Origin of the sequence: Pseudomonas sp. GLN_2 (genome assembly GCF_043106005.1) — a bacterium.
Taxonomy (GTDB): Bacteria; Pseudomonadota; Gammaproteobacteria; order Pseudomonadales; family Pseudomonadaceae; genus Aquipseudomonas; species Aquipseudomonas alloputida.
The window spans coordinates 1-57671 of record NZ_JBICMC010000079.1 but is presented as its reverse complement, the minus strand read 5'-3'; the positions used below and the strand labels follow the sequence as shown (position 1 = coordinate 57671).

Below are 57671 nucleotides of genomic sequence, written 5' to 3'. Positions count from 1 at the left end.
AAATTCCCGCAAAGGTGGTGCCAATCAACGCCCGGATACCCAGTTGTTTCAGTCCCCAGACCGCGTGCTCACGGCTGGAGCCACAACCAAAGTTGGGACCTACTACCAGGAAGGTCGACGTATTCCATGGGTCTTGATTGAGGACAAAGTCCGGGTTTGGCGTACCGTCGAGAAGGAAGCGCAGGTCAAAGAATACCCCGCGATCCAAGCCGCTTCGATCGATCCCTTTAAGGAACTGCTTGGGCATGATCACATCGGTATCGACGTTTGCTGCCAGCATTGGGGCTGCGTAGCCCTCCACATACTTGAAAGGTTCCATGCTCATGCCTCCAACGCCAAAGAACGTACATCGACCAAATGACCAGTGACTGCCGCAGCGGCAACCATTGCAGGGCTCATCAAGTGGGTACGTGCCCCGGCCCCCTGACGGCCTTCAAAGTTACGGTTGGTACTCGATGCGCACCGATCGCCCGGACTCAACACATCATCGTTCATCGCCAGGCACATTGAGCACCCAGACTGACGCCATTCGAAACCGGCATCACGGAAAATCTTAGCGATACCTTCAGCTTCCGCTTGGTCGCGTACCATCGTCGAGCCAGGAACAATCATTGCCCGCACGCCGGCAGCAACTTTGCGGCCACTTACGACACGAGCGGCGTCACGCAAGTCTTCGATTCGAGCATTGGTGCACGAGCCGATAAAGGCGTGACTGATACGAATGCCTTCCAGAGCAGCACCAGGTTGAAGGTCCATGTAGTGCAGGGCACGTTGCAAATCCTGACGCAGGATGAGATCGGATTCCTGCATCGGATCAGGTACGACTCCAGTGATGGAGGCGGCTTGATCAGGGCTGGTACCCCAAGTCACCATTGGTTGCAGGTCCGCAACATGCATGTGTACTTCTTTATCGAAGCTTGCACCTGGGTCCGTGAACAAGGTCTTCCATTGTTCGACAGCCGCTAGCCATTGCGCTCCCTTCGGCGCGCGGGGCTTGTCTTGGAGGTAGGCGTAGACCTTGTCATCGGGAGCCATGAAGGCACCACGCGCGCCGGCCTCGACAGCCATATTGCAGATCGTCATGCGAGCTTCAATACTCAATGCGCTGATCGCAGGGCCGGTGAACTCGATCGCGTAACCAGTAGCGCCCGCTGCGCCGATCTGGCGGATCAGCTCCATGATGATGTCTTTTGAAACCAATCCACGACCGGGTTCACCCTCGACCGTAACGCGCATTGTTTTCAGCCGCTTGTAGACCAGCGTCTGCGTGGCCAGCAGGTGTTCAATCTCAGATGTGCCAATACCAAAACCGAACGCCCCCAGTGCACCGTAAGTAGTGGTATGGCTGTCACCTGCAGCGACCATCATGCCTGGCAAAATGAAGCCTTGCTCAGGCGCCACTACGTGCTCGATGCCTTGGCGCTTATCTAGAACATCAAAAAGCTCGATGCCGAAATCACGACAATTCTGCTCGAAGTAATTGACCTGCAGCGCACCACCAGCATCCGGCATATCCGCGATCCGATCTGGAGCGGTAGGGTTTACGTGATCTACCACGCAAAGCGTTGCCGACGGTCGCCAAACTTTGCGCCCCGCCTCGCGGAGACCGCTGAAGGCTTGAGGGCTGGTGTATTCGTTGGCTACTTGACGGTCGATATACAGCAGCACATGACCCTGATCGTCAAGTTCGCAGACAGTGTGGGAATCGATATGTTTTTGGTACAGCGTTTTGGGGGTGCTCATCGCAAGTACATACCCTTTGTTGTTGTTCACGCCCTAAGGCATCACGGTCACTGCGTGGCAGCGTTACAACATAAGGATATCGATACGGGAAAGCACATCAACGCGCGTTCAGTGGAGCATGGATTTACGATTCGTGAACGAGCTTAAGCTCGAATCAGTAAAAGCGCTGCGCTCCCCGCCAAAAAACACGAAAACAAGCCACATAAAAGCTTTTCCGGGGCCCTATAAGCCAACCTCACCCCCAAACTCACACTGAATAGACCACCTAGCGCCATTGCAGCCCCCATTGACCAATCGACATGACCTTCCAAGCCATAAGTGATTAATGTGATGAGGGAACTGGGCAGCGCGAGTGACAGCGCCATCCCTTGTGCTGCTACCTGACTAAAGCCAAACACACCAGTAAGAACCGGCACCGCCACCACTGATGCGCCAACCCCGAAGAAACCACCCAGCGCACCACAACCACCCCCCAGGGCTGCAAGACGGAAAGAGGTAGCGCGTGCCGTGGCTGTTGAACGTGTAGCCAGACGAGAACGGAAAAGATTCAGGGTTGCAAGCAAAAGCATCAGGACAGCAAACCCGACCTGGATAAGATGTGCGTCCATTTCCGTGGCAATTCTGGCCCCATAACCCGCGCTTAAGAGAGCGGCCAATCCTAGAGGAAAAACCCACTTCCAGTTTAAAGGCGTTCGCTGCTGATATCGCCAGAGTGCAAGCACGACGTTCGGAACCATCATAATCAACGCTGTGCCTTGGGCCATAGTCTGGGACTGATCAAGCCATAAGGTCATGATCGGTATGGCTACTAAGCCACCTCCAATCCCGAAGAAACCACCCAAGACGCCCATGGCGATACCAAAACAGAAATCAAGTACAAGGGCGAGCATAGCAATTCCGAAATAACTTCAAATTGCGGCGAAGATACTCTGCAGATTTGCACTGCTCAACGGCTCATCGTGTAGACACAGTCTACGAATCGTGCATATAGCGCCTTGATACTGACGCTAGAGATCGGCCGGTGCGTGCACCTGCTTCATCAGCGTGTGCGGCTCTACGTCTGTTCACGTCACTGACGCTCTGCCAGGCACACGATGAACAATGTGCTAATGCCTGTCGGATATAGGTCGTAGTTTTCCGTGCAAGTATCGGGCGCCCCTCAGATTCTCAGTCGCCAACGAGGCCACCGCAGCCAAGCTGGTAGCGCTGACAAGCGATATGCCATTCCCGCACATCAAAGAAAGCCCCGAACGCTCGGGGCCTCGTTGAAAATCAACAACTTCAGGCTGGTTGGTACGTCCGGTAACACGGCGTCCAGAAGTAAGCCTCAATCGCCTCGCGCAGCGTCCGCTCGTCCTGCTCCGCCGCAACACCATCAGCCTGCGCCGCCAATGCGACAGCCAATGCGATTGATTTGCTCACCGCCTGCACTTCCGCCATCGCAGGCAACATCTCGCCGGGCTTGGCACTTTGCGCCAGTGCTCTGGCCGAGGCCATCAACATGCTCTCGGTTACCCGGGTGGCCTGACTGACGATCACTCCCAAGCCAATGCCCGGGAAGATGTACGAGTTGTTGCACTGGGCAATCTTGTAGGACCGCCCCGCCCACTCAACGGGCTGGAACGGGCTGCCGGTAGCGATCAGCGCATGGCCTTCGGTCCATTGCAGCAGGTCGGCCGGATTCGCTTCGATCTGCGAAGTGGGGTTGGACAACGGCATGATGATTGGCTGGCTGCACCCCTCATACAGCGTCTGGATGATTGACTCGGTGAACAACCCCGCTTTGCCCGAGACCCCGATCAATACGCTGGGGCGAGCATTGCGCACTACCTCTTCGAGGTCCGGCCACTGCGAAGCGAACTGCCACTGCGACAGTGAAGCCGTGGCATGAGCAAGACGGATCTGGAACGGATACAGCTCTTGCTGGCGATCAGTCAGCAAGCCTTTGCTGTTGAGCAGGAACACCTGGCTACGCGCTTGGGCATCGCTCAGCCCCTCCTCGACCATCGCCTGGATGATCTGTTCGGCAATACCACACCCGGCAGAACCCGCACCGACAAAGGCGATAGTTTGCTGAGAAAGCGTTTCGCCCTTGATCCGGCAGGCAGCAAGTAAGGTGCCGACTGTTACCGCTGCAGTACCCTGGATGTCGTCGTTGAAGCAGCACAACTGGTCGCGATAACGCTCCAGCAGCGGCATCGCGTTGGCAAGGGCAAAGTCTTCGAACTGCAGCAGTACGCCTGGCCAACGCCGCTGCACGGCGGCCACGAAGGCCTCCAGGAAATCATCATATTGCTGGCCACGCACCCGCGGCTGTTTCAGCCCGAGGTATTCCGGGTCATCGAGCAAGGCCGCGTTCTGGGTGCCGACATCCAGCACGATCGGCAAGGTGTAGGCCGGGCTGATCCCGCCGCAGGCGGTGTACAGCGACAGCTTGCCGATCGGAATGCCCATGCCGCCAATGCCCTGGTCGCCCAGGCCAAGGATGCGTTCACAGTCGCTGACCACGATGACCTTGACGTTGTCCTTGGTGACGTTGGCCAGCATCTCGTCGATGCGATCGCGCTCCTCGTAGGAAATGAACACACCCCGGTGGCTGCGGTATATCCTGGAGAACTCCTGGCACGCCTTGCCCACGGTCGGGGTGTAGATGATCGGCAGCATCTCTTCGAGGTGCGACTCCACCAGCTTGTAGAACAGCGTTTCGTTGCGATCCTGCACCGATCGCAGGTAAACGTGCTTGTCCAGAGGCGTTGCACCTTCACTGAACTGTCGGTAGGCCCTGACCACCTGATCTTCCAGCGTCTCCACCTTCGCAGGCAGCAAGCCTTGTAGTTGGAATTGTTCACGTTCGACCAGGGTGAAGGCAGTACCCTTGTTCAACAGTGGTGTTTCCAGAAGCACAGGACCGCGAAACTTAACTGGCAATAGACGACGATTTAACGACATGGCTATTCTCTCTTGTTTATTATTTTGGATGAAAAACACCTATTGATTCATAAAAAGCAATACAAGGACTCTCGTTCTGAGCGCATTCCGAGTTGCCTTTAACACAACGTGCTCTTCCATCAAGAAACTGACGGAGCACCGCATTTCGGCGGGCAATTCTCAAAAACGGGATTAGCCCTTGTTAACGAAGACAAACGACCTATAAAGCCATTTGTCTTCGCACAAGTTCAGCCCCTTAACTTATGGCTTAAAACAATACTACCTACTGAGATACGGGCCGATTCGATGCCTGTGCTTCCTCGGCTGCTTCAGGCTTAACCTCAACATATTTCAATTGCAACCGATTGCTTGTCCATCCACGGATACGGTTTGTCAGATCTAGATTGCCATTCATCGGCAAACCATAAGAAGGAATGATCTCCTTCAGCTTAGCTTGCCATTGCGGAGTATTGATTTTATCCGTGAAAGTTTTTTCCATCAGGTGGAGCATAATCGGCGCTGCTGTAGAAGCTCCCGGCGATGCACCCAGCAGGGCAGCGATAGAACCATCCTTGGAACTGACGACTTCGGTGCCAAATTGCAATACTCCACCGAGCTTCGGATCCTTTTTGATAATTTGCACGCGCTGCCCAGCCTGAATCAACTCCCAATCCTTTTCTTGGGCCTCAGGATAATACTCGCGGAGGGCCTCCATTCGTCCACTTTGCCCAAGAGTTAATTGTCCGACCAGATAGGAAGCCAGCGGCAAGTTATCCATACCAGCCTGAATTACTGGCAGGATGTTATGCTTGGTCATTGTGCTGAACATATCCAGCAATGAACCATTTTTCAAAAACTTTGTAGAGAAGGTCCCGAATGGTCCGAACAGAATAACTTTTTGGCCATCGATATATCGAGTATCCAGGTGAGGTACGGCCATCGGCGGCGAGCCTACCGAAGCTTTCCCGTAAACCTTAGCATTATGCCTAGCAGCAACTTCCGGATTGCGAGTGATCAAGAACGACCCACCGACAGGAAAGCCTGCATAGTCATCAGCTTCTGGAATACCAGATTTTTGCAGCAATTTAAGTGCGCCGCCCCCGGCACCGATGAATACGAACTTCGCGTGGACAGTACTCAGTTTGTCGCCGTTAGCTAGGTCAGCAACAGTAACGTTCCAACCACCCTCAGGTGCACGCTTGATGTCACGTACTTCATGCTGCAAATGCAATGAGAACTGTTCTTTCTTCAATAGAGAATCAACCAACTGAGTAGTGATCTCGCTAAAGTTCAGGTCAGTGCCAATTTCCATACGGGTTGCAGCGATTTTTTGGCCTGGCTTGCGCCCCTCCATAACCAAGGGAGCCCATTCCTTGATCTGTTGAGGATCATCAGAGAACTCCATTCCACGGAAGAGCGAGGTATGTTGCAGAGCTTCGTAGCGTTTACGTAAGAACTCTACGTTCTTATCACCCCAAACAAAGCTCATATGCGGCACGTTGTTGATGAAAGATTTTGGATCATGCAGCCGACCTTGCTCTATCTGATGGGACCAGAATTGCAGGGATATCTGGAAGGCCTCATTGATAGCTACAGCCTTGCTGACATCAATACTGCCATCACCCCTTTCCGGGGTGTAGTTTAGTTCTGAGAACGCCGCGTGACCGGTACCGGCATTATTGAGGCGGAAGGAACTTTCACTGGCAACCTTCGGCAGGCGCTCGTATAAATCAATCTTCCAAGTTGGTTCAAGTTCGTTGAGGTACGTACCGAGGCTTGCGCTCATGATACCGCCGCCAATCAAAAGCACATCTACGGACTTCTCCGCTTCAGGCTGCTTGGAGCAGCCTACTACGACGAAACAGAGTAGACAAAGCAGGATTTTCTTCATTATTTCAGGAGACCATTATTAGTATTGTAGACACAAGATTTATCGACCAACCCCCGAAGCCCTATCCCTATATACCCCGGCTACTTTCAAAGCTACTTGACGCCATTACGTCGACCAAAACCGCTTCCCTAGTACGGAGATCAACGCTCGGAGCGTTTCTATAACAGCCAACTCCCCAGAAACCAACTTACCCGCGCTATATATTTTAAAAACTTTTTTGACCACCTAATTATTGGTAATCGAACAGCAACCCTCATAGAGATCAATTACCATACCAGATTACTCAAGACGAAATTCTCAACTACCCACTGAGCTTCAGCTATCGAATCCGCCAATAAAAACTAGCACGCACAAGCTTTCACCCAGCTCAATAACAGCATGGAGAGTCCATACACTCCTTACAAGAAGGCTATCGAGGCTTAGAAATTCCAAATGCCAACTTATGCATAGCTGAGCGACGTCACAGCACTCGAATTGAGAAATAACGTCCATAAATAGCATACCGAACAGGAAACTGCCGTCAACACCGTGAAGCGTGAACGAGCAGTTCACATTTCGTGTTCAATTCGCACCAACTCTAATGCCCGATTGAACGAGCAAATATTATTGGAAAAAGATCGGCAAAGCGGGCAACTCAAAGGGAGGAGGATGGATGTAATCTAACGCTTGGTTTATTACCCGGAAAAACTGTGACACTGAGGCTTGCTTCTCCTGGGGCCGCCCACCTAGGCTCTGTCTGAAAAAAGCCGTCGCATACACCGCATGACACAAGCCAGCGAGACCATCGCGGCGTAACTTTTTGCGAGCTTGTCGAAGCGCGTGACGATCCGGCGGTTCTCTTTCAGCCAGCCAAACATGCGTTCGATGATGTTGCGCTGTCGGTATTTGGGCCGGTCGAACAGTCTGGGTAAGCCAGGCTTGGGCTTGCGCTTCATCGAGCGCAGCGGGATGACGGGTTGCATTCGATATTGATCGCAGTAGCGGCGTAGCGCTTCGGCGTCGTAGCCCTTGTCGGCAAGTAGCCATTTACAGCGCTTGCGCGGGCGGCCACGTTGGCTCGATGGAATGCTGACCTCGTCCAGCAGTGGTTGTGCGTAGCTGATGTCACTGGCTTGACCGCCAGAGAGGAGAAAGCGCAACGGTATCCCGTTGGCGTCGCAGAGCATGTGGATTTTGGTTGTCAGGCCGCCACGACTTCGGCCTAGAGCGTGATCGGCAGGCTCGTCAGGCCCCCTTTTTTCCGCGCTCCAGATGAAGCACGGGTTGCTCTAACAGCGGTCGAATCGATCATCCAGGTGTGGGGATCGATCAAGCCTTTGTCATTGAGTCTGAGGTGCAATCGTCTGAGCATCTGATCGAACGTTCCGCGGTTTCGCCAGACTCGGAAGCGATGATAGACAGTCGCCCAAGACCCGAAACGCTCGGGCATATCTCGCCAGGCTGCTCCTGAGCAGAGCACCCAGAGAACACCATCGAGCATCAAGCGATCACTGCTGCGGGGCCTGCCCCTGACGTGGACTGCCGTAAAGAGGTCGGCGACCACCGCCCAGGCTTCATCCGAGAGCTCATAACGCTTTGCCATCACAGAATTCCTTTCCGTAGATGGTCGGCGACTGTACCGAACCCGGGCTGTTCCGGGGCCACATTTCAGTTTCTTGGGATTTCAGACAGAGCCTAATATGATCAGAATCGGTTCTTGGCACGCGCCTTGGAAGGTTACCGGGCTGCTGATAGCTCCACGAGATCAGGGCAAAGCTCTAGTCGCTACTGTACTTACCTTTCAAGGTCGCCTATTTCGTGTGCGCCTGCCCGGCTGCAGTCACTCACAATCTTGCTCAACGCTATAGCCTCAAGGGTCACAGTGTACAGAGCTACGTCAATTGCACGCCGAATCAGATTTTGTACTTGCTCTGATAAAGCCATTTTTCCTGAGCCTCCTGGCTTCGATCCCCTTCTATTAGCGCAGATGCTAGCTAGCTTAGATAATGTACAATAGCCAAACATGTGCTACTGCACTCGCTACATTAGTAGAGGCTACAATTTTTTCTCAACCATGTAACGATATTCGTGTGGAGAAAATCGCCCTCCCGGTCCGAACAATAGCTGGGCAGTAAAGTCTTCCAAGTAGGCCAAAGCGTTTTGATGAACGCAGCAGTCGTAGTAGGACCGTTGTGCCGGCGGTATAATAGCGCGATTCTCAAGGCAAATCTTGACCAACTGGCTCAGTAAATAGCCTCGAACATCGTACTGGGCGTCCACTGCTTCGAGCACAGTTGTGTAGCAAAACTGAAATTTGAGCATCGAAGCACGAGCGCCTTGAGTCAGTGTTGGATCACTCATGTTTGGTCTCCTGAGCAACCGAGGTATAGAGTCGAACAACTGAAGCCACTAGTCCTCACCCGGAATAATGTCATTCTCAAAAAAAAGCTTCAAATACTTCACGTGCAATTTTAACAATTGAGAGTTTTCATCGCGCAGGCGCTCGATTTCGAGCAACTGATTTGTATGAGCCTTGAGAAGCTCCTGACGGGACATCGTGCTCCCTCGCCCTGCCGGAGTGGAATTTACCTTAAGCCGACTCTTAGCAATTTGAAACTCCCTGAGTATCTCACCTCTCTTGGCCTTATATAAAGTTGTCCGCTCATAGGAATAGCCGACCGCCTCTTCAATACGCTTTATAAAACTGTTCCAACTCAACAAGCCATCATCGACCGTGTCCCACCCCCTCAATATTTTTACAAAATCCTTAAGATCTATGTCTGTAATCGCACGTCGCTTCATTCTCTTTCTCCATGCATATAACGCGAGACGTATCTGGAAAACCACAAGCGCGATGAATTAAAACCAGGAAATCTGGAACACACAGCTTCATACAATGAATCAGCATGGACCACCGAGACATCATGCAGGCACTCCTCAATTAATTTAAAGACATTCCATCGCGGCACATTCATAGAATTGTACAATACATATTTTGACCCCTTAAATTTATCCTGCATATACTTAAACACAGAAGATAACTGCTGAATGTTACTGATTTGATAAAAGGAAAAATCAAATCCATACTTCTTAAGCAAAACCGACAGCACTGCCTTCTTGGTAGGAAGACCATACTCAAGACTCCAATTGCAACAAATTTCAGTGAATGCTCTGTATGCGTTAAGCTCCTTACCGCCATCAAAAACTACTTCGCGCTCACTTAGAACCCGCCCTCGGCGAGATAGCTGTATTAATCCACTATCTTGCAGTTCTTGCTTTTTTCGTGCAACGAGATGAGCAGTGAATTTATTCTTCTCAATAGTATTTTTGGTAGCCCTCACGCATGGGTGTTTACGATTAATCTCATCAGCCACACTGCTACATGATGGTGATCTTAGGCGATCATAATCCCAGACTTCTAATGCCTCAGCTGCCAAGTAATTAATATTCCAGTGCCAGCGCAGTGAGCCATCTCGCTTAACCATTGGATCTTTTAACAACCGAGCAGCCAAAACCTCAAATATCATTGCAATTTCCTTATTCATTAGCAATGACTCAGGACGCACAGTGAGATTAAAAGATGCCTCAATAAAACCACAAATCGCTTTCCATGTCGGAAGACCATGAATTTCCGGATCCCATTTCTCTGACAGGTTTCTAACCTGTTCAATCGTGGCACGACTGTAACCATGAGCACGCCCATTTTTGTGAGCCACCCTCACCAACTCACCGGACTTACTTTCACGCCACTTCAATGACTTAGATAAAAGATTATCATGTGGCAGAAGAGGTGGAAGTGAGCAAAGCGCATCAGATGGGATTTCCTCATCCATGCAGATTTGGAGTTGCTTTTTATATCGTGACAATTTTCTTTCATGGACTTCTAAAAATTTATCAGCTCCTGGCTCACAATTATCCACCGCAACTCTTGCTAACTCGATAACAGGAATTAATTTTTGAATCATTTTACTCGCAGCAGAACGGCCTCTTTCGCTTTTTGTAAAACAGTGTTCTGGGCAATCGACACACTGGAAAACATTCGGACAGGGACCCGAGGCATAATTATGCCGACAGAAACCTAACTCTGTAACATGAAGCGAGCCAACGACCTCTTGAAAAAATCGCTCAGTAGAAACACCTTTATCTTCGTACTCGGAATTATAAAGATCATTTAAAAAACCGCCAAACTCATATTTGAAACTTATTGAATCCACATCAACAGCTTCCGTCTTCTCCTCCATAGATCTGTGATCGTAATCAGCATTTTGTTCCACTGAACTTCTACCAGACCACATTGCCACAATCCTTTGATCTATATGCTTGGTCTGAGCCAAAGTATTTAGAAGGTGGCGCATCGTATGCGACTTAATCGACAGCTCCTCCCGACCAATGGATCTAAAGAATAATCTTGAAAAATGCATCTGCAGCTTTGAAGTAGAAAAGAAGTCAGGAACGTACTTGCACTGCCATGAAATGTTAGTAGTTGGGTACCGTGACGACACCGGGTAAATGAAAATTGAATTTTCGCAGCGTACGCCTGAAACCCCATCCACATATGGGAACGTTGTCCCAAGATGACTACGAATCCACTCTAACAATTTTTCTTTAGATATCACAGAATCGCCATAAACAGGAACCTTGACTTCATCCCCTTTGAAGAGCAATTCACCTTCAAACAGCCTGCTTAAACCGGGCGGCATAAAATGATACAAGGGTGAATTGGGTCTATTGGGATACAGGCGAATGGAGGTACAACCATCACTACGCTCGTAGCCTATAATCTCTAACGCCTCAACGGCAGTAAAATAGGACTTGGCATGCAAGCCTGCTAGATGCTCAGGAATATAAAGGCTATCAGGGTGATTTCCGTACCAAGCCGAACTCTGACGAACCGATTTGCTTAATACTTTCAAACGATCAACCGCTACACGAACAATCTCTTCAAACTCGACGCACGGTGCCCTTTTTACTACAGCACCACCGTTCTTAGCCAGAGAGGGAAAACGAAGCCCAAAACCATCGAGATCAGTAATGCAATTAATATCCAAGGTAACTATTTCAGAAGCCCTAGAAGGGGCATAATTTAGTAGAGCAAAAGCTGAGGTGACAAGGGTTTCAAAGTTGTTACTGGGTTCGCTAAAAGTGGCAGCCAGCACCCGGCAAGACTCAAGATCGGGAAGCAGGCTTTTTGAGGAGCGCTCAGGTCTCAGATGCGCGTTTTGCGTATACCTTATAGTTTCTGAAGAAAGCCCATATTTATTATAAAATCTACCTATATAACTAAGCCCTGCGCCCATTCTAAACTGTTGCGATTGCGTTACCCCCGATTGACTTGACGCTCGAAGAAAGTCTGAATTTACCACCTCCCACGGCATCTTAAAATCTGGCATGGCCTTTAGCAGATAATAAAATGCAACACTAACGTCCTTAGAAGATTTATTACCTGCAAGCGAGCGACTTAAATTGGCAAGCTTGAACAGCAAAGTCCATTCTTCACTGACGCTAGCGGCAATTAAAGCTTTAGAATCAAGCGGCAGGGTCGAGGGCAGGGTATATGCATGAGCACCAGTGGCACCTTTCTCCATCATACGAGGTGGTATTTTATATCTACTAGTAATATCAACAACACCATCAACAAGAACGAAATCCTGAAAAATTGGAACCAAACTGCTTATCAAGTTCTGAAAATTATTCTTAGCATCAACAAAACTCATATCATCACCTTTAGCTCACCCTTTTAACCCACATATCACACGCCTGTATATACTCCTGAATTTTTTGCTTAACCTGATAGGAAGGTTGATTCCTACATTCTATAGTTAAGTAATCTTTATATTCTCCGAATGGAGCATCACGAAATGGTTGAAACTTCGGACACAACAGGCACGCCACCGGGGCATGATCAGTACAGTTCACAGTACTCCCACACACACCAATAGGCTTTGCTCCTGCTATACCATAATGCCGCTTGATTGAGTCAGGCATCTCCAAGATCGCTTTCTCGTATCCTCCTTCATAAACTGCCCCTAGAAAGACTTGGGCTATCGACGTAAGCGCACCCCCAAGTTCCTCTCTAATCCTGGCCTGCGCGGCTGGAATTGAGTCTATATATGAGCGGGCCGAGGTTATATCACTGTGCATACCGAGGTACATGAGTTCATGAGCTGTAGCCCCATTTACAGCCGCTCTGGTGAGCAGCGTATGTTTGAACCTAATAAAGTTTAAATTAATTCGACCACCCTCTACCCTTGGCGTCCTCACACCTAGGGAATATATGACTTCTTCTATACGCCCCAGCAATACGCTCCCTACGCACTTTTTATTTGGAAGCTCGCTAATAAGCTCCTCAGGGACATGGCATCCCGAATAACTTGTTGTTCGATGAATCAAATAATCTTTCCCCCTTGCCTTACAAAGAGGCACCAGATAATCTAGAAGCGTATTAATCAGTATAGGAAGGCGCACAAATACATATACAGGAGCACTTTTATTTTTTTGTTTTATCATTTCCACCTTCAATCGCCAAGATTTAAGCTCCTCGCTATACGTCAAATCTTGCACCTTTAGATTGATAATTTGACTATGTCGGTAGCCGAGTAGTAAAGCCAAGAAGTATGTGGCCAGATGCTCGATATGAAGCAGCCCTTGTTCATACCCCTTGCAAACCCCAAAAGTAATATCACGAACTTCAGACTCAGTCAGGGCTCCAGAGTATGGATCGGCAGATCGTGCAGCTCTATCTCTAGTGGATTGTGAAGGAAGAGCGTTGATGAGAGAACCGAACTGATCACTCCATAACAAGCCCTCATCACCATTCCACCTGACTATAAATGTTTTATAGTTTCTATTTCTGTCCAGCCATTCCCAAAACACCTTCCACAACTTAGGGTCCGCACATAGCGATTTTATAGGTCGTGCCTCAATAGCCCCTGCTTTCTTAACAAGCCTTATAAGTTCGTTAGTCTTCAAAATATAGGTAGCAATGGTTGATAGTGCATAGCCTTGCGAAACACACGAAACGAATTCAAACCGAAGCGCTTCTACGACCTCTTGACTGAAAACCCCCGACATTTCCTTGAAATCTATTTGCGCCTCTCGTCTAAGTGATTCATGGTTCATAATGAATCTATCATTAACAACGAAGCTCAAATTAGTCTTGTGATGGTAAGCATATAGATCAGTCAACTCCTCAGGCGTTTCCGCTTCTTGTTTAATCTGATTCATTTTCACTCCTACTCATAATGCTTGCATGGATCAACTGCTCTTCGGATAAGAGTCTATCGTTACCAATTTTTTGAAATGCGAATCTTGCATAGTGATCAGGCATGGACGAATTCAACCCCCAACCCATATGGGCTCTGAGCACACTCAATGCAGACGCAATCACTCTTTCTTTTTCTCTGTTTGAAAGACTTGAGGCCCGCTCAAATTCTTCAAGTATGAAATTGCAAGCCCAGGAGTGTCGAAGCGTGTGAGGCGTTATTCGCCGCCCAGCATTCTTCTGCAGCATTTTGAACAATGCGCCAACAGAATCATTCGACAATGGTGCACCGTCACGCGTAACAATTAGGAAGCTATGGCCTCTAGCAACTATTAACTTCCTTCTCTCGACTATGTATCGCTCAATTAGCGTCCAAAGATTGTCAGAAATTTTGAGTTTCCTTTCCAGTGTTTTGACCGTCGCCGGGCTTGACCTAGGATCATCGAGAAGGTCTTTATTCCTCTGAATATGCACAGTCATATAACCATTAGCAGAGCGAGAGAACCCGTCTACCTTTATCCCAAGCAGTTCACTATTCCTAATTCCGAGCTCGCGGAGCAGATGAAAAATAACCAGATCCCGGTGAATTAGAAATTTGGCTCTCCCCCCAATCTTTGCCTGCTCTCTTATGGTGGAATCCATTTGCGAAAATTCTTTGTCAGATAGCGGCTCCACCATAGAAGGCATGTCATTTTTCTGCCTACTTGGTAGATGCTTTTCTAATCTGGCCTTAAATCCATTGAGAGACGTTTTATCAACTGCTCCCCGCGGACACAATTCCTCTGCCATCACCTCGAAAAACTCTCGTGCTGTCCGGCAACGTCGAACAAATGCCGAACTGCAAGTCATTGTTGGAGCCAAAACTCCAACACCTTTCACTCGCAGTTCAACTGTCCGCTTGTGCTCTTCCAATCTATTTCGAAGCCGAACAATCTCACCAATAGTCAGATAATCTCCATCTGCGAACCTAGCCGCTATGTCTATTTCATTACCCTTGAGGTAAAGCATCACCACGCTTAAATCATAAGCTATTAAAACTCGTGACTTAGGTGACAAACCGGGCTTGAAATTTATGAGCCAAAAGTTAGCTAAGAAGACTGGCCGCCCCTCATCAAAAATCAGGGCAGAAGGTCGCCCTTGAAAATCTTTGAATTCGCGAACTTTCATAGCCGCGCCTCGCACTCAGCAATAGAGTGCCGCGCATCTGGAGCAACGGTCTTTTGAAGATTAATTTCTTTGGAAGGCTGCGTGGTAGCAATGAAACCTACAATGCGACCAGCAGAAATAGAGGGGATTTCTTTTTTGCAGGACATATCAGCGGCACCTTGATAAATGGAGCATCAAAGTCAACGCTGATCATTCGGATAAGGCCAAACCTTAGTTTGGTTCCCTTAAAACGATTATGAACTAGTCGATAGACTGGATAGACCTACGCCGGGTCTACCACTTCAGTCAATAAAGCATGTGATTCAGGCGCTGTCAACAAGCTGGCGACAGCGGTCTAATACCCAACAATCAGATCAACACTTTGTAAGAGTCTTCTAATAATAAATGTTGATTGGTGATATGGCGATTAATGTTGACACATAAGAGGGAAAATTTCAGAGGGCAGAGCTATTAATGGCTCGATGTCAACGCAGGCCTAGCTAAGCGGATAACTCCTTGCCGACCATGCGCAAGAACCGTGGCGCCGACAACCCGCCCAACTGGTTGCCGTGCTTGGCCAGGTACTTCCACAAGCCGACAATGTCGGTCACTGGCCAGTCGGCGATGAACGCACCAAAACTGCCATGCGCCTTGGCGATATCCAGCACCATTTGCGCATTGCGCGGCACGCTCTTGAGCTTGCCCAGGTGGCGGATAATGCGCTCATCCTGCATCAACCGCTCCAGACGCTCGGCGCCCATCAGCACCACTTTCTCCGGGTCGAAGCCGAAGAATACCTGCTCGAACGCCGGCCACTTGGCATCCACCAGGCTGTGCTTGAGCCCGGCGCGAAACACCCGCAGGGCCAGTGTCGACAGGTAGCGGTCGTCACTGATGTCGCGCAGTTGCGCCGGCGTGCGCGGCTGCGGCAGGAAAGCCTCCAGCGCCTGGGCCGAGCCAAAGCGATTCAGGCAGTACTCATGCAACCACTGGTAATCGCGCATGGGCTCAGATGTTCAGCACGTCGAGGAAACGCGGGGTAGCGTTTTCGTCGATCTTAAGGCTGGTGAAGTCAAACAGGTTCCGGTCGGCCAACTGCGACGGTGCCACGTTCTGCAGGGCACGGAAGATGCTCTCGGTACGGCCCGGGTGCTTGCGTTCCCACTCCACCAGCATGTCCTTGACCACCTGGCGCTGCAGGTTTTCCTGCGAGCCGCACAGGTTGCACGGGATGATCGGGAACTCCTTCATGTCCGAGTAGGCCTGGATGTCCTTCTCGCTGCAGTAGGCCAGCGGGCGGATCACCACGTTGCGGCCATCGTCGGCGCGCAGCTTCGGCGGCATGCCCTTGAGCGCGCCGTTGAAGAACATGTTGAGGAAGAAGGTTTCGACGATGTCGTCGCGGTGATGCCCCAGCGCCATCTTGGTAGCGCCGATTTCGTCGGCGAAGGTGTACAGGGTACCGCGGCGCAGGCGCGAACACAGCGAGCAAGTGGTCTTGCCTTCGGGTACCAGCTCCTTTACCACCGAGTAGGTATCCTTCTCGACGATGTGGTACTCGACCCCCAGTTCCTTGAGGTAAGCCGGCAATACGTGCTCAGGGAAGCCCGGCTGTTTCTGGTCCATGTTCACCGCAACGATCTCGAACGTGATCGGTGCCACCTTCTGCAGGTGCAACAGAACGTCGAGCATGGTGTAGCTGTCCTTGCCGCCGGACAGGCAGACCATGACCTTGTCGCCATCCTCGATCATGTTGTAGTCGGTGATGGCTTCGCCAGCGAGACGACGCAGGCGTTTTTGCAGTTTGTTCTGGTTGACCGAGAGGGTGCCCATAGCGCTTGGATCCGCGAGGTGTGACAAAAGCCGGCTATTTTACGCACAAACGCGACGCCGCTGTAGGCATTCCGATAAAGACTTCAATGTAATCAACAGCACGGCTTACAGCGCAATTTGCTCTAAAAAGCGCGGTTTATGTGGGTAACGGCTTCCTATACTGCGACATAAGGCCACATTACCGCTTGCATCGGTGTTAGGGCCTCGGGCCGCTTGCGCTCCATATTGGGGGGCGTTTGGCAACATTGAGAGGAGTGATCGGCATGATTCATCACGTTGTGGGGCTGTTTACCCATCCCGATCAGGAATGGCGGGAGATTCGTGGCGAAGAAGAAACCATCAGCCACATGTACCTGACGCACACCCTGATCCTCGCGGCGATTCCTGCCGTTTCGGCTTTTATCGGCACTACCCAGGTGGGCTGGGTGATCGGTGACCGGCCAGCAGTGATGCTGACCATGGAAAGCGCAATCTGGATGAGCATCATGTCCTACCTGGCCATGCTCGCCGGGGTGGCGGTAATGGGCGCATTCATCCACTGGATGGCCCGCACCTATGATGCCAACCCGTCCATGGCGCAATGCATCGCTTTTGCCACCTACACCGCTACCCCCTTGTTCATCGGTGGCCTGGCGGCGCTCTACCCGCACCTGTGGCTGGGCATGCTGATCGGCACTGCCGCCATCTGCTACACGGTGTACCTGCTGTATGTCGGCTTGCCGACGTTCATGAACATACCGTCGGATGAAGGCTTCCTGTTCTCCAGCTCGGTGCTGGCAGTGGGCTTGGTGGTACTGGTGGCAATCATGGCCGCTACCGTGATTATCTGGGGACTGGGCGTGGGGCCCGTCTACACCAACTAGAACAGACCGAACCAACACTGGGGCATCAACCAGGGGCCGCCGCAAGGCGGCCTCTGGCTGTGCGCTGACCGGTGACTCGGCAAGCCACCTGCGCTTGCGGCATAATGCCTGGTCAGGAGAACCGCCCCGCCATGCCCGAGCAGCTCAAACAACGCGTCGAAACCTGTTACCAGCAAGCCGAAGCCTTTTTCAAACGCCGCTTCCCGCGCCCCGAAGTCAGCTTCAAACTGCGCGGGCAAAAAGCCGGCGTCGCCCACCTGCACGAGAATCTGCTGCGCTTCAACCTGCAGCTCTACCGCGAAAACCAGGAAGACTTCCTGCGCCAGACCGTGGCCCATGAAGTGGCACACCTGGTTGCCCACCAGCTGTTTGGCGACCGCATCCAGGCCCATGGTGAAGAGTGGCAGCTGATCATGCGCGGGGTGTATGAACTGCCGCCCAATCGTTGCCACAACTATGACGTGCAACGGCGCGCAGTGACCCGCTACATCTACCGCTGCCCGTGCCCGCAAAGCGACTTCCCGTTTACCGCGCAGCGGCACAAGCTGGTGCACCAAGGGCGGCGATACCTGTGCAAGCGGTGCCGGGAAATCTTGGTGTACAGCGGCGAGACGCGGGTCGAATAGATCGGGGGGCGCTTGCACCGGCCCTTTCGCGGGCAAGCCCGCTCCTACGGGTTTCGTGCAATTCCCGGGACGTGCGCTGCACCCGTAGGAGCGGGTTTACCCGCGAAAGGGCCGGAACAGGCCATGCACAAATCCCAGGCATAAGAAAGGCGACCCGAGAGTCGCCTTCCTGTACCCGCCTGCGCCTTACTTCTCGACGAAGGCACGCTCGATCAGGTAGTCACCCGGCTCGCGCATGCGCGGGGAGATCTTCAGGCCGAAGCTGTCCAGCACTTCGCTGGTCTCGTCGAGCATGCTCGGGCTGCCGCAGATCATCGCGCGGTCGTCTTGCGGGTTGATCGGCGGCAGGCCGATGTCGCTGAACAGCTTGCCGCTGCGCATCAGGTCGGTCAGACGGCCCTGGTTTTCGAACGGCTCGCGGGTCACGGTCGGGTAGTAGATCAGCTTGTCGCGAACCGACTCACCGAAGAACTCGTTCTGCGGCAGGTGCTCGGTGATGAACTCGCGGTAGGCCACTTCGTTCACATAGCGCACGCCGTGCACCAGGATCACTTTTTCAAAGCGCTCGTAGGTTTCCGGGTCCTGGATGACGCTCATGAACGGCGCCAGGCCAGTACCGGTGCTCAGCAGGTACAGGTGCTTGCCAGGATTCAGGTCGTCAAGGACCAGGGTGCCGGTAGGCTTCTTGCTGATGATGATCTCATCGCCTTCCTTCAGGTGCTGCAGCTGCGAGGTCAGCGGGCCGTCCGGCACCTTGATGCTGAAGAATTCAAGGTGCTCTTCCCAGTTTGGCGAAGCGATGGAGTAGGCACGCATGAGCGGACGGCCGTTGTCCTGCTGCAGGCCGATCATCACGAACTGACCGTTCTCGAAGCGCAGGCCCGGGTCGCGGGTGCACTTGAAGCTGAACAGGGTGTCGTTCCAGTGGTGCACACTGAGGACACGTTCGTGGTTCATGTTGCTCATCGATGGGGCTCCTGAAGAAAAACGCGCGCGCAAAGCGCACAGTTGCGCAATAGTTTAGGGGCAGCGACAATATCTGTTAACTGGATTATCAAGATATGTGTTATCGGTTATATCGATATGCGATTCACACTCCGTCAAATGCAAGTCTTCGTCGCCGTCGCCCAGCACCAAAGCGTCTCTCGGGCCGCCAGCCTGTTGGCGCTGTCGCAGTCGGCCGCCAGTACCTCTATCACCGAACTTGAGCGGCAATCGAGCTGCCAGCTGTTCGACCGTGCCGGCAAACGCCTGGCCCTCAATGCCCTGGGCCATCAATTGCTGCCACAAGCAGTAGCCCTGCTTGACCAGGCCAAGGAAATCGAAGACCTGCTCAACGGAAAATCCGGTTTCGGCTCGCTGGCGGTCGGCGCCACGCTTACCATCGGCAACTACCTGGCCACCCTGCTGATCGGCAATTACATGCAGACGCACCCGGAAAGCCAGGTAAAACTGCATGTTCAAAATACTGCGCATATCGTGCAACAGGTCGCGCACTACGAAATTGATCTGGGTCTAATCGAAGGTGACTGCAATCACCCCGACCTGGAAGTTCAGCCGTGGGTTGAGGACGAACTGGTGGTGTTCTGTGCGCCACAGCACCCACTGGCGAAACTGGGCCGCGCCGATATCGAAAGCCTTTCGCAAGAGGCGTGGATCCTGCGCGAACAAGGCTCAGGCACGCGCCTGACCTTCGACCAGGCCATGCGCCATCACCGCGCCAACCTTAACATTCGCCTGGAGCTGGAGCACACCGAAGCGATCAAGCGCGCGGTGGAGTCGGGCCTGGGCATCGGTTGCATTTCACGCCTGGCCCTGCGTGACGCCTTCCGCCGTGGCAGCCTGGTACCTGTGGAAACACCGGAGCTGGACCTGCTGCGCCAGTTCTACTTCATCTGGCACAAACAGAAGTACCAGACCTCGGCCATGCGCGAGTTTCTCGAGCTATGCCGCAGCTTTACTGCCGGCTTTACCCGCAGTGACGAGATCGTGCTGCCACCGATCGCTTAAAGCAGGATCACACCCCATACCAGCGCCACCATGGTCAGTGCCACCAGCTGTGCGGCGCTGCCCATGTCCTTGGCATTTTTCGACAGCGGGTGGCGCTCCAGCGAAATGCGATCGATGGCCGCCTCTACCGCCGAGTTGAAGAGCTCGACGATCAGCCCCAGCAGGCAGACGGCGATCATGATGGCCCGCTCGGCGCGGCTGACCGGCAGCCAGAAGGCGATCGGGATCAGCAGCACGTTGAGCAGCACCAGCTGGCGGAATGCGGCCTCGCCCTTGAAGGCGGCACGCAGGCCGTCCAGCGAGTAGCCAGCGGCGTTGAAGATGCGTTTGAGGCCGGTCTGGCCCTTGAATGGCGATGTCATGTGAGTCACTTCACAGCAGAAAGGCCAGCAGACTAGACCGGCTCGGGTCAAAAAAGCGTGAAGCCACACGCAGTCAGTTGCTGGCAACCGATTCAAGTTGTTGCAGCAGCAGTGCAGCCTGGGTCCGGGTACGCACGCCCAGCTTGCGGAAGATCGCGGTCACGTGGGCCTTGATGGTCGCTTCCGACACGCTCAGCTCATAGGCGATCTGCTTGTTCAGCAAGCCTTCGCAGACCATGGTCAGTACGCGGAACTGCTGCGGCGTGAGGCTGGCCAAGCCTTCGCTGGCGGCCTTGGCCTCGGCCGAAACATCGACCTTTTCGAACGCCTGCGGCGGCCACCAGACCTCGCCATCAAGCACCTTGCGCACCGCATCCTGGATCACTTCCAGGGTGCTGGACTTGGGAATGAAACCACTGGCGCCGAACTCGCGGGACTTGACCACCACGGCGGCCTCTTCCTGTGCCGACACCATCACCACGGGGATCTGCGGGTACTGCCCGCGGAGCAGCACCAGACCGGAAAAACCGTAGGCACCCGGCATGTTCAAGTCCAGCAGCACCAGGTCCCAGTCGGCTTTTTCGCTCAGGCGGGTTTCCAGTTCGGCAATGCTTGCGACTTCGACCAGACGCACATCGGAGCCAAGCCCGAGGGTAACGGCCTGGCGCAGAGCGCCACGGAACAGTGGGTGGTCATCGGCAATCAGGATTTCGTATGTGGCCATCGATCTAAGGATCCTGTTCTGTGCCAGGCACTCGAGTGGAAGGGAAGCGCCCGGCGGGGAATCGGCGCCAAGGAGGCCGAGCACGGTCAAGGGAGATAAGCCAATCGCCCTGCCGTCTCGCCCACCCTGGCTGCCAGCTCCGTCATTATGTACCAAAGCAGGGGTTGTGCCCCTTGGACTATAGGAAGGTATGCAAACGCTGGTGGGTGTCGTCCTGCTCGTCAAGCGGCAGCCGCCGTTTGCCACTCAGGTAATGCAGGCTGAACACATCCAGATAAGCATCCAGCGCCTGCGAAGCCTGGCTATCGCCAGCAAGGTCCAGGCACATGGCCGCAACTTCTGCCGTACAGAAATGATCATCGCGCTTGGAGCGCCGCAGGCGGTAGCGCGACATCTGCTCGGCTTGCAGGCTCAACACCGGGAAGCGGTCCAGGTACGGGCTTTTGCGGAACATCTTGCGCGCTTCGGTCCAGGTGGCATCCAGCAGGATGAACAGTGGACGCTTGCCCGGCTCGCGCACCACCTCACTGACCACGCGCTCCTGGGCAACGAACTCGCCCGGAAAAACGATATAAGGCTGCCAGCGCGGGTCATCGAGCAAAGCCAGCAGGCGCTCGTCAACCGCGGTGCGCAGCCAGCCGAAGGCCCAGGTGTCTTCAATCAGGTCGGCAATCAACCAGCCGGTGTTGGTGGGTTTCAGCGGCTCGGTGTCGTGCATCAGCAGGCACACACCCGCGTCAGCCTGCACCCTAGGCTTCCAGGCACACAGGCAATGGGTGGCGATGACCCGGCAATCCGGGCAACGCTCGGCACGCGAGCCACGGGCGATGAAAGGCTTGTTGCTGCGGGCCAGGCGTTCGGCGCGCAGACGCGCTACCGCATGGCTCATGCCGGCAGGCCTCTGGACAGATTGAAAATGGGCACAAGGATGACTCGGAAAAAACAAGGCGGCCAGTCTACCAGAACAGGTGGCAATTGCTGTGCAGCCGGCAAAGCGCTCCTTATAATCGGATTTCTACCGTGCCGGTCCTCGCCACGCGCAATTTTACGGAACGCCGTTGACCCGCGCATGTCAAAGCGCCAGTCATCGAACCAGGAGAGATTCATGCTGCGCCTTATCGCCCCCGCCCTGAGCCTGCTGCTCGCCCTGCCTCTGGCAGCCCAGGCGGCATCCAAGCAGGATTACGACCTGAACACCCTGCTGCAGAAGGTCGCCAAAGAGAGCAGCGTCGGCACCCCACGCGCAATCAACGAGGACATCCTCGATCAGGGTTACACCGTTGAAGGCAAGGCGCTGGTCAACCACCTGAGCGTACGCCAGAGCCACGCAGCGCGCATGCAGGCCAACCCTGAGCAGGTGCGCAGCCAGCTCGGCGACAGCGTGTGCCGCAACAACGGCTTCCGCAACCTGATGTCCAAGGGCGCCGTCATGGTCTACCGCTTCACGGTCTACAAGACCAACCAGCCAGTCATGGACCAGGCCTTCGACAACGCCAGCTGCCTGGCCGGCAACAAGAAGAAGTAAGCACAGCGTCAACGCTACGCCTTCTCGTCCTCATGAGCGCGCCAGCGCCCTTCAACGGCATCGGCGCGCATCTCCGCCAACAGCGCCTGCAAGTATCGCGACCGACACTCCAGCCCCGACAGCCTGCGACGGCACTCGGCTTCAAGGCTCAGGTGATGCACCTGGGCCGCGTTCTCCAGCTGCTGGTAGAGCTGCCAGTCCACTTCGATGACCAAGCGATGCATAGCACCACCTCCTGCATCGACACGTTTCACTCTACCAGTTAACCAAACCCGTGATGCCGATGGCCTCAGGCCGACAGGCGGCTGCGCCGAACACCTCGGCACGATCGGGCGCAAGGGTCTAGATTGAGGTCAGAGGTATTGGTGCAGAAGGAGACGTCGCATGCCTTACCATTCGAATGAACTGCTGTTCAGCCACTTCCGCGACAACAATATCGACCTGAGCAATATCGAAGCACAACTGCAACTGGTTGCCCCCAACAGCCCTAACCTGCCGCTTTACCGCGACATGATGCTGACCATCCTGCGCATGGCCCATGACGACAGCGACCGCTGGAGCGCCAAGATCACCCTGCAGGCCCTGCGCGAACTGGACCAGTCCTTCCGCACCCTGCAGCGCTACAAGGGCCGACGCAAAGTGACCGTGTTCGGCTCGGCACGCACCCCGCTCGAGCATCCGATGTACGCCCTGGCCCGCGAGCTGGGCGCCACTCTGGCGCGCTCCGACCTGATGGTCATCACCGGCGCCGGCGGCGGCATCATGGCGGCTGCCCACGAAGGCGCCGGCAGCGAGCACAGCCTGGGTTTCAACATCACCCTACCCTTCGAACAACATGCCAACCCGACGGTGAACGGTACCGACAAACTCCTGCCGTTCCACTTTTTCTTCATTCGCAAGCTGTTCTTCGTCAAGGAGGCCGACGGCCTGGTGTTGTGCCCTGGCGGCTTCGGCACCCTGGATGAAGCGCTGGAGGTACTGACCCTGATCCAGACCGGCAAGAGCCCACTGGTACCGGTGGTGCTGCTGGACTCACCGGGCGGCAGCTTCTGGCGTGACTGCCTGGACTTCATCAGCCGCCAGTTGGAAGAAAACCGCTACATCCTGCCCAGCGACCTGAAGCTGGTGCGCCTGGTACACAGCGCTGACGAGGCGGTTGAGGAAATCAACCAGTTCTACAGCAACTACCACTCCAGCCGCTGGCTGAAGAGCCAGTTCGTGATCCGCATGCACCATGCGCTCAGCGAAGCGGCGTTGTATGACATTCAGGAAGGGTTTGCCGATTTGCGCCTGAGTGGCAAATATCACCAGCAAGCGGATAGCAGTGCCGAGCACGAAGTTGGCAATTACAGCCATCTGACCCGCCTTTCATTCGCCTTCAACGGCCGGGATCAGGGCCGCTTGCGTGAGCTGGTGGATTTCATCAACCTGCCGGAGAACTGGGCCAAGCCACAACCCATGCATACCACGCAGAGGGCCAGGCAGGCGCTGAAAGTGAGTTGATGCTTCGCTGTAACAGCTCGCGTAATACCTGCAGGGGCAACCTCAGGCTGCTCCTGCACCGGATCGGTTGTTGGACGCAGACCGTCGTAGGAGCGGGTTTACCCGCGAAAGGGCCTAACCTGTTGCCCAACATCCCCGGTCATTCACCGCCGCAGCCGCCACCGTATTCGCGGGTGAACCCGCGCCTACAATGGAATGGAGACAGCCTGGGGCATTTGGCAAAACAGATTATCCGCGACGTGCACGTGCACTGTAGTTTCGAGCGTCAATAATCGTCGAGATCACGCCCACTGAGCAGACGGCCGATCATGTCCATGGGAAACCCACGGTAAGCCAGGAACCGGGTCTGCTGGGCGCGGCTGCGCGGATCTTGCGGGCGCTGCCCGGCAAACTTGCGCTGCCACACATCTCGCATACGCTCGCCCCAATTCACCTCGCTTTCACGCAGGGCCTGGTCGATATCTGCACGCGCCAAACCACGCTGACACAGCTCTTCGCGAATACGCGCAGGGCCATAGCCAGAGCCGGAACGATAACGAATGAAACTCTCAAGGTAGCGGGCTTCACTAAGCAGCCCTTCTTCGGCGAGCCGATCGAGTTCAGGCTCGATCAGCTCGTCCGAAGCGCCGCGCTGACGCAACTTGCGCGTCAGCTCGACTCGACCGTGCTCACGTCGTGCAAGCAGGTCCATGGCTGTCCGCCGGATGGCGACGGGGGTGTCGAGTACGGCAGACATATTTGGCTATCTACTGCGCAATCAATAACCGGCGTCAGCGTCGGCCATGTCATCGGCATCAGCTTCGGCAGCAGCAGCTTTGCCGGCTTCAGCAGCAGCACCCGCTTTCAGCAACTTCTCACGAATCTGCTTCTCGATCTCGGCACCAATAGCCGGGTTCTCAGCCAGGTACTTGGCAGCGTTGGCTTTGCCTTGACCGATCTTGTTGCCCTGGTAGGCGTACCAGGCGCCGGACTTCTCGACCAAGCCCTGAGATACCCCCAGATCAATGATCTCGCCGTTACGGTAGATACCTTTCCCGTAAAGAATCTGGAACTCAGCCTGACGGAACGGAGGCGAGACCTTGTTCTTGACGATCTTGACGCGGGTTTCGCTGCCGACCACTTCGTCGCCTTCCTTGACCGCGCCGGTACGACGGATGTCCAGACGGACCGAAGCATAGAACTTCAGGGCGTTACCACCGGTAGTGGTTTCCGGGCTGCCGAACATCACACCGATCTTCATACGGATCTGGTTGATGAAGATGACCAGGCAGTTCGCGTTCTTGATGTTACCGGTGATCTTGCGCAGTGCCTGGGACATCAGGCGGGCCTGCAGACCCACATGCATGTCACCCATCTCGCCTTCGATCTCGGCCTTCGGTACCAGCGCGGCAACGGAGTCGACAATGATCACGTCGACCGCGTTGGAACGCACCAGCATGTCGGTGATTTCAAGCGCCTGCTCACCGGTGTCCGGCTGCGAAACCAGCAGGTCATCGACGTTGACGCCCAGCTTGCCAGCGTACTCAGGGTCAAGGGCATGTTCAGCGTCGACGAAGGCGCAGGTAGCACCGTTCTTCTGCGCTTCAGCGATGACAGACAGGGTCAGCGTGGTCTTACCCGACGATTCCGGGCCGTAGATCTCGACGATACGGCCTTTTGGCAGACCGCCGATGCCCAGGGCGATATCCAGGCCCAGCGAGCCGGTGGAGATGGCCGGAATGCCTTGACGCTCATGGTCACCCATGCGCATGACCGCGCCTTTACCGAATTGGCGTTCGATCTGACCCAGGGCCGCAGCCAAGGCGCGCTTCTTGTTGTCGTCCATTGAAATCCTCACGTGTTCGACTTGGCCCTGACGGCCGGAATACCTGTATAAGTAGCCAGTATTATTCCACAGGCAGACGCCCGCGCAAACCCCTGTCGTCGATTTACTCGGCACCAAGCTGTAACAAGCCGTCTAACGCGGCGATCACCGTCTGTCGGCGCACCGCCTCGCGGTCACCGTCGAACTGCCGACGTTCGCTGAACACCCGGTCGCCATCACCCCAGGCCAGCCACACAGTGCCCACCGGTTTGGCTGGCGAGCCGCCGTCCGGCCCGGCCACACCACTCACCGCCACGGCGAAGCGTGCGCCACTGGCGGCCTGAGCCCCACGGACCATGGCTTCGACCACTTCCTGGCTGACTGCCCCCACCTGACCGAACAACGCTTCAGGCACTCCCAGCTGGCGTGTTTTCTGGGCATTGGAATAGGTGACGTAACCGGCTTCGAACCAGGCCGAGCTGCCAGGTATGCGGGTGATGGCTTCGGCAATGCCACCACCGGTGCAGGATTCGGCGGTAGTCACCTGCGCATTGAATCGGCGCAGGTGCTCACCCAGGCGGGTGGCGAGCGTGGTGATCGGGTCCATATAGGGTGCTCCTCGAGGGCGGCTCTCTACCCTATCACCCTGCTTCGGGCTCTGGCTCAGGAAACTTTCAGGCTGGCCCGGGCGATTTCGCTGAACGCCAGTTCGTCACGCTGCCCCAGCCGCGGCAGCCCGTCAGGCCACTCCCGGCTCCAGTCGAAGCCGCCCAGCTTGCGCATGTCCTCGATTGCCGAACGCCACCAGACCACTTTGCACGCGCGCTGGTAGTCATCAGCATTCATCACACTGCCGTAGAGCAACTTGCGGCCGATGCCACGCAGATCCCGGGGCACATGCTTGAGGCTCCATTTCACCGAGAGCCTAGCCAGCCAAGAGGGCACCGGGCGATGCGCCGGCACCTTCAGGGCCAGACCTGGCATCTTCGAATGAAAATGCTCGCCATGGCGGGCAAAGAAGATTTCTAGAATGGCATGCACGTACTGCTTCATCGCAAAGTAATGGCTGATCACGCCGCGCGCCTCATTGATCGGCGCGCCGTGCAATTCGAAGGAAAAGGCGATCTGCTCGATCGTATGCAGGTCACGGGCATACGGCGTCCAGTTGTCGATCCGGTCGATGGCGCGCTTGGCAATGCCAACGTTGTCGCGGGTAAAGCCCATGACACCGCTGTTACACAGCCGCAAGTCATCGGCTGGTGCTTCGCCCGACTCAGCAAGCCCCTCGATGAAGCTGCGGTAATAGCTGCTGCGCGAAGCCTCGGCCCAGCTCATTTCCACCTCGTCGACCAAGAACTGCCCGGCATCGACCTGGCTGAACAGCTTTTGCGGCGACTGCAGAAATACCGTATCGGTATCGATGAACACGGTCTTGTCCGCCCACTGCCCGGCCTGGGCAATGGCGCAGGCCTTGCGCCGATGGGTGTAGCCGCCGTCGCCGGCCCAGGCCTGCAAGGTCTGCTCGTCCAGTGCGATCACTTCCACCGGCCAGCCGGCAAAAGCCTGTGGCTGGTCGGTAAGCACGCGGATCACCGGCAGCTCAGCCGGCTTGCAACGGGCCAGGGCGGTGAGGATGCTGAGTTTTGCCTCCAGCTGATAGATCCGGCGCTCGCCATAAAGGAGGTAGATCAGCTGTTGCGTTACATAAGGGACAGGACTGGACACATTCATCTTGCAGATCAGGGCTAGGGGCATTCGTCGAGGGGCGCGCATTCTAGAGGGTTACGCGGCGCAGCTCCACCATTGCCCGCCAGACTGCAGGCGCACGCCCCGCAGCACGCGCCTGCATCGCAACGAAAAAGCCTGTACCATTACGGGTTTACCATCGCCAACCAGATCCCCCCTGTAAGGCCCTGAATGTCAGATCTTTCCGCACACACCCCGATGATGCAGCAGTACTGGAAGCTGAAAAACCAGCACCCGGACCAGCTGATGTTCTACCGCATGGGCGACTTCTACGAGATCTTCTACGAAGATGCGAAAAAGGCCGCGAAACTGCTGGATATCACCCTGACCGCCCGCGGTCAGTCGGCCGGCCAGTCCATCCCCATGTGCGGGATTCCGTTCCATTCGCTGGAAGGCTACCTGGCCAAGCTGGTCAAGCTCGGCGAGTCGGTGGTGATCTGTGAGCAGATCGGCGACCCCGCCACCAGCAAGGGCCCGGTGGAGCGCCAGGTGGTGCGCATCATCACGCCGGGTACGGTCAGTGACGAGGCACTGCTCGACGAGCGCCGCGACAACCTGATTGCCGCACTGCTCGGTGACGAGCGCCTGTTCGGCCTGGCGGTACTGGACATCACCAGCGGCAATTTCAGCGTGCAGGAGATCAAGGGCTGGGAAAACCTGCTGGCCGAACTCGAGCGCCTGAACCCGGTCGAGCTGTTGATCCCCGACGACTGGCCACGGGACCTGCCTGCGGAGAAACGCCCAGGTGCCCGCCGCCGCGCACCCTGGGACTTCGACCGCGACTCGGCACGCAAGGCCCTGTGCCAGCAGTTCGCGACCAAGGACCTCAAGGGCTTCGGCTGCGACAAGCTGACCCTGGCCATCGGCGCCGCCGGCTGCCTGCTGACCTACGCCAAGGAAACCCAGCGCACCGCCCTGCCGCACTTGCGCAGCCTGCGCCACGAGCGTCTGGACGATACAGTCATCCTCGATGGGGCCAGCCGCCGCAACCTGGAGCTGGACATCAACCTGGCCGGTGGGCGCGACAACACCCTGCAATCGGTGATCGACCGCTGCCAGACCGCCATGGCCAGCCGCCTGCTGAGCCGCTGGCTGAACCGCCCGCTGCGCGACCTCAAGGTGCTGCAAGCACGCCAGGACTCGATCCGCTGCCTGCTCGACAGCTACCGCTTCGAAAAGCTGCAGCCGCAGTTGAAGGAAATTGGCGATATCGAGCGGATCCTCGCCCGTATTGGCCTGCGCAATGCCCGCCCGCGCGACCTGGCACGCCTGCGCGATGCACTGGGCGCGCTGCCAGAGCTGCAGAACGCCATGACCGAGCTCGAAGCGCCGCACCTGGCGCGTCTGGCGGCCATTACCGGTACCTATCCGGAGCTGGCCAGCCTGTTGGAGCGGGCGATCATCGATAACCCGCCGGCGGTGATCCGCGACGGCGGTGTACTGAAAGCCGGCTATGACAACGAACTGGACGAGCTGCTGGCAATCAGCGAGAACGCCGGTCAGTTCCTGATCGACCTGGAAGCCCGGGAAAAGGCCCGCACCGGCCTGGCTAACCTCAAGGTCGGCTACAACCGCGTGCACGGCTACTTCATCGAACTGCCGACCAAGCAGGCCGAGCAGGCCCCGGGCGACTACATCCGCCGCCAGACCCTCAAAGGCGCCGAGCGCTTCATCACCCCGGAGCTGAAGGCGTTCGAGGACAAGGCATTGTCGGCCAAGAGCCGCGCCCTGGCCCGCGAGAAGATGCTCTACGACGCGCTGCTGGAAACCCTGATCAGCCACCTGGCACCGCTGCAGGACAGCGCCGCCGCCCTGGCCGAACTGGATGTGCTCAGCAACTTGGCCGAGCGCGCACTGAACCTCGACCTGAGCTGCCCACGCTTTGTCGACGAGCCTTGCCTGCGCATCGAGCAGGGCCGCCACCCGGTGGTGGAACAGGTACTGACCACGCCGTTCGTGGCCAACGACCTGGGCCTGGACAACAGTACGCGCATGCTGATCATCACCGGCCCTAACATGGGCGGTAAATCGACCTACATGCGCCAGACTGCGCTTATCGTGCTCCTGGCCCACATCGGTAGCTTCGTGCCGGCAGCCAGCTGCGAGCTGTCGCTGGTCGACCGCATCTTCACCCGCATCGGCTCCAGTGACGACCTGGCCGGCGGGCGCTCGACCTTCATGGTGGAGATGAGTGAAACCGCCAACATCCTGCACAACGCCACCGACCGCAGCCTGGTGCTGATGGACGAAGTGGGCCGCGGTACCAGCACCTTCGATGGCCTGTCGCTGGCCTGGGCTGCCGCCGAGCGCCTGGCCCAGCTGCGTGCCTACACACTGTTCGCCACCCACTACTTCGAACTGACCGTGCTGCCGGAGAGCGAGCCGCTGGTGGCCAACGTGCACCTGAACGCCACCGAGCACAATGAACGCATCGTGTTCCTGCACCACGTGCTACCCGGCCCTGCCAGCCAAAGCTACGGCCTGGCCGTTGCGCAGCTGGCCGGCGTACCGACGGCAGTGATCCAGCGTGCCCGCGAGCACCTTGGCCGGCTGGAAACCACCAGCCTGCCCCATGAGCAGCCTGCGGCCCACAAGGCCAAGGACGCGCCGCAAGTGCCGCACCAGAGCGACTTGTTTGCCAGCCTGCCTCATCCAGCCATCGAGAAGCTGGGCAAGCTGCAACTGGACGACATGACCCCGCGTCAAGCTATCGAAATGCTATATCAACTAAAGAACCTGTTATAACGGCGCCCATTACAAGCTGGTAGAATCCGCCGCGGTTTGCTGGTGCTGCAGGTTATTAGCCTGGCCTGCAGCCACATACCCGTAAACCGCGCGGCCCTGAGAGGAAGGGCCGCCGCCGTCGCCTGAGGAGAGAATTAGAAATGACCTTCGTCGTCACCGACAACTGCATCAAATGCAAATACACCGACTGCGTGGAAGTCTGTCCGGTGGACTGCTTCTACGAAGGCCCGAACTTCCTGGTCATCCACCCGGACGAGTGCATCGACTGCGCCTTGTGCGAGCCGGAGTGCCCAGCGCAAGCCATCTTCTCGGAAGACGAAGTGCCTTCTGGCATGGAAAACTTCATCGAGCTGAACGCCGAGCTGGCGGAAATCTGGCCGAATATCACCGAGCGTAAGGACGCCCTGCCGGACGCTGAAGAATGGGATGGCAAGCCTGGCAAGATTGCCGACTTGGAGCGCTGATAGCGCCCAGACGCGAAAAAGGCCCTTCGGGGCCTTTTTTGTTTTCCTACGGGCAAAAAAAAGGGGCGGTTTGACCCGCCCACATTTTTTTCCGTAGTCCCTGCTTGTCCCAAACATCATCCTGATGAAATCGCTTCTTGCGACGTCCTTGGCCTTCATCCTGAAAGCCTGTGCATGTCCCTGTGCACAGTTCGAATACTAGCGGGTTCAGCCCGGCGAGCAAGCGATGGACCTTGCAAGGTATTTCCGCGGACACATTTACTCACCGGTGAATAAACCATGCTTTTCAATGGGTTGTAAAAATGCAGCCTTTGGAAACGACTTTGATTTACTGAAGGTTGCATGGAAAGCTTACACAACGAGTAAGCAAAGGCTTACACACGATGTTACCGGGGTAGCGCGGTACACATTTGATAGGTGTCTTGCCAGGTAGCGTCTGGGCGCCATGCGCCCCGGCAACCTGAAGGGCACCTCGCTTTTCGCCACAAACAAAGACGCCCCGAGATGATCGGGGCGTCTTTTGTTACAGCGCTAGCTACTGGAACAATGACTCGCTGGAAAGACCATTCTTTTCAAGGATCTCGCGCAAGCGCTTGAGCCCTTCCACCTGGATTTGCCGCACCCGTTCACGGGTAAGGCCGATCTCCAGCCCAACATCCTCCAGGGTACTGCTTTCATGGCCACGAAGGCCAAAGCGGCGTACAACCACTTCACGCTGCTTGTCGGTCAACTCGCCCAGCCACTGATCGATGCTCTGCGACAGGTCGTCATCCTGCAGCAGTTCGCACGGGTCGGTCGGGCGGTCGTCGGTCAGGGTATCGAGCAGCGTCTTGTCCGAATCCGGGCCAAGCGACACGTCTACCGAAGACACCCGTTCGTTCAGGCCAAGCATGCGCTTGACCTCGGCGACCGGCTTTTCCAGCAAGGTGGCGATTTCTTCCGGCGAGGGCTCGTGGTCGAGTTTCTGCGTCAGCTCGCGCGCGGCGCGCAGGTAGACGTTCAGTTCCTTGACCACGTGGATCGGCAGGCGAATGGTGCGAGTCTGGTTCATGATCGCCCGTTCGATGGTCTGGCGAATCCACCAGGTCGCGTAGGTCGAAAAACGGAAACCACGCTCCGGATCGAACTTCTCGACCGCACGGATCAGCCCCAGGTTGCCCTCCTCGATCAGGTCGAGCAGCGACAGGCCACGGTTCACGTAACGACGGGCAATTTTGACAACCAGGCGCAGGTTGCTTTCGATCATGCGCTTGCGGCCGGCAGGGTCACCCTTTTGCGACAAGCGCGCAAAATGCACTTCTTCTTCCGGCGAAAGCAGCGGCGAGAAACCGATCTCGTTGAGATACAGCTGGGTGGCATCGAGCGCCCTGCTGTAATCGATGTACTTGTGTTGCTTGAGCGAAGAGCCCGATTTGGCCCTCGTCCGAACCGAAGATACAGCAGGTTCGTCTGACACCACATCCGTTTCCAAAACGATACCCGTCTCCATCAGGAGGACGTCATCGTCGATGTCAAACTCCGGCACTTCTTTACTGAGAGCCATTGTTATAATCCTTTGCTGAGTTCGAACTCAGACTCGAGCGACACCTTTCTCCCTGGCAGCGCTTGAGCCTGTCCCCTCTACATCACAGGAACAGGCTGGGTACAACGGTCAACGACGTGGCAGGAACTGGAGTGGATCGACGGGTTTGCCCTGGCGGCGAATCTCGAAATGCAGCTTCACCCGATCTGTGCCCGTAGACCCCATTTCAGCAATCGACTGCCCTGCCTTGACCTGCTGCCCCTCCCGAACCAACAGCCTGCGGTTATGACCGTAGGCACTGACGTAGGTGTCGCTGTGCTTGATGATGATCAGCTCGCCGTAGCCCCTCAAACCACTCCCGGCATAAACCACCGCACCATCAGACGCAGCAAAAACAGGCTGTCCCAAATCACCGGCGATATCAATGCCTTTATTCAAACTACCGTTTGAAGCGAATTTTCCAATCAGTACACCGTTGGCAGGCCAGGTCCAACCACCTACCGCGCGCTCTGCGGCTGGTACGGTAGCGACCACAGGGGCAGGGGTGGAAGGCGCCGACGTGGCCGGTTTGCTGGTGCTGGCAGGCGCCGTGGCAGTGCTGCCCACAGGCCGCCGCGTGACCGTGGTGCGGCTTGACGAGGACGGGCTGGACACCACCGTGGTGCGACTACTGGAACCGCTGCTGAAACGAATCGCTTGGCCCGGGCGGATGGTATAAGGCGCCTGAATGCCGTTGCGTGCCGCCAGCTCCTTGTAGTCCCAGCCATAACGGAAGGCGATGGAGAACAGGGTGTCGCCTGGCTTGACGATGTATTGCCCAGAAGTCACCGCCGGTCGCTTGGGCACGGTGTTGTTGCGGTCGACCACCCGCGCGCTGTTGCTGCTGGTGCTTGAGCAACCCACCAGAAGCGTGCCAATGGCCAATGCAATCACCAGAAGCTTGAAACCCGACCCGTCCTTGCGCTGCCGAATGACTGTGTGACCCACCCGCGCTCCCCTCATGGTGCCGAAAATCGATATGAAGACAAGAAATGCAATATTGTTGCAATTATAACCAAGCCAGCCGGTAATGGCAGACGGGCACGAAAGACGGGCAAAAAACCCCGGTGCACGCTGTGCGTTAGCGCTTCGCACCGCCTGATAGACAGGGCGAAGTGACAAGAATTCGCCACCGGCACAAAAATACACCGCGCCTCATGCCCGCACAGCTCAGATCAACAGGCCTCAGGCCAGGGGACCGTTGAGCAGCGGCACGAAACGCACAGCCCCCAGTACGCGACGGGAGAATCCATGCTCCTCGCGCACGATCAGCATCAGTTGCTGCGCTTCGCCGGCCGGCCCTACCGGGATGACCATGCGCCCACCGGGTGCCAGTTGATCGAGCAGTGCCTGGGGCACTTCCGGCGCCACGGCGGTGACGATGATGCCGTTGTACGGCGCAAGCGCCGGCCACCCCTCACAACCGTCACCCCAGCGGAATACCACGTTGCGCAGGTTAAGCTCCACCAGGCGCTCTTTGGCCCGGTCCTGCAGCACCTTGATGCGCTCTACCGAAAACACCCGCTCGACCAGCTGGGCCAGGATCGCCGTCTGGTAGCCCGAACCGGTGCCAATCTCCAGCACCTTGTCCAGCGGCCCGGCCTCGAGCAACAACTCGCTCATGTGAGCAACCATGAACGGCTGGGAGATGGTCTGGTTGTGGCCGATCGGCAGCGCGGTGTCTTCGTATGCTCGATGCGCCAGTGCCTCGTCGACGAACAGGTGGCGCGGCGTACGACGGATCACGTCGAGCACCTTGGTGTTCGAAACCCCCTCTTCGCACAAACGCTGTATCAGCCGCTCCCGGGTACGCTGAGAGGTCATGCCGATGCCACGCCGCAGCATATCGTCCTCGCGCATCAGAGCAGGCCCTCCAGCCATCCATCGAGCTGCTCGAAGGCATCATTGAAGGTGCGGTCGAGCTGCAACGGGGTAATCGATACGTAGCCTTGCATCACCGCGTGGAAGTCGGTGCCCGGGCCGCCGTCCTCGGCATCACCGGCCACGGCAATCCAGTAGCCTTCCTTGCCACGCGGGTTGACCACCTTGGTGGGCGCCGCCGCCCGCGCCCGGTGACCGAGACGGGTGAGCTGGATGCCACGGATGTGCTCCAGCGGCAAGTTGGGAATATTGACGTTGAGTACGGTGCGTGGCGGCAACACCAGGCGCGACTGTGCCTCGACCAGACGACGGGCGATATAGGCCGCAGTCGGCAGGTTGTCCGGCTGGCGCGACAACAGCGAGAACGCCAGCGAGGTACCGCCGAGGAAGCGGCCTTCCAGCGCCGCAGCGACGGTTCCCGAATACAGCACGTCATCACCCAGGTTGGCACCGAGGTTGATCCCCGACACGACCATGTCCGGCATCTGCGGCAACAGCCCATTGAGCCCCAGGTGCACGCAGTCGGTCGGCGTGCCGTTGAGGCTGATGAAGCCATTGGCCAGGGTCTGCGGATGCAGTGGCCGGTCCAGCGTCAGCGAACTGCTGGCGCCGCTCTTGTCTTGATCCGGGGCGATCACCGCGCACTCGGCATAATCCGCCAGCGCAGCGTGCAGCGCGGCGATGCCAGGTGCGGTAACACCGTCGTCATTCGAAATCAGAATACGCATGGGCTGTCCGTCTGCCCTGCCGACACCAGATCCACGACTTCACGCACCACCACGGTGGCGAAGCATCCGGCCGGCAGGACGAATTCCAGTTGCAGGATATCAGGCTCGGGATAATGCCACGTCAGGCCGCCAATAGGGAGCCGCAGAATTCGCCGTTCGTGATCCATGCCCGCCTGGGCCAGCCACTGGCAAAGTGCCGGCTGACGTGCGCCGATAGCGTTTTCCAGCTGCGCAGGCGCACCGCCAGCAGGTGAAGCGCCCTCCCCCCACATCGGGCCGGTTGGATGCAGGTCGAGAATCGCCAGGCGCGGGTCGGCACATTCCGCCTCACCCGCCGGGAAGAAACTGCGGCTGTCGGTGAACGCCAGCAGGTCGCCGACCTGGGCTCGGGCCCAGCTACCGTCAGCCACACGCGCAGCCAGCAACTGATTGAACAGGTAGCTGCGCCCGGCCGAAAGCAGCCGCGAACGCACGTTGCGCTGTTCAGGCAAAGCCTTGCGCGCGGCCCAATCGAGGGCGTCATGGACGTTGCCACCCCCGTGCCCGAAGCGCTGGGTGCCGAAATAGTTGGGCACACCTTGCTGCCTGAGCTGCTCCAGGCGGGCATCCACCGCCTGGTGATCGGCAGCCAGGGCGGTCAGGCGCAAGGTGAACCCGTTGGCCGAATGCGCGCCGCGCTGCAGTTTGCGCTGGTGACGCACCTGTTTGAGTACCCGCAGGCTGGCATCCTCGGCACGCGACAGATCCGGATCGGCCTTGCCCGGCAGGTGCAGGCTGAACCACTGGCGGGTCAGCGCCTGGCGGTCCTTCAGGCCGGCATAGCTGATGCTGCGCACGGGCACGCCAGCGGCGCGGGCGAGGCGCCGGGCGGCTTCTTCAGTGTTCAGATCACGCTTCTCGACCCACAGCCACAGGTGCTCGCCTTGGCCCGATAGCGGTATATCCAGAACTTCGTCAACCTGAAAGTCTTCGGCAACCGCTTTGAGGACGGCGGTGCCCAGGGGTTCGCCCGATGCGCGCGGGCCCAGCAATTCCAGTTCGGTCATGCTGGCAGCAGCAGGGCAACCGAATGCACGGCAATGCCCTCCTCGCGGCCGGTAAAGCCAAGCTTCTCTGTGGTGGTGGCCTTGACATTGACCTGGTCGAGCTCGACCTGCAGGTCTTGGGCGATCAGCTGGCGCATGGTTTCGATGTGTGGGGCCATTTTCGGTGCCTGGGCGACGATGGTGGCGTCAACGTTGCCGACCTTCCAGCCCTTGGCCTTGACGATGCCGACCACATGGCGCAGCAGCACGCGGCTGTCAGCCCCCTTGAACTGCGGGTCAGTGTCAGGGAAGTGCTTGCCGATGTCGCCCAGCGCCGCAGCGCCAAGCAAGGCATCGCTCAGGGCGTGCAGCAGCACGTCACCGTCGGAGTGGGCCAGCAGGCCGTATTTGTGGGGGATACGCACCCCGCCCAGGGTAATGAAATCACCGTCGCAGAAACGGTGCACATCGTAGCCGTGGCCAATACGCATAAGAAAACGCCCTGAATGAGTCAGGGCGTGATTCTACCTGCTTTGCAGGGGATTTGTGGGATTGGGGCTGCTGTGCAGCCCTTCGCGGGCACGCCCGTTCCCACAGGAGGCGTTAAACCCGCCCCAGTGCCACCGCATGATGGCGCAGGTGTTCCTCGATGAAGCTGGCAATGAAGTAGTAGCTATGGTCATAACCCGGCTGCATACGCAGGGTCATTTCATGGCCACCTTTGCGTGCCGCCTGCTCCAGCGCTTCAGGCTTGAGTTGCTTCTCGAGGAAGTCGTCACGGTCGCCCTGGTCCACCAGCAACGGCGGGCATTGGCCAGCAGGGGTTTCGGCCAGCAGCACGCTGGCATCCCACTCACGCCAGCGTCCACGGTCTTCACCCAGGTAGCGGCTGAAGGCCTTCTCGCCCCACGGACAATCCATCGGATTGCTGATTGGCGAGAATGCCGACACCGCGCGGTAGCGCCCCGGATTGCGCAAGGCGCACACCAGCGCGCCATGCCCACCCATGGAGTGGCCGCTGATGCTGCGCTCGCCCGACGCCGGGAAGTGGGCCTCGATCAGGGCTGGCAACTCCTCCACCACATAGTCGTGCATGCGGTAGTGCTGGGCCCAGGGTTGCTGGGTGGCGTTGAGGTAGAAGCCCGCGCCCAGGCCGAAGTCCCAGGCGCCGTCCGGATCGCCCGGCACCTGCTCGCCACGCGGGCTGGTATCGGGGGCAACGATGATCAGCCCCAACTCGGCGGCCAGACGCTGGGCGCCGGCCTTCTGCATGAAGTTCTCGTCGGTGCAGGTGAGGCCGCTGAGCCAGTACAGTACCGGCAGCTTTTCGCCCTGCTCGGCCTGCGGCGGCAGGTACACAGCGAACACCATATCGCAACCCAGCACCTTGGAATGATGCCGGTAACGCTTGTGCCAGCCGCCGAAGCTCTTCTGGCAGGAGATGTTATCCAGGCTCATGGCAGACCTCAGAAGTGGATCACGCTACGGATGCTCTTGCCTTCATGCATCAGGTCGAAGGCCTTGTTGATGTCTTCCAGACCCATCGTGTGGGTGATGAAGGTGTCCAGCGGGATCTCGCCTTTCTCGGACATTTCCACGTAGCTCGGCAGCTCGCTGCGGCCACGCACCCCGCCGAACGCCGAACCACGCCAGACCCGACCGGTAACCAGCTGGAACGGACGCGTGGAAATTTCCTGGCCGGCACCGGCCACACCGATGATGACCGACTCCCCCCAGCCCTTGTGGCAGCATTCCAGGGCGGCGCGCATCAGCTGAACGTTGCCGATGCACTCGAAGGAGAAGTCCACGCCACCATCGGTGAGGTCGACGATCACTTCCTGGATCGGGCGATCGTAGTCTTTCGGGTTGATGCAATCGGTGGCACCCAGCTGGCGAGCGATTTCGAACTTGGCCGGGTTGATGTCGATGGCGATGATACGCGAGGCCTTGGCCTTGACCGCACCGATCACGGCCGACAGGCCGATGCCACCGAGGCCGAAGATGGCCACGGTATCACCCGGCTTGACCTTGGCAGTGTTGAGTACCGCGCCGATACCGGTGGTGACGCCGCAGCCCAGCAGGCAGACCTTTTCCAGTGGTGCTTCTTTCTGGATCTTGGCCACGGAAATTTCCGGCAGCACGGTGTATTCGGAGAACGTCGAGGTGCCCATGTAGTGGAACAACTGCTGGCCCTTGTACGAGAAGCGCGTGGTGCCGTCCGGCATCAGGCCCTTGCCCTGGGTGGCGCGGATAGCCTGGCACAGGTTGGTCTTGCCCGAGAGGCAGAACTTGCACTTGCCGCATTCCGGGGTGTACAGCGGGATGACGTGGTCACCCACGGCGACCGAGGTCACCCCCTCGCCCACCGCTTCGACGATGGCACCGCCTTCGTGGCCGAGGATCGATGGGAAGATCCCTTCCGGGTCAGCACCTGACAGGGTATAGGCATCGGTGTGGCAGACACCGCTGGCGACCACGCGCAGCAGCACTTCACCGGCCTTTGGCATGGCCACGTCGACTTCGACGATTTCCAGGGGTTTCTTGGCTTCGAAGGCTACGGCAGCACGGGACTTGATCATCAAAGGTCTCCAGACAGTGGATCGATTCAGTCTTGCAGTGTAATTCAGCGCCATTTGATGAATAATCAGGCCAAAGACAAAACATTATTGCCATACAGGGATAATCGATGAGCAACCGATGGGAAGGCATCGACGAATTTGTCGCCGTGGCCGAATCGGGCCAGTTCACTGCCGCCGCCGAACGCCTGGGGGTTTCCTCATCGCACATCAGCCGGCAGATCGCCCGGCTGGAGGACCGCCTGCAAACGCGCCTGCTGTATCGCAGCACCCGCCGGGTAACCCTGAGCGAAGCCGGGCAGACCTTCCTGCAGCATTGCCAACGCTTGCAGGATGGCCGCGAGGAAGCGCTGCGCGCCATGGGCGACCTGGCCAGCGAACCCAAGGGCTTGTTGCGCATGACGTGCGCAGTGGCCTACGGCGAGCGCTTCATCGTGCCGTTGGTGACGCGATTCATGGCGCTGTACCCGCAGCTGCGCGTGGATGTGGAGCTGAGCAACCACACCCTCGACCTGCTGCATGAAGGCATGGACCTGGCCATCCGCCTGGGCCGCCTGGCCGACTCTCGCCTGGTGGCTACCCGCCTGGCGCCAAGGCGCATGTACCTGTGCGCCTCGCCGGCCTATCTTGAGCACTATGGCCGGCCACACAGCCTTTCGGAGCTGGCGCGGCACAATTGCCTGGTGGGGAGTTCGGACTTGTGGGCGCTACAGCAGGATGGCCGTGAGATCAGCCAGCGGGTACAGGGTAACTGGCGCTGCAACAGTGGCCAGGCAGTGCTGGATGCGGCGCTGCAAGGGATCGGGTTGTGCCAGTTGCCGGATTACTACGTGCTGGAACACCTGAACAGTGGTGCGCTGGTGTCGCTGCTGGAGGCGCACCAACCGCCGAATACGGCGGTATGGGCGCTGTATCCGCAGCAGAGGCACCTGTCGCCGAAAGTGCGGCGGTTGGTAGATTACCTGAAGGAGGGGTTGGCGGGGTTGCCGGAATATCGTTTCGGCTGACGGGATGTGCTGCATGTACTGGCCTCTTCGCGGGTGAACCCGCGAAGAGGCCGGCTCAGGAGAACGCTCAGCGTTTACCCGCCCAGCGCTGGCGCAACCATTCGAGATCTTCGGGCCGGGTCACCTTTATGTTGTCACTGCGCCCTTCCACCAGCCGCGGCGCCTGACCGGACCATTCGATGGCCGAGGCTTCATCGGTCACCACCACATCCGACACCAGGCACTCAGCCAGCGCCCGGTGCAACGCTCCAAGGCGGAACATCTGCGGTGTGTACGCCTGCCAGATCGTGCTGCGGTCCACGGTAGCGCTCACCCGGCCATGGCTGTCGGCACGCTTGAGGGTATCGCGCGCCGGCACCGCCAGCAGGCCACCCACCGGGTCGTCCGCCAGCTCCGACAACAGCTTGTCCAGGTCGCTGCGTGCCAGGTTCGGCCGCGCAGCATCGTGCACCAGCACCCAGTCGCTGTCCCCCGCGCCGTGGGCATGCAGCACCAGCAAGGCGTTAAGCACCGAGTCAGCGCGTTCACGCCCGCCCGACGCGCACTGGATGCGGGGGTCGCTGGCGCAGCGCAGGCCAGGCCAGTACGGGTCGTCTTCGGCAATGCTGACCACCACGCCCTTGAGCGCCGGGTGGCCAAGAAAACAGTCGAGGCTGTGCTCGAGAAGGGTCTGCCCAGCCAGCTCCAGGTATTGCTTGGGGCGGTCGGCAGCCATGCGGGCACCTACACCCGCCGCAGGAATCACGGCCCAGAAGGCCGGCAAGGTATCGATCATTTCTGTGGCAACTGGAAGAGGGTTTCGCCCTCTTTGACCATCCCCAATTCGTGGCGGGCCCGTTCTTCAACGGTCTCCATGCCTTTTTTCAGCTCTAGCACTTCAGCATCGAGCACACGATTACGCTCGAGCAAGCGCTCGTTTTCGGCATGCTGATCGGCAATCTGCTGCTTCAGTTCGGTCACTTGCGCCAGGCTGCCGTTACCCACCCACAGGCGGTACTGCAGGCCACCCAACAGCAAGAGCAGAACGAGGAACAACCAATAGGGACTGCGCATCACGTTATCCAGGTTAAAAAGGCTGCCGCGTTTTTACTTCGGGGCCTCGAATAGCACGAAGCCTGGCCGAGGCCAGGCTTCGTCGACAGAAACCCGTTAGTACGTAGGAAAGTTCAGTACGAACGTTCCTACAACTTCGGCTGCTGCCTTTTTACCATCTCTTGCTTAGCCGCGAAACTCGGCACGACCGCGGTAAACCGCTTTGGCGCCCAGTTGCTCTTCGATGCGCAGCAGCTGGTTGTACTTGGAAACGCGGTCGGAACGGCACAGCGAGCCGGTCTTGATCTGGCCAGCAGCAGTACCCACAGCCAGGTCGGCAATGGTCGAGTCTTCGGTTTCACCGGAACGGTGCGAGATCACTGCAGTGTAACCAGCAGCCTTGGCCATCTGGATGGCTTCCAGGGTTTCGGTCAGCGAGCCGATCTGGTTGAACTTGATCAGGATCGAGTTACCGATGCCCTTCTCGATGCCTTCCTTGAGGATCTTGGTGTTGGTCACGAACAGGTCGTCACCGACCAGCTGGACTTTTTCACCGATCTTGTCAGTGAGGATTTTCCAGCCAGCCCAGTCGGACTCGTCCAGGCCGTCTTCGATCGAAATGATCGGGAAACGCTCGGTCAGGCCTTTCAGGTAGTCGGCGAAGCCTTCGGCGTCGAACGACTTGCCTTCGCCGGACAGGTTGTACTTGCCGTCTTCGTAGAATTCGGAAGCCGCGCAGTCCAGGGCCAAGGTCACGTCGGTGCCCAGCTTGTAGCCGGCTTTTTCGACAGCTTCAGCGATGGCGCCCAGGGCGTCTTCGTTGGATGCCAGGTTCGGGGCGAAACCACCTTCATCACCTACGGCGGTGTTCAGGCCACGGGCCTTCAGGACGGCCTTGAGGTGGTGGAAGATTTCGGTACCCATGCGCAGGCCGTCAGAGAAGGTCTTGGCGCCAACCGGCTGAACCATGAACTCCTGGATGTCGACGTTGTTGTCGGCGTGCTCGCCACCGTTGATGATGTTCATCATCGGAACCGGCATCGAGTACTGGCCCGGGGTGCCGTTCAGGTTGGCGATGTGCGCGTACAGCGGCAGGTCCTGGTCCTGGGCAGCAGCTTTGGCGGCAGCCAGGGAAACAGCCAGGATGGCGTTGGCGCCCAGCTTGGCCTTGTTCTCGGTACCGTCCAGTTCGATCATGGCGCGGTCCAGCGCCTTCTGGTCGGAAGGATCCTTGCCCAGCAGCAGGTCACGGATCGGGCCGTTGATGTTGGCGACGGCCTTCAGCACGCCCTTGCCCAGGTAACGGCTCTTGTCGCCATCACGCAGCTCCAGCGCTTCGCGCGAGCCGGTAGAAGCACCGGACGGCGCGCAAGCGCTGCCGATGATGCCGTTGTCGAGCAGTACGTCGGCTTCCACAGTGGGGTTGCCACGCGAATCGAGAACTTCACGACCTTTGATGTCGACGATTTTTGCCATTGTTGTAAGCACTCCAGAATTTGACGAAAACAACTTAGCTTAGGAAATTCTTGCCGTTCACCAGGTGAACTTGCTTTGGGCAGGCCTGATGAAGGGAGCCCCTGACCGACTGGTCAGGGGTGGATCGGGCGGTACTTTACCCGAGAAATGAGCTTTACGCGGTTTCTACCGTCGGAAAACTTTTCACCAGGTCGTCCAATTGCTTGAGCTGGACCAGGAACGGCTCCAGTTTATCCAGGCGCAGGGCGCATGGACCATCGCACTTGGCGTTGTCCGGGTCGGGGTGGGCTTCGAGGAAAAGCCCGGCCAGGCCCTGACTCATGCCGGCCTTGGCCAGGTCAGTGACCTGGGCCCGACGGCCGCCGGCGGAATCGGCGCGGCCACCCGGCATCTGCAGGGCGTGGGTCACGTCGAAGAACACCGGGTACTCGAACTGCTTCATGATGCCGAAGCCCAGCATGTCGACCACCAGGTTGTTGTAGCCGAAGCTCGAACCACGCTCGCAGAGTATCAACTGGTCGTTACCGGCTTCTTCGCACTTGGCCAGGATGTGTTTCATTTCCTGAGGTGCGAGGAACTGAGCCTTCTTGATGTTGATCACCACGCCGGTCTTGGCCATGGCCACCACCAGGTCAGTCTGGCGCGACAGGAAAGCCGGCAGCTGGATGATGTCGCATACCTTGGCGACGGGCTCGGCCTGGTAAGGCTCGTGCACGTCGGTGATCACCGGCACGTTGAAGGTGCGCTTGATCTCTTCGAAGATCTTCAGCCCCTCTTCCATGCCAGGGCCACGGTAGGACGTTACCGACGAACGGTTGGCCTTGTCGAAACTGGCCTTGAACACGTACGGGATACCGAGCTTCTCGGTAACCCGCACGTACTCTTCGCAGACCTTCATCGCCAGGTCACGGGATTCCAGAACGTTCATGCCGCCGAACAGGACGAACGGCTTGTCGTTGGCGATCTCGATGTTACCGACGCGAATGATCTTCTGGGTCATCGATCAGGCCTTGTTCTTCTGAGCCAGGGCTGCCTTGACGAAGCCGCTGAACAGCGGGTGGCCGTCACGCGGGGTGGAGGTGAACTCCGGGTGGAACTGGCAGGCGACGAACCATGGGTGGTCCTTGGACTCGACCACTTCCACCAGCGCGCCGTCTTCGGAACGGCCGGAAACCACCAGACCAGCTTCCACCAGTTGTGGCAGCAGGTTGTTGTTCACTTCGTAGCGGTGACGGTGACGCTCGGTGATCACGTCCTTGCCGTAGCAGTCGTGCACCTTGGAACCGGCAGCCAGCTGGCAGTCCTGTGCGCCCAGGCGCATGGTGCCGCCCAGGTCGGAAGCCTCGTCGCGGATCTCGACGGCACCGGTGGCATCGGCCCACTCGGTGATCAGGCCGACCACTGGGTGGCCGCTGTTACGGTCGAACTCGGTGGAGTTGGCGTCTTTCCAGCCCATCACGTTACGGGCGAATTCGATGACGGCCACCTGCATGCCCAGGCAGATACCCAGGTACGGCACCTTGTTCTCACGGGCGTATTGCACCGCGGTGATCTTGCCTTCCACACCGCGCAGGCCGAAACCGCCCGGTACCAGGATGGCATCGGCGCCTTCGAGCAGGCTGGTGCCCTGGTTCTCGATGTCTTCCGAATCGATGTAGCGCAGGTTGACCTTGGTCCGGTTGGTGATGCCGGCGTGGCTCATCGCTTCGATCAGCGACTTGTACGCATCCAGCAGCTCCATGTACTTGCCGACCATGGCGATGGTCACTTCGTGCTCCGGGTTGAGCTTGGCATCGACCACCTTGTCCCACTCGGACAGGTCGGCGCCATTGCACTGCAGGCCGAAGCGCTCGACGACGAAGTCGTCCAGGCCCTGAGCATGCAGTACGCCCGGGATCTTGTAGATGGTGTCGACGTCTTCCAGCGAAATCACCGCACGCTCTTCAACGTTGGTGAACAGCGCGATCTTGCGACGCGACGAAGCATCCACCGGGTGGTCGGAGCGGCAGATCAGCACGTCAGGCTGCAGGCCGATGGAGCGCAGCTCCTTGACCGAGTGCTGGGTCGGCTTGGTCTTGGTTTCGCCAGCGGTGGCGATGTACGGGACCAGGGTCAGGTGCATCAGCATGGCACGCTTGGAGCCCACTTCGACACGCAGCTGGCGAATCGCCTCGAGGAACGGCTGCGACTCGATATCACCCACGGTACCGCCGATTTCCACCAGGGCCACGTCGGCATCGCCGGCACCCTTGATGATGCGACGCTTGATTTCGTCGGTGATGTGCGGGATGACCTGGATGGTCGCGCCCAGGTAATCACCACGACGCTCTTTACGCAGCACGTGCTCGTAGATACGGCCGGTGGTGAAGTTGTTGTTCTGGGTCATGGTGGTGCGGATGAACCGCTCGTAGTGCCCCAGGTCGAGGTCGGTCTCGGCGCCATCGTGGGTGACGAACACTTCACCGTGCTGGAACGGGCTCATGGTGCCCGGGTCGACGTTGATGTACGGATCCAGCTTGAGCATGGTGACCTTCAGGCCCCGCGCTTCCAGGATGGCCGCCAGGGAAGCCGAGGCAATGCCTTTCCCCAATGAAGAAACAACACCGCCCGTGACGAATATGTAGCGCGTCATGAAAAACCCTAGAAGTCTGCGTTAAGGCGGCCAGCGCCGCCGGAGAAAGCGAAGGAAGGCCGAAGCCCCCGATCACCTGCGTCAATCACAGTGCATCTCGAAAAACTGCCGCGTCTGTACAGCCAGGGTATACCCGGCATGGCGTTCGCTCGTCATTTCCAGAATCAGCTCGGCAAAAAACTGCTTGGTAATCGGCAACCCCTGTGTTTTCGCGGAACCCACAGAAGTTGTATCAAGAAGGGAGGGTAGTCTACCGGAATGTACCCTTCAGCTCAAACCTTGCGCGTTCGTCGGCAACTGCCAGTGCAGTTGGCAATCCGCCTGCACCAGCCCGGGCAGGTTGGCCACCGCCAGCAGGCGTTCGCCGTGATACAGCAACGGCAGGCGCGAGCGCAGGAAATGCGGCACCTGCTGTTCGTTGAGCAGGCGCTTGAGGTCCCGCCGGCCACGGCCGGGAACCGCCAGCATTTCACCCCCCTGACGGTAGGCAATACGCAACCCGCTCGGCATGGCTGCGCCAACAAGACGCACGCAACCATTGCCCGGCAACCGCAACGGCCCATCAGGCTCGGGCCAGGCCAGCGAGCCGGTTGGTTGCTGTAGCCAATCACCGCTCAGCCACCAGATGCGTCCGTGGCTACGCACCAACCGTCCATCGGCAAGCCGCCAGACTGGCCGGGCATCGGCAGCGGCATCGCGCAGGTCTGCCCAGCCGGCCCAGTGCCGGGTATCGGGCAAACGGGTGCGCTGGCTCAGCCAGTACTGCAAGGCATTGCGCTGACGCGCCGGCGATAACGCCAGCAGGGCGGCCAGGTCGAGGGAATCCAGCCCCGGCCAGGCGAGAGGCGCCCCTTTGCGCGCAAGCGCCAGATCCTCCTGGGCCAGTTCGTCCAGCAAACCCAGCGCCTCGCCCAGATGCTCTGCTGCACGGGCGAAGTTCTGGCTGGCCTGTGGCCAACGTTGCTGCAACTGCGGCATCACTTCGCCGCGCAGGTAGTTGCGGGCGAATTGTGTGTCGACGTTTGACGGGTCTTCGATCCAGGTCAGCCCTTGGGCTTGGGCATAATCCTGCAAATGTTGCCGGGAACAGGCCAGTAACGGCCTGACCAGGCTGCCCTGCCCCAGCGCCCGCTGCCCCGGCATTGCCGCCAGGCCACGCAGGCCGGCGCCGCGCAACAGGCGAAACAGCAGGGTCTCGGCCTGGTCGTCGCGGTGCTGGCCGGTGAACAGGATATCGCCCGGGCCGAGCACTTGCCTGAAGGCAGCATAGCGGGCCTCTCGGGCCGCCTGTTCCAGGCTGGCGCCAGGGGAGACCTGGACGTGGATGACCTGGAGTTCAACGTCGAAATTGTCGCAGATGGCTTGGCAGTGGGCGGGCCAGGCGTCGGCAGCGGCTTGCAGGCCGTGGTGGATATGGATGGCGCGCAGCGGGGGGGAGGCGTGGTTGCGGGCGTATTCGGCCAGCAGGTGCAGGAGGACGGTGGAATCGAGGCCGCCGGAGAAAGCGACGTGCCAGGTGGGGGCGTTGAGCCAAGGAGTGAGGTTGATCATCTAGCCCTCGCTCGATTCAAGAAAGCATTCGCGGGCATGCCCGCGCCCACATGTACGGCGCAAGCCTCAAGGGCAGCGCAACCTGTAGGAGCGGATTTACCCGCGAACACCGGCGAAGCCGGTGCCATCAATCACAAGGGCCGCAAAACGGCCCCAGGGCTAATCAGAATCAGAGGCCGTAGCTCATCAGGCGCTCGTAACGACGGGCCAACAGCGCATCGTTGTCGAACTTGCCGAGCATGTCCAGCTGCTGCACCAGATCGGCACGGATGCTTTCGGACATCTTGGCCGGATCACGGTGGGCGCCGCCCAGCGGCTCCTGGATGACCTTGTCGACAATGTTCAGGCTCTTCAGACGCTCGGCGGTGATGCCCATGGCCTCGGCCGCGTCTGCTGCTTTATCGGCCGTTTTCCACAGAATCGAAGCACAGCCTTCCGGCGAGATGACCGAGTAGGTGGAGTACTGCAGCATGTTCAGTTGGTCGCACACGCCAATGGCCAGTGCCCCACCGGAACCACCCTCACCGATCACGGTAGCGATGATCGGGGTTTTCAGGCGTGCCATGACCCGCAGGTTCCAGGCGATGGCTTCACTCTGGTTGCGCTCTTCGGCGTCGATGCCCGGGTAGGCGCCCGGCGTGTCGATGAAGGTCAGGATCGGCATCTTGAAGCGTTCGGCCATTTCCATCAGGCGACAGGCCTTGCGGTAGCCTTCCGGGCGCGGCATGCCGAAGTTGCGACGCACTTTCTCGCGCACTTCACGGCCCTTCTGGTGGCCAATGACCATGACCGGCTTGCCGTCCAGGCGCGCAGTACCACCCACGATGGCGGCGTCGTCAGAGAAGTGACGGTCCCCGTGCAGCTCTTCGAACTCGGTGAAGATGTGCTCCAGGTAGTCCAGGGTGTATGGACGACGCGGGTGACGGGCCAGGCGGGCGATCTGCCAGCTGGTCAGGTTGCCGAAGATGCTTTCGGTCAGGGTGTTGCTCTTGTCTTGCAGACGGGCAATTTCATCGCTGATGTTCAGCGAGTTGTCGTTGCCCACCAGGCGCAGGCCTTCGATCTTGGCTTGCAGGTCGGCAATCGGCTGTTCGAAGTCGAGGAAATTCGGGTTCATAGTCATCCGTCTTGGGTCTACGGCCAGGCGGCCGGCCGGTTGATCCGTTTGGCGCCATACCTTAAGGGATCAGGCGCATTCAGGTCGAGATTAAATTTTTGTCGGTTCAACGATATTGCAGGAAGACGTTCTCACGCCCGAACTGGTCACGCAGCGCCTGAATCAGCCCATCGGCCGGGTCGATCGCCCACTGCTCGCCAAACTGCAGCATGGCCTTGGCGTCGCTGCCGGTGTACTCCAGCGTGATCGGGCAAGCACCGCGATGGCGGGTGATCAGCTCGCCCAGCCACTTCAGCCGGTCGCCCTTCAGTGCGTCGTGCGCCACCTTCAGGCGCAGGCTCTCGGCCAGCTTGGTGCGTGCGTCTTCCATGGTCATTACCTGCTTCACCCGCAGGCGCAAGCCCCCGGAGAAGTCGTCATTGCTGACCTCCCCTTCCACCACCACCATCGCATCGGTCTGCAGCAAGGACTGTGCCGCCATGAAGGCATCGGCAAACAGCGATGCCTCGATCCGCCCGGAACGGTCATCCAGGGTGACGAAGCCCATCTTGTCGCCCTTCTTGTTCTTCATCACCCGCAGCGCAATGATCATGCCCGCGATGGTCTGGGTTTCGCGCGACGGCTTGAGGTCGACGATGCGCTGGCGGGCGAAGCGACGGATCTCGGTCTCGTACTCGTCGATCGGGTGGCCGGTGAGGTACAGGCCAAGGGTGTCCTTCTCCCCCTTCAGACGCTCCTTGAGGGTGAGCTCGCGCACCTTGCGGTGGTTGGCATACACATCGACATCTGCCGCGTCGAACATGCTGCCGAACAGGTCGACATGACCACTGTCAGCGGTGTGTGCGGCCTGCTCGGCTGCCTTGATGGCCTCGCCCAGCGCCGACAGCAAGGTTGCCCGGTTGATGTCGATGTTGGCGTGGTAGGCCTTGATCTCGTCATGGAAGTGCGGACCAAGGCGGTCCAGCGCGCCACTGCGCACCAGCGCATCAAGGGTACGCTTGTTGACCCGTTTGAGGTCGATGCGTTCACAGAAATCGAACAGGTCCTTGAAGGGACCGCCTTGGGCACGGGCCTCGACAATCGCCTCCACCGGGCCTTCGCCGACACCCTTGATGGCACCAAGGCCGTAGACGATACGGCCGTCGTTGTTGACGGTGAACTTGAAGTCCGAGAAGTTCACATCCGGCGCGTCGAGGCGCAGCTTCATGCTGCGTACCTCCTCCACCAGCACCACCACCTTGTCGGTGTTGTGCATATCCGCCGACAGGACCGCGGCCATGAATGGCGCCGGGTAGTGGGTTTTCAGCCAGGCGGTCTGGTACGACACCAGGCCATAGGCGGCGGAGTGGGATTTGTTGAAGCCGTAGCCCGCGAACTTCTCTACCAGGTCGAAGATGTTACCGGCGAGGTCCGCATCAATATTGTTGGCCACGCAACCTTCGATGAAACCACCGCGCTGCTTGGCCATTTCCTCGGGCTTTTTCTTACCCATGGCCCGGCGCAGCATGTCGGCGCCACCCAGGGTATAACCTGCCATCACCTGGGCGATCTGCATCACCTGTTCCTGGTAAAGGATGATGCCGTAGGTTGGCGCCAGTACCGGCTTGAGGCCTTCGTACTGGTAATCGGAGTGCGGGTAGGCCAGCTCGGCGCGGCCGTGCTTGCGGTTGATGAAGTCGTCCACCATGCCCGATTGCAGCGGGCCCGGGCGGAACAACGCAACCAGTGCGATCAGGTCTTCCAGGCAGTCGGGCTTGAGCTTCTTGATCAGCTCCTTCATACCGCGCGATTCAAGCTGGAACACCGCCGTGGTTTCGGCCTTCTGCAGCAGCTCGTAGGTCTTGCGGTCGTCCAGCGGAATGAAGTCGATGTTGAGGTCGGGCAGGTTCTTCTTGGCCTGCTCGCGGTTGATGATCTCCATCGCCCACTTGATGATGGTCAAGGTACGCAGGCCGAGGAAGTCGAACTTCACCAGGCCGGCGGCCTCGACATCATCCTTGTCGAACTGGGTTACCAGGCCACCACCCTCTTCATCACAGGCGATCGGCGAAAAGTCGGTGAGCTTGGTCGGTGCGATAACCACACCACCGGCGTGCTTGCCGGTACCCCGGGTCACACCCTCCAGCTTCAGGGCCATGTCCCAGATTTCACGGGCGTCTTCGTCGCCCTTGAGGAAGTCACGCAGGATTTCTTCCTGCTCGTAGGCCTTCTCCAGGGTCATGCCCACTTCGAAGGGGATCATCTTCGACAGGCGGTCGGCCAGGCCATAGGATTTGCCTTGCACCCGCGCCACGTCACGCACCACCGCCTTGGCGGCCATGGTACCGAAGGTGATGATCTGGCTCACCGCATTACGCCCGTAGGCCTCGGCCACGTAGTCGATCACCCGGTCACGGCCGTCCATGCAGAAGTCGACGTCGAAGTCGGGCATGGAAACACGTTCAGGGTTGAGGAAGCGCTCGAACAGCAGGTCGTAGGCCAGCGGGTCGAGATCGGTGATCTTCAGGACATAGGCCACCAGCGAGCCGGCACCCGAACCACGACCCGGGCCCACCGGTACGTCGTTGTTCTTGGCCCACTTGATGAAGTCCATAACAATCAGGAAGTAACCGGGGAAGCCCATCTGGATGATGATGTCCAGCTCGAACTTCAGGCGGTCCAGGTAAACCTGACGCTTTTCTTCGTAATTGGGTGTGGTCTCTTTCGGCCACAGCACGGCCAGGCGCTCTTCCAGGCCTTCGTGGGACACATGCCGCAGGTAGTCATCGATGCCCATGCCATTGGGCGTGGGGAAGTCAGGCAGGAAGTACTTGCCCAGCTGTACCTGGATGTTGCAGCGCTTGGCAATTTCGACGGTGTTGGCGATGGCGTCGGGCAGGTCGCTGAAGAGCTCGGCCATTTCCTCCGCCGACTTCAGGTACTGCTGGTCGCTGTAGCAACGCGGGCGGCGCGGGTCATCGAGGGTCCAGCCCTCACCGATACAGACGCGGGTTTCGTGGGCGTCGAAATCCGCCTGTTTGATGAAACGTACGTCGTTGGTAGCCACCAGCGGGGCGCCAAGCTTGTCGGCCAATGCCACCGCCGCGTGCACGTATTCTTCGTCGCGTGCGCGATTGGTGCGCTGCACTTCAACGTAGAAGCGCTCGGGGAACATGCCCATCCAGTCCTGAAGAAGCGCTTCGGCTTCGTCTTGCCGACCCGCCAGCAGCGCCATGCCAATGTCGCCTTCCTTGCCCGCGGACAAGGCAATCAGGCCCTCGCTGGCCGGGGCGATCCATTCACGCTGGAGGATGACCAGGCCATTGCGCTGGCCATCGGTCCAGCCGCGCGAGATCAGTTCGGTGAGGTTGCGATAGCCCTTGGGGTTCATGGCCAGGAAGCAGATGCGCGACAGCGGGGCTTCCGGGTCGGCACCGGCCAGCCACAGGTCGGCACCGCAGATCGGCTTGATGCCGGCGCCCATGGCCGTCTTGTAGAACTTCACCAGCGAGCACATGTTGCTCTGATCGGTGATCGCGACCGCCGGCATGTTCATCCCGGTCAGCGCCTTGGCCAGCGGCTTGATCCGCACCAGGCCGTCGACCAGCGAGAATTCGGAGTGGACGCGCAGGTGAACGAAGGGAACCGACATGGAAGATCCTGTAGCAGTGCTTAACGACAAGGGCGGGATTGTAGCCTAACTAGGGGCTTTTTTTGGGGCTGCTTTGCAGCCCTTCGCGGGCACGCCCGCTCCCACAGGTATGGCCCCGCTGCTCAGACCGATGAATCCTGTGGGAGCGGGCGCGCCCGCGAAGGGCCGCAAAGCGGCCCCAATAGGTCAGATCAGGGAATCGGTGACGCCTTCGCGCACTTCCCAAGCCGCCCGCACCGGGGCGAAGGAACGCCGATGAATGGGCGTAGGCCCAAGGCGCGCCAAGGCCTCGAGATGCACCGGGGTCGGGTAGCCCTTGTGCCCGCCAATGCCATAACCCGGGTAGATCAGTTCGAACGCACTCATTTCCCGATCACGGGTCACCTTGGCCAGGATCGATGCCGCCGCAATGGCCGGCACCTGGCTATCCCCCTTGACCACCGGTGCTGCTGGCACCGCCAGCTTCGGGCAGCGATTGCCATCGATCAGGGCCAGCTTCGGCGTAATGTGCAAGCCCTCCACTGCCCGCTGCATGGCCAGCATGGTGGCCTGCAGGATGTTCAGGCTGTCGATTTCCTCGACTTCGGCGCGGGCGATGCAGAAGCTCAAGGCCTTTTCGCAGATCTCGTCGAACAGCGCCTCACGCCTGGCTTCGGTGAGTTTCTTCGAATCGTTCAGGCCGAGAATCGGCCGCGCGGGATCAAGAATCACCGCCGCCGTTACCACCGCGCCACACAGCGGGCCACGGCCCACTTCGTCAACGCCGGCGACCAGGTCTTCTACCAGGTTGAAGTCCAGTCCAATTTGCATGTCAGCGGTCCTTGAGCAGGGCCAGTACCGCCTCGGCCGCCTGATTGGAAGCGTCACGGCGCAGGGTGCGGTGAATTTCGTCGAAACGTTCGGTCTGCTGGCTTCCATCGCGCACCAGCGGCGCCAGGGTGTTGGCCAGCGCTTCGCTGGTCGCGTCGTCCTGCAGCAACTCGGGCACCAGCTCTCGCTGGGCCAGCAGGTTCGGCAATGACACGTAAGGGCTTTTCACCAGACGCTTGAGAATCCAGAAGGTCAAGGGCGCCAGGCGGTACGCCACCACCATCGGCCGCTTGTACAGCAGCGCCTCGAGGGTGGCGGTACCCGAGGCGATCAGCACCGCGTCACAGGCCGCCAGGGCCTGGTGCGACTGGCCATCGAGCAGGGTCAGCGGCAGTTGGCGCCCTTCAAGCATCTGTTCGATCTGGGCGCGCCGCGTGGCGTTGGCGCAGGGCAACACGAAGCGCACACCCGGCACTTGTTGGCAGAGGCGCTCGGCGGCGTCGAGGAACAGCGCGCCCAGGCGCCCTACTTCGCCACCCCGGCTGCCCGGCATCAGCGCCACCACCGGCCCCTCGCCCAGGCCCAGCGCGACGCGCGCGGCCGGGCGGTCGGCTTCAAGCGGGATGGTGTCTGCCAGCGGGTGGCCAACAAAACGCACTGGCACACCCTGCTCTTCGTAGAACCGCGCCTCGAACGGCAGCAGCGTCAGCATCAGGTCGCAGCCTTCGCGGATCTTCAGCACGCGCTTCTGCCGCCAGGCCCACACTGACGGGCTGACATAGTGCACGGTCTTGATCCCGGCCTGGCGCAGCTTCAGTTCGATGTTGAGGGTGAAGTCAGGGGCGTCGATGCCGATGAATACGTCGGGCTTTTCTTCGATCAGGGTCTGGATCAGCAACTTACGGCGCTTGAGCAGCTCGCGCAGACGCCCGAGTACCTCGACCAGCCCCATGACGGCCAGACGCTCCATGGGGAAATAGGATTGCAGGCCCTCAGCTTCCATCAAGGGGCCGCCAACCCCGATGAACCGCACGTCGGGGTGGCGTGCCTTGAGGGCACGCATCAAGCCTGAACCAAGAATATCGCCACTGGCCTCACCCGCGACCAGCGCTACGCAAAGCTGGGCCATATCAGCGCGTGATGCCGCGAGCGGAGCTCAGGATCGACTGACGGAACAGCTCGACCTCAGGGTGTTGCGTGGCCGGTTCGGCCAGCTCCTTGAGCGCGTCTTCGACGGTCAGGCCCTGACGGTAGACAATCTTGTAGCAACGACGCAGCACATGGATCACCTCGTCGCTGAAACCGCGGCGGCGCATGCCCTCGAAGTTCATGCTGCGGGCTTCGGCCGGGCTGCCGAACACGGTAACGAAGGCCGGAACGTCCTTGCCAATGGCCGTGCCCATGCCGGAAAACGCGTGGGCGCCAATATGGCAGTACTGGTGAACCAGGGTGTAACCGGACAGGATCGCCCAGTCACCCACATGTACATGACCTGCCAGCGCGGTGTTGTTGACCAGGATGCAGTGGTTGCCGATGACACTGTCGTGGCCAATGTGGGCATAGGCCATAATCAGGTTATGGTCACCCACGGTGGTTTCCGCGCGGTCCTGAACAGTACCGCGGTGGATGGTCACCCCTTCGCGAATCACATTGTGATCACCGATCACCAGGCGCGTCGGCTCACCCTTGTACTTAAGGTCCGGGGTGTCTTCACCGATCGAGGAAAACTGAAAGATACGGTTGTGCTTGCCGATGCGGGTCGGGCCTTTGAGCACAACATGCGGGCCGATGACGGTGCCCTCCCCGATTTCGACATCAGGGCCAACGATCGACCAAGGGCCGACCTCGACGCCGTCGGCCAGCTTGGCCGACGGATCGATAATGGCCCGAGGATCAATCGAATTCATAGGGAGCGTTCCGCACAGGTGATTTCTGCCGAGCAGACCGGCTTGCCATCGACAAGGGCGCGGCACTCGAACTTCCAGATCATGCTTTTACGGCTGAGGAACTTGGCTTCCAGCACAAGCTGGTCACCCGGCAGAACCGGCTGACGGAAACGCAGCTTGTCGGAACCGACAAAGTAGTACAGGGTGCCATCGGCCGGCTTGGCATCGAGCATCTTGAAACCAAGGATGCCGGCCGCCTGGGCCATGGCTTCGATGATCAGGACACCCGGCATGATCGGGTGTGCCGGGAAGTGGCCATTGAAAAACGGCTCATTGATGCTGACATTCTTGTAGGCACGAATGCTCTGGGCCTCGAAGTCCAGATCCGTCACACGGTCTACCAGCAGGAACGGGTAGCGGTGAGGCAGGTATTCGCGAATCTCGTTGATGTCCATCATTTCGGTGGGGAAGCCTGTAATAAGAATAGGGAGCGCAGGTGCTGACCACACGCTCCTTTTGCAATCCAAAGAGGAGCCAGCTAGCGACTGTTCACTCTTGCTCAGGGAATGGTATCAGCCTTCTGATGTCGGCAGGCCACCTGAGGTCACGGTATCGACGCGTTTTTCCAGCTGCTGGAGACGCTTGGCCATGTCGTCCAGGTGGCGGATACGCGCGGCGCTCTTGCGCCAGTCAGCCAGCGGCTGCATGGCAGTGCCGGAAGAATAGGAACCCGGTTCAGTGATCGAACGGGTAACCATGGTCATTCCGGAAACGAAAACGTTATCGCAAATATCAATATGCCCAACCAGCCCCACACCACCGGCCAGCATGCAGTGCTTGCCGATGCGCGTGCTGCCGGAGATTCCGACGCAAGCAGCCATGGCAGTGTGATCACCGATCTGCACGTTGTGAGCGATCTGGATCTGGTTATCCAGCTTGACCCCGTCGCCGATCCGGGTGTCGGACAGCGCGCCACGGTCGACAGCAGTATTGACGCCGATCTCCACGTCATCACCAATGGTGACGCCGCCGATCTGTGCAATCTTGCGCCAGATGCCCTTCTCGTTGGCAAAGCCGAAGCCCTCGCCGCCGATCACGGCACCCGACTGGATGACCACACGCTTACCGATGGTCACGTCGTGATACAGCGTGACCCGCGGTGCCAGCCATCCACCTTCACCGACCACACAGCGGGCACCGATGAAGCAGTGTGCGCCGATGCTGACGTTGGCGCCGATGCGCGCACCACTTTCGATGACCGCGAACGGCCCGATGCTGGCGCTGGCGTCCACCTGGGCATCTTCCGCCACCACGGCGCTGGGATGTATTCCCGCCTCAGCCTTGGGTTTGGGATCGAACAGGTGGGAAATCCGCGCGTAAGCCAGGTACGGGTCCGCAACGACCAGGGTATTGCCGGCAAAGCTTTCGGCATCCGCAGCCTTGAGCAGCACCGCGCCGGCCTGGCTGTTGTCCAGGTACTTGCGGTACTGCGGGTTGGCGAGGAAGCTCAGCTGCGTCGGACCAGCCTCTTGCAAGGTGGCCAGCCCGGTAATCTGCAGCGCCTCGGGCCCCTTGAGGGTAGCTCCGAGTACCTCGGCCAGCTGGCCTAGCGTCATGGTCACACTCATATCAACGTGCTTGGTTCATGCGCTCGATGACTTGGCGGGTGATGTCGTACTGAGGTTTGACATCGATGACCGCACCACGCTCGAGGACCAGGTCGTAGCCGCCCTTTTTGATCACTTCCTCGACAGCACCATCCAGCTTCGGCTTCAGTTGCTTGAGCATATCGCGGTCGGCAACGGCCTTGGCCTCGTTCAGTTCCTTGGACTGGAACTGGAAATCGCGGGCCTTTTGCTTGAACTCGAGCTCCAGGCGCTCACGCTCCTGCTGCTGCATCTTGTCGCCGCCCTTGATCAGGCGGTCCTGGATGCCCTTGGCACTGCTTTCCAGGCTTTTCAGCTTGGTCAGTTGCGGACCGAATTTCTTCTCGGCATCAACCGCATACTTCTTGGCGGCATCCGACTCGAGCAGGGCCATCTGGTAGTTCAGGACAGCAACCTTCATTTCGGCGAAAGCCGGGGTGGCGACCAGCGCCGCGGCCACTACGGCCAATTGAGCCAATTTACGCACGATGCACTCCTGGATAAACCGTTGTCATTAAGCAAGGGCCGACCTTAGAAGGTCTGGCCCAGAGAGAATTGGAACACCTGGGTATCGGCATCGTCCGGCTTCTTGACCGGCATTGCCAGGCTGAAGCTCAACGGGCCCAGTGCGGTAATCCAGGTCACGCCCAGGCCGACCGAACTGGCCATGCCCGAGAACCCGACCTTCTCGCAATCAGGTTTGTTGCCGCAATTGGTGTCGAACACGTTACCCACGTCCCAGAACACGGAAGTGCGCAGTGAACGCTGGTCCTTGACGAACGGCAGCGGGAACAGCAGCTCGGCACCGCCTTGCACCAGCACGTTACCACCAAACGGCAACGGATCCTGATCCGGGTCGGCGATGGTGCCTGGCTTGCCACCTGCGGCCTCGCCGATGCTCGGGGTACTGCGCGGGCCCAGGCTGCTGTCCTTGAAGCCACGGACGGAGTTGAAACCACCCGCGAAATAGTTCTCGTAGAACGGCAGGCCGGAGGTGCTGCCGTAACCATCACCATAGCCCAGCTCGGTATGCAGGCGCAGGGTGTAGTCGCTGGTGATCGGCTTGAACAGCTGGCCACGGTAGTCAAGCTTGAAGAACGACAGGTCGCTGCCCGGAACGGTGGACTCCAGGGTCAGGCTTTGCGAGTGACCACGGGTGGCCAGTACGCCTTTGTTCAGGGTCGACTCGGACCAGCCGATCGAGGCCTTGAAGTTCAGGAAGTTGTCACCTTCCTGCTCGAGGAAGTCGAAGATCTCGTCAACGGTGTATTTGCCGGTCTTGATCTTGTCCTGCTGCACGCTCAGGCCGTAGGTCAGGCGCGAGGTTTCGCTGATCGGGTAGCCCAGGCTGACGCCGGCACCGTAGCTGTCCACCGCATAGCTGGCAACGTCGACGTCGAGGTCGTCGTAATCGGTGCTGCGGTAGAAGGCGTTGTAGCCCAGGCTGACGCCATCGGCAGTGAAGTAGGGATCAACGAAGCCGAAGTTGTAACGGGTCTGGTATTCCGAACGGGTCAGGCCGATGGACACCTTGTTACCGGTACCGAGGAAGTTGCTCTGGCTGATCGACCCCCCCAGGATCAGGCCGGCGCTCTGGGCGAAACCGACGCTGGCGGTGATCGAGCCGGAGGCCTGCTCTTCGACGCTGTAGTTGACGTCGACCTGGTCGTCGGTGCCAGGCACCTGCGGGGTCTCGACGTTGACTTCCTTGAAGAAGCCCAGGCGCTCCAGGCGGGTCTTGGACTGGTCGATCAGGTAGGTCGACGCCCAGCCACCTTCCATCTGGCGCATTTCGCGACGCAGCACTTCGTCTTCGGTCTTGGTGTTGCCGCGGTAGTTGATGCGGTTGACGTAGGCACGCTTGCCCGGGTCGACCACGAACATGATGTCGACGGTGTGGTCCTGGTCGTTTGGTTGCGGCACGCCGTTGACGTTGGCGAAGGTGTAGCCTTCGTTACC

General features: G+C 58.5%; 52 protein-coding genes and 1 pseudogene (1 of these 53 running past the window's edge). 8 read left to right on the top strand and 45 right to left on the bottom strand.

Annotation, left to right across the window (positions count from 1 at the left end; all coding sequences use genetic code 11):
- The 13 genes and pseudogenes from leuD to ttcA form a co-directional block, all read right to left on the bottom strand.
- Nucleotides 1-325: the 5' portion of a 3-isopropylmalate dehydratase small subunit gene (gene leuD, locus ACF8Q6_RS18365; RefSeq protein ID WP_392493170.1), read on the bottom strand. Its footprint begins 290 nt before the window's first position; the window shows 325 of its 615 coding nt (coding positions 1-325); it begins with the start codon at nt 323-325; its stop codon lies beyond the left edge, outside the window.
- On the bottom strand, nt 322-1743 hold the full coding sequence (gene leuC, locus ACF8Q6_RS18360) for a 3-isopropylmalate dehydratase large subunit (RefSeq protein ID WP_392493196.1): 1422 nt from the start codon (nt 1741-1743) through the stop codon (nt 322-324). The genes leuD and leuC overlap by 4 nt, the downstream gene beginning before the upstream one ends.
- A 143-nt stretch (nt 1744-1886) precedes the next feature.
- A complete protein-coding gene (locus ACF8Q6_RS18355; protein WP_392493172.1) occupies nt 1887-2633 on the bottom strand; it encodes a sulfite exporter TauE/SafE family protein in 747 nt (248 codons plus the stop codon).
- A gap of 391 nt (nt 2634-3024) precedes the next feature.
- Nucleotides 3025-4692: an NAD-dependent malic enzyme gene (locus ACF8Q6_RS18350; RefSeq protein ID WP_392493174.1), complete on the bottom strand. Its 1668-nt coding sequence runs from the start codon at nt 4690-4692 to the stop codon at nt 3025-3027.
- Between the two features lie 262 nt (nt 4693-4954).
- The gene (mqo, locus tag ACF8Q6_RS18345; RefSeq protein WP_392493175.1) at nt 4955-6562 is read right to left on the bottom strand and encodes a malate dehydrogenase (quinone); all 1608 of its coding nucleotides are present in this window, start codon (nt 6560-6562) and stop codon (nt 4955-4957) included.
- A 725-nt stretch (nt 6563-7287) separates the two neighbouring features.
- Nucleotides 7288-8144 (bottom strand): IS5 family transposase gene (locus ACF8Q6_RS18340; protein WP_152604589.1). Its coding sequence is split into 2 segments (ribosomal slippage): nt 7288-7796 and nt 7796-8144, totalling 858 coding nucleotides; the frame shifts between segments, so codons are not numbered across the junction.
- A gap of 452 nt (nt 8145-8596) precedes the next feature.
- Nucleotides 8597-8902, bottom strand: coding sequence for a hypothetical protein (locus tag ACF8Q6_RS18335; RefSeq protein WP_392493178.1), 306 nt, complete (start codon nt 8900-8902; stop codon nt 8597-8599).
- 48 nt (nt 8903-8950) lie between these two features.
- Nucleotides 8951-9343: a hypothetical protein gene (locus ACF8Q6_RS18330; protein WP_392493179.1), complete on the bottom strand. Its 393-nt coding sequence runs from the start codon at nt 9341-9343 to the stop codon at nt 8951-8953.
- On the bottom strand, nt 9340-12255 hold the full coding sequence (locus tag ACF8Q6_RS18325) for a hypothetical protein (RefSeq protein ID WP_392493181.1): 2916 nt from the start codon (nt 12253-12255) through the stop codon (nt 9340-9342). The genes ACF8Q6_RS18330 and ACF8Q6_RS18325 overlap by 4 nt, the downstream gene beginning before the upstream one ends.
- A gap of 10 nt (nt 12256-12265) precedes the next feature.
- Nucleotides 12266-13765 carry a hypothetical protein gene (locus ACF8Q6_RS18320; protein ID WP_392493183.1) on the bottom strand — a complete coding sequence of 500 codons (1500 nt, stop codon included), beginning with the start codon at nt 13763-13765 and terminating at the stop codon, nt 12266-12268.
- A complete protein-coding gene (locus ACF8Q6_RS18315) occupies nt 13752-14969 on the bottom strand; it encodes a tyrosine-type recombinase/integrase (RefSeq protein WP_392493185.1) in 1218 nt (405 codons plus the stop codon). The genes ACF8Q6_RS18320 and ACF8Q6_RS18315 overlap by 14 nt, the downstream gene beginning before the upstream one ends.
- Before the next feature lie 491 nt (nt 14970-15460).
- Nucleotides 15461-15952: pseudogene (locus ACF8Q6_RS18310) on the bottom strand (DNA-3-methyladenine glycosylase I); the annotation flags it as partial.
- 4 nt (nt 15953-15956) lie between these two features.
- Nucleotides 15957-16781 (bottom strand): tRNA 2-thiocytidine(32) synthetase TtcA, encoded by an 825-nt coding sequence (ttcA, locus tag ACF8Q6_RS18305; RefSeq protein WP_014592121.1) that lies wholly within the window; start codon nt 16779-16781, stop codon nt 15957-15959.
- A gap of 263 nt (nt 16782-17044) precedes the next feature.
- Between ttcA and ACF8Q6_RS18300 the strand changes: the two genes are divergently transcribed.
- Together ACF8Q6_RS18300 and ACF8Q6_RS18295 are read left to right on the top strand one after the other, a co-directional pair.
- Complete coding sequence (locus ACF8Q6_RS18300; RefSeq protein WP_003252385.1) at nt 17045-17644, top strand: Yip1 family protein; 600 nt, start codon at nt 17045-17047, stop codon at nt 17642-17644.
- Between the two features lie 131 nt (nt 17645-17775).
- On the top strand, nt 17776-18270 hold the full coding sequence (locus ACF8Q6_RS18295) for a SprT family zinc-dependent metalloprotease (RefSeq protein WP_003252383.1): 495 nt from the start codon (nt 17776-17778) through the stop codon (nt 18268-18270).
- Nucleotides 18271-18456: 186 nt separating this feature from the next.
- On the opposite strand, the gene fpr is transcribed toward ACF8Q6_RS18295, so the two are convergent.
- On the bottom strand, nt 18457-19236 hold the full coding sequence (fpr, locus tag ACF8Q6_RS18290) for a ferredoxin-NADP reductase (RefSeq protein WP_003252381.1): 780 nt from the start codon (nt 19234-19236) through the stop codon (nt 18457-18459).
- A gap of 117 nt (nt 19237-19353) precedes the next feature.
- Here fpr and finR point away from each other — a divergent pair, with 117 nt between their 5' ends.
- On the top strand, nt 19354-20280 hold the full coding sequence (gene finR / locus ACF8Q6_RS18285) for a LysR family transcriptional regulator FinR (RefSeq protein ID WP_004574844.1): 927 nt from the start codon (nt 19354-19356) through the stop codon (nt 20278-20280).
- Here the strand turns inward: finR and ACF8Q6_RS18280 are convergent.
- The 3 genes from ACF8Q6_RS18280 to ACF8Q6_RS18270 all read right to left on the bottom strand — a co-directional run bounded on the left by ACF8Q6_RS18280 (nt 20277) and on the right by ACF8Q6_RS18270 (nt 22255).
- Nucleotides 20277-20642, bottom strand: coding sequence for a diacylglycerol kinase (locus ACF8Q6_RS18280; protein WP_010952700.1), 366 nt, complete (start codon nt 20640-20642; stop codon nt 20277-20279). The two genes, finR and ACF8Q6_RS18280, sit on opposite strands and share 4 nt — an antisense overlap.
- Before the next feature lie 73 nt (nt 20643-20715).
- Entirely contained in the window at nt 20716-21366 is a 651-nt protein-coding gene (gene erdR / locus ACF8Q6_RS18275) for a response regulator transcription factor ErdR (protein WP_010952699.1), read from the bottom strand.
- Between the two features lie 178 nt (nt 21367-21544).
- Nucleotides 21545-22255 (bottom strand): tRNA-uridine aminocarboxypropyltransferase, encoded by a 711-nt coding sequence (locus ACF8Q6_RS18270; protein ID WP_004574842.1) that lies wholly within the window; start codon nt 22253-22255, stop codon nt 21545-21547.
- A 216-nt stretch (nt 22256-22471) separates the two neighbouring features.
- Between ACF8Q6_RS18270 and ACF8Q6_RS18265 the strand changes: the two genes are divergently transcribed.
- Nucleotides 22472-22891: a quorum-sensing-regulated virulence factor family protein gene (locus ACF8Q6_RS18265; RefSeq protein WP_012053469.1), complete on the top strand. Its 420-nt coding sequence runs from the start codon at nt 22472-22474 to the stop codon at nt 22889-22891.
- 14 nt (nt 22892-22905) lie between these two features.
- Here the strand turns inward: ACF8Q6_RS18265 and ACF8Q6_RS18260 are convergent, their stop codons facing one another.
- On the bottom strand, nt 22906-23115 hold the full coding sequence (locus tag ACF8Q6_RS18260) for a hypothetical protein (protein WP_012053470.1): 210 nt from the start codon (nt 23113-23115) through the stop codon (nt 22906-22908).
- A 160-nt stretch (nt 23116-23275) separates the two neighbouring features.
- On the opposite strand from ACF8Q6_RS18260, the gene ACF8Q6_RS18255 reads away from it, so the two are divergent.
- The gene (locus tag ACF8Q6_RS18255) at nt 23276-24394 is read left to right on the top strand and encodes an LOG family protein (protein WP_003252368.1); all 1119 of its coding nucleotides are present in this window, start codon (nt 23276-23278) and stop codon (nt 24392-24394) included.
- A 265-nt stretch (nt 24395-24659) separates the two neighbouring features.
- Here ACF8Q6_RS18255 and recX read toward each other — a convergent pair whose 3' ends face one another.
- The 4 genes from recX to ACF8Q6_RS18235 all read right to left on the bottom strand — a co-directional run bounded on the left by recX (nt 24660) and on the right by ACF8Q6_RS18235 (nt 27929).
- Nucleotides 24660-25130, bottom strand: coding sequence for a recombination regulator RecX (recX, locus tag ACF8Q6_RS18250; protein WP_003252366.1), 471 nt, complete (start codon nt 25128-25130; stop codon nt 24660-24662).
- Nucleotides 25131-25151: 21 nt separating this feature from the next.
- The gene (recA, locus tag ACF8Q6_RS18245) at nt 25152-26219 is read right to left on the bottom strand and encodes a recombinase RecA (RefSeq protein WP_003252365.1); all 1068 of its coding nucleotides are present in this window, start codon (nt 26217-26219) and stop codon (nt 25152-25154) included.
- Between the two features lie 103 nt (nt 26220-26322).
- Nucleotides 26323-26805: a CinA family protein gene (locus ACF8Q6_RS18240; RefSeq protein ID WP_010952695.1), complete on the bottom strand. Its 483-nt coding sequence runs from the start codon at nt 26803-26805 to the stop codon at nt 26323-26325.
- A gap of 56 nt (nt 26806-26861) precedes the next feature.
- A complete protein-coding gene (locus tag ACF8Q6_RS18235; protein WP_392493189.1) occupies nt 26862-27929 on the bottom strand; it encodes a hypothetical protein in 1068 nt (355 codons plus the stop codon).
- A 186-nt stretch (nt 27930-28115) separates the two neighbouring features.
- On the opposite strand from ACF8Q6_RS18235, the gene mutS reads away from it, so the two are divergent.
- Together mutS and fdxA are read left to right on the top strand one after the other, a co-directional pair.
- The gene (gene mutS, locus ACF8Q6_RS18230; protein WP_014754268.1) at nt 28116-30689 is read left to right on the top strand and encodes a DNA mismatch repair protein MutS; all 2574 of its coding nucleotides are present in this window, start codon (nt 28116-28118) and stop codon (nt 30687-30689) included.
- A gap of 140 nt (nt 30690-30829) precedes the next feature.
- Nucleotides 30830-31153 carry a ferredoxin FdxA gene (gene fdxA / locus ACF8Q6_RS18225; protein ID WP_003252355.1) on the top strand — a complete coding sequence of 108 codons (324 nt, stop codon included), beginning with the start codon at nt 30830-30832 and terminating at the stop codon, nt 31151-31153.
- Between the two features lie 535 nt (nt 31154-31688).
- Here fdxA and rpoS read toward each other — a convergent pair.
- The 8 genes from rpoS to ACF8Q6_RS18185 all read right to left on the bottom strand — a co-directional run bounded on the left by rpoS (nt 31689) and on the right by ACF8Q6_RS18185 (nt 38927).
- Nucleotides 31689-32696 carry an RNA polymerase sigma factor RpoS gene (gene rpoS / locus ACF8Q6_RS18220; RefSeq protein WP_003252351.1) on the bottom strand — a complete coding sequence of 336 codons (1008 nt, stop codon included), beginning with the start codon at nt 32694-32696 and terminating at the stop codon, nt 31689-31691.
- A gap of 108 nt (nt 32697-32804) precedes the next feature.
- Nucleotides 32805-33662: a peptidoglycan DD-metalloendopeptidase family protein gene (locus tag ACF8Q6_RS18215; RefSeq protein WP_161774442.1), complete on the bottom strand. Its 858-nt coding sequence runs from the start codon at nt 33660-33662 to the stop codon at nt 32805-32807.
- Between the two features lie 237 nt (nt 33663-33899).
- Nucleotides 33900-34538 carry a protein-L-isoaspartate(D-aspartate) O-methyltransferase gene (locus ACF8Q6_RS18210; RefSeq protein ID WP_003252348.1) on the bottom strand — a complete coding sequence of 213 codons (639 nt, stop codon included), beginning with the start codon at nt 34536-34538 and terminating at the stop codon, nt 33900-33902.
- A gap of 35 nt (nt 34539-34573) precedes the next feature.
- The gene (surE, locus tag ACF8Q6_RS18205) at nt 34574-35323 is read right to left on the bottom strand and encodes a 5'/3'-nucleotidase SurE (protein WP_010952690.1); all 750 of its coding nucleotides are present in this window, start codon (nt 35321-35323) and stop codon (nt 34574-34576) included.
- Complete coding sequence (gene truD / locus ACF8Q6_RS18200; protein ID WP_004574838.1) at nt 35311-36369, bottom strand: tRNA pseudouridine(13) synthase TruD; 1059 nt, start codon at nt 36367-36369, stop codon at nt 35311-35313. Before truD ends, surE begins: the two co-directional genes overlap by 13 nt.
- A complete protein-coding gene (gene ispF, locus ACF8Q6_RS18195) occupies nt 36366-36839 on the bottom strand; it encodes a 2-C-methyl-D-erythritol 2,4-cyclodiphosphate synthase (protein WP_392493191.1) in 474 nt (157 codons plus the stop codon). Before ispF ends, truD begins: the two co-directional genes overlap by 4 nt.
- A gap of 112 nt (nt 36840-36951) precedes the next feature.
- The gene (gene fghA, locus ACF8Q6_RS18190; RefSeq protein ID WP_392493192.1) at nt 36952-37806 is read right to left on the bottom strand and encodes an S-formylglutathione hydrolase; all 855 of its coding nucleotides are present in this window, start codon (nt 37804-37806) and stop codon (nt 36952-36954) included.
- A gap of 8 nt (nt 37807-37814) precedes the next feature.
- The gene (locus tag ACF8Q6_RS18185) at nt 37815-38927 is read right to left on the bottom strand and encodes an S-(hydroxymethyl)glutathione dehydrogenase/class III alcohol dehydrogenase (protein WP_003252338.1); all 1113 of its coding nucleotides are present in this window, start codon (nt 38925-38927) and stop codon (nt 37815-37817) included.
- 107 nt (nt 38928-39034) lie between these two features.
- Between ACF8Q6_RS18185 and ACF8Q6_RS18180 the strand changes: the two genes are divergently transcribed.
- Nucleotides 39035-39931, top strand: coding sequence for a LysR substrate-binding domain-containing protein (locus tag ACF8Q6_RS18180; protein ID WP_392493194.1), 897 nt, complete (start codon nt 39035-39037; stop codon nt 39929-39931).
- Nucleotides 39932-39998: 67 nt separating this feature from the next.
- On the opposite strand, the gene ispD is transcribed toward ACF8Q6_RS18180, so the two are convergent.
- The 15 genes from ispD to bamA form a co-directional block, all read right to left on the bottom strand.
- Nucleotides 39999-40706, bottom strand: a complete 708-nt coding sequence (ispD, locus tag ACF8Q6_RS18175; protein WP_392491515.1) for a 2-C-methyl-D-erythritol 4-phosphate cytidylyltransferase — start codon at nt 40704-40706, stop codon at nt 39999-40001.
- Nucleotides 40703-40984 carry a cell division protein FtsB gene (gene ftsB / locus ACF8Q6_RS18170; protein WP_004576849.1) on the bottom strand — a complete coding sequence of 94 codons (282 nt, stop codon included), beginning with the start codon at nt 40982-40984 and terminating at the stop codon, nt 40703-40705. The genes ispD and ftsB overlap by 4 nt, the downstream gene beginning before the upstream one ends.
- A gap of 165 nt (nt 40985-41149) precedes the next feature.
- Nucleotides 41150-42439, bottom strand: a complete 1290-nt coding sequence (eno, locus tag ACF8Q6_RS18165) for a phosphopyruvate hydratase (RefSeq protein WP_003252333.1) — start codon at nt 42437-42439, stop codon at nt 41150-41152.
- A 154-nt stretch (nt 42440-42593) separates the two neighbouring features.
- The gene (gene kdsA / locus ACF8Q6_RS18160; protein ID WP_010952685.1) at nt 42594-43439 is read right to left on the bottom strand and encodes a 3-deoxy-8-phosphooctulonate synthase; all 846 of its coding nucleotides are present in this window, start codon (nt 43437-43439) and stop codon (nt 42594-42596) included.
- Nucleotides 43440-43442: 3 nt separating this feature from the next.
- The gene (locus ACF8Q6_RS18155) at nt 43443-45071 is read right to left on the bottom strand and encodes a CTP synthase (RefSeq protein WP_392491514.1); all 1629 of its coding nucleotides are present in this window, start codon (nt 45069-45071) and stop codon (nt 43443-43445) included.
- Nucleotides 45072-45338: 267 nt separating this feature from the next.
- Nucleotides 45339-46622, bottom strand: a complete 1284-nt coding sequence (tilS, locus tag ACF8Q6_RS18150; protein WP_392491512.1) for a tRNA lysidine(34) synthetase TilS — start codon at nt 46620-46622, stop codon at nt 45339-45341.
- A gap of 169 nt (nt 46623-46791) precedes the next feature.
- The gene (locus ACF8Q6_RS18145; RefSeq protein ID WP_003252323.1) at nt 46792-47739 is read right to left on the bottom strand and encodes an acetyl-CoA carboxylase carboxyltransferase subunit alpha; all 948 of its coding nucleotides are present in this window, start codon (nt 47737-47739) and stop codon (nt 46792-46794) included.
- A gap of 106 nt (nt 47740-47845) precedes the next feature.
- On the bottom strand, nt 47846-51370 hold the full coding sequence (dnaE, locus tag ACF8Q6_RS18140) for a DNA polymerase III subunit alpha (RefSeq protein WP_012053539.1): 3525 nt from the start codon (nt 51368-51370) through the stop codon (nt 47846-47848).
- Between the two features lie 186 nt (nt 51371-51556).
- On the bottom strand, nt 51557-52180 hold the full coding sequence (gene rnhB / locus ACF8Q6_RS18135) for a ribonuclease HII (protein WP_012053540.1): 624 nt from the start codon (nt 52178-52180) through the stop codon (nt 51557-51559).
- A gap of 1 nt (nt 52181) precedes the next feature.
- A complete protein-coding gene (gene lpxB, locus ACF8Q6_RS18130; RefSeq protein ID WP_014754275.1) occupies nt 52182-53309 on the bottom strand; it encodes a lipid-A-disaccharide synthase in 1128 nt (375 codons plus the stop codon).
- Between the two features lies 1 nt (nt 53310).
- Nucleotides 53311-54087, bottom strand: coding sequence for an acyl-ACP--UDP-N-acetylglucosamine O-acyltransferase (gene lpxA, locus ACF8Q6_RS18125; protein WP_010952681.1), 777 nt, complete (start codon nt 54085-54087; stop codon nt 53311-53313).
- Complete coding sequence (fabZ, locus tag ACF8Q6_RS18120) at nt 54084-54524, bottom strand: 3-hydroxyacyl-ACP dehydratase FabZ (RefSeq protein ID WP_003252314.1); 441 nt, start codon at nt 54522-54524, stop codon at nt 54084-54086. Before fabZ ends, lpxA begins: the two co-directional genes overlap by 4 nt.
- Nucleotides 54525-54638: 114 nt before the next feature.
- The gene (gene lpxD / locus ACF8Q6_RS18115) at nt 54639-55694 is read right to left on the bottom strand and encodes a UDP-3-O-(3-hydroxymyristoyl)glucosamine N-acyltransferase (protein WP_003252312.1); all 1056 of its coding nucleotides are present in this window, start codon (nt 55692-55694) and stop codon (nt 54639-54641) included.
- A gap of 1 nt (nt 55695) precedes the next feature.
- Nucleotides 55696-56199 carry an OmpH family outer membrane protein gene (locus ACF8Q6_RS18110; RefSeq protein WP_003252311.1) on the bottom strand — a complete coding sequence of 168 codons (504 nt, stop codon included), beginning with the start codon at nt 56197-56199 and terminating at the stop codon, nt 55696-55698.
- A 44-nt stretch (nt 56200-56243) separates the two neighbouring features.
- Nucleotides 56244-57671: outer membrane protein assembly factor BamA (bamA, locus tag ACF8Q6_RS18105; RefSeq protein WP_392499219.1), on the bottom strand; the 1428-nt coding region annotated here is incomplete at its 5' end.

Bases quoted from the DNA above. Each gene is read 5' to 3' on its own strand.
- ACF8Q6_RS18280 (WP_010952700.1), bottom strand. From the start codon at position 20,642: ATGACATCGCCATTCAAGGGCCAGACCGGCCTCAAACGCATCTTCAAC.
- ACF8Q6_RS18235 (WP_392493189.1), bottom strand. From the start codon at position 27,929: ATGAATGTGTCCAGTCCTGTCCCTTATGTAACGCAACAGCTGATCTAC.
- surE (WP_010952690.1), bottom strand. From the start codon at position 35,323: ATGCGTATTCTGATTTCGAATGACGACGGTGTTACCGCACCTGGCATC.
- leuC (WP_392493196.1), bottom strand. From the start codon at position 1,743: ATGAGCACCCCCAAAACGCTGTACCAAAAACATATCGATTCCCACACT.
- recA (WP_003252365.1), bottom strand. From the start codon at position 26,219: ATGGACGACAACAAGAAGCGCGCCTTGGCTGCGGCCCTGGGTCAGATC.
- ispF (WP_392493191.1), bottom strand. From the start codon at position 36,839: ATGCGTATTGGCCACGGCTACGATGTGCACCGTTTCTGCGACGGTGAT.
- ACF8Q6_RS18270 (WP_004574842.1), bottom strand. From the start codon at position 22,255: ATGAGCCATGCGGTAGCGCGTCTGCGCGCCGAACGCCTGGCCCGCAGC.
- ACF8Q6_RS18180 (WP_392493194.1), top strand. From the start codon at position 39,035: ATGAGCAACCGATGGGAAGGCATCGACGAATTTGTCGCCGTGGCCGAA.
- mqo (WP_392493175.1), bottom strand. From the start codon at position 6,562: ATGAAGAAAATCCTGCTTTGTCTACTCTGTTTCGTCGTAGTAGGCTGC.
- ACF8Q6_RS18155 (WP_392491514.1), bottom strand. From the start codon at position 45,071: ATGACGCGCTACATATTCGTCACGGGCGGTGTTGTTTCTTCATTGGGG.
- ACF8Q6_RS18300 (WP_003252385.1), top strand. From the start codon at position 17,045: ATGATTCATCACGTTGTGGGGCTGTTTACCCATCCCGATCAGGAATGG.
- ACF8Q6_RS18325 (WP_392493181.1), bottom strand. From the start codon at position 12,255: ATGAGTTTTGTTGATGCTAAGAATAATTTTCAGAACTTGATAAGCAGT.
- ACF8Q6_RS18240 (WP_010952695.1), bottom strand. From the start codon at position 26,805: ATGGACCCGATCACCACGCTCGCCACCCGCCTGGGTGAGCACCTGCGC.
- ACF8Q6_RS18265 (WP_012053469.1), top strand. From the start codon at position 22,472: ATGCTGCGCCTTATCGCCCCCGCCCTGAGCCTGCTGCTCGCCCTGCCT.
- ACF8Q6_RS18355 (WP_392493172.1), bottom strand. From the start codon at position 2,633: ATGCTCGCCCTTGTACTTGATTTCTGTTTTGGTATCGCCATGGGCGTC.
- ACF8Q6_RS18255 (WP_003252368.1), top strand. From the start codon at position 23,276: ATGCCTTACCATTCGAATGAACTGCTGTTCAGCCACTTCCGCGACAAC.
- ACF8Q6_RS18260 (WP_012053470.1), bottom strand. From the start codon at position 23,115: ATGCATCGCTTGGTCATCGAAGTGGACTGGCAGCTCTACCAGCAGCTG.
- fghA (WP_392493192.1), bottom strand. From the start codon at position 37,806: ATGAGCCTGGATAACATCTCCTGCCAGAAGAGCTTCGGCGGCTGGCAC.
- truD (WP_004574838.1), bottom strand. From the start codon at position 36,369: ATGACCGAACTGGAATTGCTGGGCCCGCGCGCATCGGGCGAACCCCTG.
- lpxD (WP_003252312.1), bottom strand. From the start codon at position 55,694: ATGAGTGTGACCATGACGCTAGGCCAGCTGGCCGAGGTACTCGGAGCT.
- ttcA (WP_014592121.1), bottom strand. From the start codon at position 16,781: ATGGGCACCCTCTCGGTCAACCAGAACAAACTGCAAAAACGCCTGCGT.
- lpxB (WP_014754275.1), bottom strand. From the start codon at position 53,309: ATGGCCCAGCTTTGCGTAGCGCTGGTCGCGGGTGAGGCCAGTGGCGAT.
- fabZ (WP_003252314.1), bottom strand. From the start codon at position 54,524: ATGATGGACATCAACGAGATTCGCGAATACCTGCCTCACCGCTACCCG.
- erdR (WP_010952699.1), bottom strand. From the start codon at position 21,366: ATGGCCACATACGAAATCCTGATTGCCGATGACCACCCACTGTTCCGT.
- tilS (WP_392491512.1), bottom strand. From the start codon at position 46,622: ATGATCAACCTCACTCCTTGGCTCAACGCCCCCACCTGGCACGTCGCT.
- fdxA (WP_003252355.1), top strand. From the start codon at position 30,830: ATGACCTTCGTCGTCACCGACAACTGCATCAAATGCAAATACACCGAC.
- finR (WP_004574844.1), top strand. From the start codon at position 19,354: ATGCGATTCACACTCCGTCAAATGCAAGTCTTCGTCGCCGTCGCCCAG.
- recX (WP_003252366.1), bottom strand. From the start codon at position 25,130: ATGTCTGCCGTACTCGACACCCCCGTCGCCATCCGGCGGACAGCCATG.
- rpoS (WP_003252351.1), bottom strand. From the start codon at position 32,696: ATGGCTCTCAGTAAAGAAGTGCCGGAGTTTGACATCGACGATGACGTC.
- ACF8Q6_RS18335 (WP_392493178.1), bottom strand. From the start codon at position 8,902: ATGAGTGATCCAACACTGACTCAAGGCGCTCGTGCTTCGATGCTCAAA.
- mutS (WP_014754268.1), top strand. From the start codon at position 28,116: ATGTCAGATCTTTCCGCACACACCCCGATGATGCAGCAGTACTGGAAG.
- ACF8Q6_RS18210 (WP_003252348.1), bottom strand. From the start codon at position 34,538: ATGACCTCTCAGCGTACCCGGGAGCGGCTGATACAGCGTTTGTGCGAA.
- ispD (WP_392491515.1), bottom strand. From the start codon at position 40,706: ATGATCGATACCTTGCCGGCCTTCTGGGCCGTGATTCCTGCGGCGGGT.
- ACF8Q6_RS18315 (WP_392493185.1), bottom strand. From the start codon at position 14,969: ATGAAAGTTCGCGAATTCAAAGATTTTCAAGGGCGACCTTCTGCCCTG.
- rnhB (WP_012053540.1), bottom strand. From the start codon at position 52,180: ATGCAAATTGGACTGGACTTCAACCTGGTAGAAGACCTGGTCGCCGGC.
- ACF8Q6_RS18145 (WP_003252323.1), bottom strand. From the start codon at position 47,739: ATGAACCCGAATTTCCTCGACTTCGAACAGCCGATTGCCGACCTGCAA.
- ACF8Q6_RS18350 (WP_392493174.1), bottom strand. From the start codon at position 4,692: ATGTCGTTAAATCGTCGTCTATTGCCAGTTAAGTTTCGCGGTCCTGTG.
- lpxA (WP_010952681.1), bottom strand. From the start codon at position 54,087: ATGAATTCGATTGATCCTCGGGCCATTATCGATCCGTCGGCCAAGCTG.
- kdsA (WP_010952685.1), bottom strand. From the start codon at position 43,439: ATGACCCAGAAGATCATTCGCGTCGGTAACATCGAGATCGCCAACGAC.
- ACF8Q6_RS18330 (WP_392493179.1), bottom strand. From the start codon at position 9,343: ATGAAGCGACGTGCGATTACAGACATAGATCTTAAGGATTTTGTAAAA.
- ftsB (WP_004576849.1), bottom strand. From the start codon at position 40,984: ATGCGCAGTCCCTATTGGTTGTTCCTCGTTCTGCTCTTGCTGTTGGGT.
- ACF8Q6_RS18295 (WP_003252383.1), top strand. From the start codon at position 17,776: ATGCCCGAGCAGCTCAAACAACGCGTCGAAACCTGTTACCAGCAAGCC.
- dnaE (WP_012053539.1), bottom strand. From the start codon at position 51,370: ATGTCGGTTCCCTTCGTTCACCTGCGCGTCCACTCCGAATTCTCGCTG.
- eno (WP_003252333.1), bottom strand. From the start codon at position 42,439: ATGGCAAAAATCGTCGACATCAAAGGTCGTGAAGTTCTCGATTCGCGT.
- fpr (WP_003252381.1), bottom strand. From the start codon at position 19,236: ATGAGCAACATGAACCACGAACGTGTCCTCAGTGTGCACCACTGGAAC.
- ACF8Q6_RS18320 (WP_392493183.1), bottom strand. From the start codon at position 13,765: ATGAATCAGATTAAACAAGAAGCGGAAACGCCTGAGGAGTTGACTGAT.
- ACF8Q6_RS18185 (WP_003252338.1), bottom strand. From the start codon at position 38,927: ATGATCAAGTCCCGTGCTGCCGTAGCCTTCGAAGCCAAGAAACCCCTG.